This window comes from Comamonas sp. E6 (assembly GCF_001010305.1).
Lineage (GTDB): Bacteria > Pseudomonadota > Gammaproteobacteria > Burkholderiales > Burkholderiaceae_C > Comamonas > Comamonas thiooxydans.
Window position 1 is genome coordinate 1 of sequence record NZ_BBXH01000026.1, and the last position, 55646, is coordinate 55646.

Sequence of the window (55646 nt, forward strand, 5' to 3'; positions counted from 1 at the left end):
TCGAATCTCGTTGCTTGCTGCGATCAGCGAAGCCTTGCAGTGTATCACAACTTCCGAGGCGCTGCACAAGAACTTTTGAAGTTTTGCGAGGCAGTCGTTTGCTGCGATGGATCGAACTATAGCATAGGTGAAACCCTAGCCAGGCCGCTTCTGACACAAAAGATTCATCTGTCAGCGTGGTCTTTGCATGGGCTGTGTCCATAGACAGAGATAGAGACAGCGGCCTTACGGCCGCTGTCTCTATGGAGGCCAACGATAATGCTGGCACGATGGCACTGATTACTTTGTTAGACGCTCAATTGGCGTTTGGGCACGTGGCCCTGCTGGACCACGCAAATTTTTCCCTGGAGACCGGCGAGCGCGTCGGCCTGATCGGCCGCAACGGCGCCGGCAAGTCTTCACTGCTCAAGATTCTGGGCGGCCTGGCAAAGGCCGATGACGGCCAGCTCCAGGTGCAGAACGGGGTCCGCATTACCTATGTGGCGCAGGAGCCCGACCTAAACCCTGCGCACACCATCTTCGAGTCGGCATCTGACGGCATTGCCGCCGTGATTGCGATTCGTGAGCGCTACCTGGCTGGCGGCGAGGGCGAGGATCTGGACGAGTTGCAGACACAGATCGAGGCTTATGACGCCTGGAACTGGGAGCAGCGCGTAGAGGAAACATTGCAGCGCCTGCATCTGGACCCGAACGCTGTGGTGGGCAGCCTGTCCGGCGGCACCCGCAAGCGCGTGGCGCTGGCCCAGGCTCTGGTGGCCCGCCCCGATGTCCTGTTGCTCGACGAGCCGACCAACCACCTGGACCTGGACTCCATCGAGTGGCTGGAAGAGCTGCTGATTGCCTTCAAGGGCAGCGTGATCACGATCACCCATGACCGCAGCTTTCTGGACCGCATCGCCACCCGCATCGTGGAGCTGGATCGGGGCGTTCTGCGCACCTACCCCGGCAACTTCTCCCAGTATGTGTTGCAAAAGGAAGAGCAGCTCAGCCAGGAAGCCGTCATCAACGCCAAGGCGGACAAGCTGCTGGCCCAGGAAGAGGTCTGGATCCGCAAGGGCGTGGAAGCCCGCCGCACCCGCAGCCAGAGCCGTATCAGCCGTCTGCAGGAATTGCGTGCCAGCCGTGCCCAGCGCCGTGATGTGCTGGGCAGCGTGAACATGGATATCGCATCCGGCAAGGGCGACGGCTATCAGGGCAAGATCGTGGCCGAGCTGACCGATGTCAGCAAGTCCTTTGGCGAAAAGAAGATCGTTGAAAGGTTCAGCGGCACCATTTTGCGTGGCGACAAGGTCGGCTTGCTGGGCCCCAACGGCGCAGGCAAGACAACGCTGCTGAAGATGATTCTGGGCGAGCTGGCTCCGGACAGCGGCCAGGTGCGCCTGGGCGGCAATCTGCAAGTGGCCTACTTTGACCAGATGCGTCATCAGGTGAATCTGGATGCCACGCTGGAGGACTTCATCAGCCCCGGCAGCGAATGGATCGAGATTGGCAACCAGAAGAAGCACGTCAAGAGCTATCTGGCGGACTTTCTGTTCTCTCCGGCGCGTGCGCATTCCCCGGTCCGATCGCTGTCAGGCGGCGAGCGCAACCGCTTGCTGCTGGCCCGTTTGTTTGCGCGGCCGGCCAATGTCCTGGTGCTGGACGAGCCGACCAACGACCTGGACATCGAGACGCTGGACATGCTGGAAGACCTGCTGCAAAGCTATGACGGCACGGTCTTTCTGGTCAGCCACGACCGCACTTTCCTCGACAACGTGGTCACCAGCACGATTGCCTGGGAAGGCCCCGGCCACTGGCGTGAATACGAAGGTGGCGTGACGGACTGGATGGAGCAATCGCGCCGCAGCAAGGCCATGGCCGAAGCCGCACAGGCCAAGTCTGCCCCCAAGGAGGAGCCCAAGCCCGTCGCAAGCCGCACCGACGCTGCGGCCAGCCCCAAGAAGAAGCTCAGCTACAAGGATCAGCGCGAGCTGGAAGCCCTGCCGGCCACGATTGCCGCACTGGAGACCGAGCAAAAGCAGATTCAGCAAGCGCTGGCCGACGGCAGCCTGTTTGCCAGCGACAACGCCAAGGCCGTCGCCATGCACCAGCGCGACGCGGAGATCGATGAAGCACTGATGGAGGCGCTGGAGCGCTGGACCTTGCTGTCTGAATAATCAGGCCGTCAAATAAGAGAGCACCTTGCGACTGTCAGGTCTTGATTTCAAAGCTATAGAAGCCTGAAATCATTATCTGACAAGCGCAAGACGCTCTCTTTTTATGCAACCTTATATGCGGTGATGTACCTGGTCCGAGCCGCCGCGCAACTTGGTCAGCAGGGCATGGGCGATCTGCGGCAGAGGCAGCACCTCGTCGGCCGCACCATGGGCAATGGCTTCGCGGGGCATGCCGAAGACGATGCAGGTGCTCTCGTCCTGCACCAGGTTGTAGCTGCCGGCATCGCGCATCTCGCGCATGGCGGTGGCGCCATCGGCCCCCATGCCGGTGAGCATGATGCCGTAGGCATTGCGCCCGGCGCTGGCGGCAACCGACTTGAACAGCACTTCCACCGAGGGCTTGTGACGGTTGACGGGCGGCGCATCATCGACCACGGCCACATAGTTGGCACCGCTGCGCGTGATGGAGAAATGCTTGCCGCCGGGAGCGATATAGGCATGGCCGGGCAGCAAACGCTCGCCGTGCGTGGCTTCCTTGACCGTCATCTGGCACAGGCTGTTGAGCCGAGCCGCAAAACTGGTGGTGAAGCCCGGCGGCATGTGCTGGGTGATGACGATGGCCGGGCAGTCGGCCGGCAGATGCGTGAGCACCTCACGGATCGCCTCCGTGCCACCGGTGGAAGCGCCGATGGCGATGATCTTTTCGGTCGAGATGCGCCCCAGCAGGCTGGGTGCCGCCGGCGCACGGGGCGCTGCGGGCTTGGCACCCGTACTCGCTGCCGCTGCCACGCCGTGCGGCACCACCGGCAGGCGATGCACCTGGGCCACGGCAGCCACGCGGATCTTGTCCACGATCTGGCTGGCCAGCTCCTGCAGGCCGTTGGCCACGCCGACGCGGGGCTTGGCCACAAAATCGATGGCACCCAGCTCCAGGGCGCGCATGGTGACTTCGGCACCGCGCTCGGTCAGCGTGGAGATCATCACCACCGGCATGGGACGCAGGCGCATGAGCCGCCCGAGGAAATCAATGCCGTCCATGCGGGGCATTTCCACATCCAGCGTGATGACGTCGGGGTTCAGATCGCGGATCATTTCGCGTGCGATCAACGGGTCATTGGCCGAGCCGATGCACTCCATGTCATGCTGGCGATTGATGATCTCGGCCAGAAGACTGCGCACCAACGCAGAGTCGTCCACCACGATCACCCGGATTTTTGGCTTTAACAACGCTCAACCTTCCTCAAAACAGATCCACCGAGCCGCCCGCCGTATTGCGTGCCACCGCAGCCGCGCTGCCGCGACTGATTTCCTGCTGCACCAATGCCTCGGGATGGGCGTGTGCCAGGCGCTTGACCATGGCCTTGCCCGTGGATGGAAAAAACACCACCTTGCGCGGATAAATGTCCAGCACGTCCTCGGAGACGATGGGAATGCGCTCGGTTTGCAGATACTCTGTCACAAAACTGGTGTTGCGCTCGCCCACATTCATGGTCGTGAAATTGGCCATGACCTGGGCGCCACCAAAAATCTTGGCCTGCATGGATTCGCGCCGTGCGCCCAGCTTGAGCATCTCGTTGATCAGCAGCTCCATGGCGTACGAACCATAGCGCCCCGAGACATCGCTGCTGTCGCCATCGGGCAGCATGAAGTGGTTCATGCCGCCGATACGCATGAAGCGATCCCAGAGACATGCCGCGATGCAGGAACCCAGCACGGTGACGATGGCCATCTCGTCGCGCGAGACAAAGTACTCGCCCGGCAACACCTTGGCCGAATTGAGCTGGAAGTGCGGGTCGTAGTAGAAGAACGAGGCCTCGCCCGGCTGGCGCGGCTGGCGCTTGAGCTGCTCCAGCGATGAGACCGGCGCCGGCATGGCCGGATCAGGATAGCCCTGGGGCACGAAGCTGTTGCCGCGCAGGGGTCTGGCTGGCAGATCCAGCGGAGAGCTCAGATTCCTCATGACTTGCAGCCCTGCCCTTCAGCTTCATTGGCGCTCATAGACGGTCTTGCCCTTGAGCGCGAACAGATCGCGCGAATCGCTGAAGTTCTCGGCATGACCGACAAACAGCAGCCCGCCCGGACGCATCACCTGATGAATGCGCTCCAGCACGCGACGCTGAGTCGGTGCGTCGAAATAAATCATCACGTTGCGGCAGAAGACGATGTCGAAGCTCTCCCGGAACGGCCAATCTCCGGCGATCAGGTTGACGTTGAGAAAGTCCACCATGCGGCGCAGTTCCGGCTTGACCCGCACCATACCCGAGTTGGCCGAGCGCCCGCGCAGGAAAAAGCGGTGCAGCCGCTCGGTGCTCACGCCCTTGAGATTCTCTGCCCGGTACACGCCGCGCGAGGCGGTATCCAGCACGCGCGAGTCGATATCGCTGGCCATGAGCTGAAAGCTGGCCGAGGCACCGAGACTCTCCACGGCCGTCATCAGGATGGAATAAGGCTCCTCCCCCGTGGAGGCCGCGCTGCACCATACCTTCCAGCCATTGCCGCCGGGTTTGTGGCTGCGTAGATGCTGGGCCAGGATGTCGAAGTGATGCTGCTCGCGGAAGAACGAGGTCAGATTCGTGGTGAGAGCATTGACGAACTCCTGCCATTCGGGCCCGTCATTGATGCTCTCCAGCCAGTCCAGATAGCTGACAAAGCTCTCATGCCCGGTCTCGCGCAGGCGGCGCGACAAACGGCTGTAGACCATGGCATGCTTGCCGTCATGCAGGCTGATGCCGGCACGCTTGTAGATCAGGGCCTGGACGCGGGCAAAGTCGCGGTTGGACCAGACGAACTCGCGCCCCTGCGCCAGCGGGCCGGACATGCCGCCCGGCAGCGCCTCATCGTCCTGCTCAAGCCTGGCAGGAGAGGCTGCGAATGAAGCGCTACGTCCCAGGTTCAGCACACGGACCTCTGGCGCGCTCAGGCTTCGGAGGCCACCAGGCCCATGTCGACATTGCCCATGAGCTTCTCGATGTCCAGCAGGATCAGCATGCGCTCGCCCACAGAACCCAGACCCAGAATGCAGCCGCTGTCGATGGCGCTTTCGATATCGGGTGCGGGACGCACGGCATCGGCGGGCAGCTCCATCACATCGCTGACCGAGTCCACCACAATGCCGACCACGCGATTGCGCAGGTTCAGGATGATGACCACGGTAAAGGCGTTGTACTCCACCTCGGAGCAGTTGAAGCGCAGGCGCATGTCCACGATGGGCACAATGGTGCCGCGCAGATTGACCACCCCCTTGATGAACTCGGGCGCATTGGCAATACGCGTGGGCTGCTCGTAGCCACGGATTTCCTGCACCTTGAGGATATCGATGCCGTATTCCTCCTCGCCCAGGCGGAAGGTCAGATATTCGCGGGCACCGGTGGCCACGCCTTCGGCAGTCTTGTTGATGATGTTCATGTCAGCTCTCTCTGCGTTGTTCGGCTCGGCGACGGCTCAGGCCAGCGGCCTCAATGGCGGGTACGGCGCACCAGAGCGCCCGTATCCAGAATCAGCGCAACGGATCCGTCGCCCAGAATGGTGGCGCCCGAGACATTGGGCACCTTGCGGTAATTGCTTTCCAGGTTCTTCACCACCACCTGGTGCTGGCCCAGCAGCTCGTCCACCAGCAGCGCCACGCGGCTGCCTTCGGCCTCGACCACCACCATGATGTTGCTGGTCTGGCTTTCGTCGGCGCGCGGCACCTGGAAGGTTCGCTCCAGCGCGATCACCGGCATGTATTCGTCGCGCACCTTGACCAGCTGCGTGCCATTGGCCACGGTGTTGACATCGTCGGCCTTGACCTGGAAGGACTCGACCACCGAGGACAGCGGCAGGATATAGACCTCTTCGCCCACCCCGACGGACATGCCGTCCATGATGGCCAGCGTCAGCGGCAGGCGCACGGCCACCTTCATGCCCACGCCGGCAACGGACTCGATCTCCACCGTGCCGCCCAGCGAGGTGATGTTTCGCTTGACCACATCCATGCCCACGCCGCGGCCCGAGACATCGGTAACCACATCGGCCGTGGAGAAGCCGGGCGCAAAGATCAGCTGCCAGACATCGCTGTCGGGCATGCTGTCGGAGACATCCATGCCGCGCTCGCGGGCCTTGTTCAGAATCCTCTCGCGATTCATGCCCTTGCCGTCGTCGCGCACCTCGATGACGATGGAGCCGCCCTGATGGGATGCCGCCAGCGTCAGCGTGCCATGCTCGGACTTGCCCGCAGCGATGCGGTCCTCGGGCATCTCGATGCCGTGGTCCACGCTGTTGCGCACCAGATGGGTCAGCGGATCGGTAATCTTCTCGACCAGGCCCTTGTCCAGCTCGGTGGCTTCGCCCAGCGTGACCAGATCGATCTTCTTGCCAAGCTTGCCCGCCAGGTCGCGCAGCATGCGCGGGAAGCGGCTGAAAACCGTGGACATGGGAATCATGCGGATCGACATCACGGACTCTTGCAGGTCGCGTGTGTTGCGATCCAGATCGGCCAGACCGGCCAGCAGCTGCTGATAGGTCGTCGGGTCCAGCCCCTGGCTGTTCTGCGCCAGCATGGCCTGGGTGATGACCAGCTCGCCTACCAGATTGATGAGTTGGTCCACCTTCTTCACATCCACGCGGATGCTGGTGGACTCCATATGCGCAGCGACAGCCTTGGGTGTGGCCTTCTGCACCGTGCTTCCAGCGCCGCCAATCACGGCATGCTCCTGATTTTGCTGAGCCTCGGGGCTGCCTGGAGCACCCGCAAAGAAACCGTAGGCTTCTTCGGCCGGCAGATTGTGGGGCGGCATGGCGGCTTCTTCATCCACCACGGCTTCCAGCTGCTCGACCACGGGCTCGGTTGCGTTCTGCGGTTGGGCGGCATCGCTGATCTGCACCTGCTCCTTGGAGACATGGAAGACAAACAGATCGCGCAGCTCGTCATCGGTGGACACCGTTCTGACCTTGAACAGGCGGTGATCGGCCTTGGTGCCGACCTGATCCTGAATCGTGCCCAGACCCGGAATGTCGCGGAACAGCTCCTTGATGGCATCGCCCAGCTCCAGCCTGGACAGCGGGCCGATCTCGATCATCAGCTCGCGCGCACCCTCGGAAGGCTCGGTACCGATCACAGGGCCTGGCTCTGCCACCTGGGCTGCCGCAGAGGCCGGAGCTTGAGCGGGCGTATCCGCCACCACCGCGGCAACAACGGCAGCTGACTGCACAGGCTCGGCAGCCGCGGCACTGCGGTTGACCTGGGGAATCTCGGTCAAGCCCTGAGCCAGAGCCTCGATGCGCACCACCAGTTCCGCCGTGGAAACCGGTTCGCCCTCATCACCGGACTGGTGACGTGCCAGCAGGCTGCGGCTGGCGTCCGCCGACTCCAGCAGCACATCGACCATTTCGGGGATGGGCGTGATTTCATGGCGACGCAGGCGGTCCAGCAGGGATTCCATGCGGTGCGTGAGCTCGGTCACATCCGAGAAGCCGAAGGTCGCCGCACCGCCCTTGATGGAGTGAGCGCAGCGGAAAATACCGTTGAGCTCTTCATCGTTGGCGGCCGAAAGGTCCAGGCTGAGCAGCATCTGCTCCATCTGGTCGAGGTTCTCGCTGGCTTCCTCGAAAAAGATTTGATAGAACTGGCTAAGGTCGAAGTCTGCGCCCGAACCTGCGCCATCCTGGTGTGTATCCGCCATGGTGTTTCCTGCTGTGATTCGTTGTTATCGGCTTAACGCAGCACTTTTTGAATAACTTCGATCAATCGATTGGGATCGAAGGGCTTGACCAGCCAGCCCGTGGCACCTGCGGCCCGGCCCGCCTGCTTCATCAGATCGCTGGATTCCGTGGTCAGTATGAGGATGGGCGTGCCCTTGAACTTCGGGTTTTCACGGAGCTTGCGCGTGAGACCGATGCCGTCCAGGCGCGGCATGTTCTGGTCGGCCAGCACCAGATCGATGTTTTGCGCCTGTGCTTTTTCCAGCGCATCCACACCGTCGACGGCTTCCACCACCTTAAAACCAGCACTGCTCAACGTGAAAGACACCATCTTTCGCATCGAGGGGGAATCATCAACAGCCAGAATCGATCGCATGTACAGCTCCAACAGACGGGCAACGGAAAACAGGGTAGAAGTTCAAAACAGCTCCACAGAGCCTGCATCCATCTCGCTTTGCGTGACGGGATTGGGCTTTTCGGGCAGGTTTGGCAGACTGATGGCGGACTCCGCCTCATCCTCATCCCTGCCCATGGCGGCAGCCCCGAGCCTGAAAGCGCAGGCTTGCAAGGTATGTGCCATATGGGCAATCAGCTGAGACGACATATCGTGAAACTGGAGCTCGGTCACGGCCAGCCGCAACGACTCACGTGCTGTAGCCAGCGCAGCCGAATCGGGCAAAGCCGGCTGCGACAATTGCCCGTTGACTTGCTCGAAGCGCTCCAGCAGATTGTGCGTGGCATGGTCCAGCAGCCCCTCAAGACGCTGCAGATCACGCAGTGTGACCAGCAAGGCATCCTGCAGCTCCGCAGCCACCATCACCGGCACGGCAACTGCAGGCACACCCGAAGGGTTTTGCATCGTCTGCATTGTTACTCCAACTGCGTAAAACCATCATGACAGCCACGCCGCCATGCTCCACGAAATGAACCGCCCGGCAGCCTGCCCCGTGACCACATGGCCACACTTGACGACTACCCTCGATGTTCCAAAATGTATCCAATGATAGCGTCCTTGGCGATATGCAATTCCGGAATCAGACCTTGAAAATCCTTCATATTGAAGACTCTGTCGCAGATCAGGCTCTGGCACGCCTGAGCCTCAAGCGCGGGCAGTTGCCCTGCACGCTCACGACCGTGGACAGTCTGCAGGAGGTACGCGACGCCCTTGAGGCACAGGATTTCGACCTGATTCTGGCGGACTATCATCTGCCCGGCTTCACGGCTCTCGACGTCTGGGATCTGGTGTGCGACCGTGCCGATGCCCCCCCTTTTGTGCTGCTGTCGGGCGCCATCGGCGAATCCGCCGCCGTGGACATCATGCGGCTGGGCATCAGCGACTATCTTCTCAAGGACCAGATCAACGGCCTGCCCCATGTCATCAAGCGCGCCGTGGAGGTCCATGAGGCGAGGCAAGCCCGCCGCCGCGCCGCACTGCAGCTGGCCGAGTCTGAAAAGCGCCTGGCCGAGCTGACCGAACATCTGCATACCAGCATCGAGCAGGAGCGCGCCAATATCTCGCGCGAGATACACGACGACATAGGCGGCTCGCTCACTGCCGTCAAGTTTGATCTGGCCTGGCTGATCCGCAACAGCCCCGAGGGCAAGCAGCGCGAGCATGCCAGATCGGCACTGGAGATGCTGGAACACGCCCTGGGCGCCAGCCAGCGCATCATGCAGAACCTGCGCCCGCCCGTGCTGGATCAGGGACTGGTGGCCGCCGTGCAATGGCTGGCCCAGGACTTCGAGCGCCGCACAGGCATACCCGCCCGGTTGCACACCAGCCGTGAGCATATGGAAATAGCACCCGCGCAGCAGGTGGTGGTCTACCGTACGGCACAGGAATCCTTGACCAATATCAGCAAATACGCACAGGCCAGCCAGGTGACGCTGGATTTGTCCGACCACGAGGGTTTTTTGACACTGGAAGTAACAGATAACGGGGTAGGTCTGAGCCAGGATGATCGCAAAAAGCCTCAGTCTTTCGGACTTAGAGGGCTAAGTGAGCGCGCGCGAACAATTCAAGGTTGGCTGGATGTGAGCAGCCACCCCGGCCGAGGAACCTCTATCATTCTCACCATTCCTCTGGCAGAGACCCAGGCATGAGCCATCCAACCACGCGCTTGTCCGGTCTGCCATCTGACTTCCTGGGAGAGCGACCTTGATTCACGTGGTGCTGTGCGACGACCATGCCATTTTGCGCCGGGGCATACGCGACACCCTGGCGGAGGCCACGGACATCAGCGTCACCGCAGAAGCCGGCAGCTATGCCGAACTGCGTGAGCAACTGCGCGACGCAGCTTGCGATGTGCTGCTGCTGGACATCAATATGCCGGGCCGCAGCGGCCTGGAAGTGCTCGCCAGCGTGCGCGAAACGCATCCGCAGATCCGCGTCATCATGGTCTCCATGTACCCCGAAGACCAGTACGCCTTGCGCAGCATCAAGGCTGGCGCGGCCGGCTATGCCAACAAGGCGGGGGATCCGGTGCTGCTGATCGACGCCGTGCGCACCGTCCACAGCGGACGCAAATACCTGACTGCCGAAGTGGCCCAGATGCTTGCCGACAGTCTGGCCCAGCCAGCCGCCCCCGTGCCGCATGAAACCCTGTCCGAGCGCGAGATGCAAACGCTGCTGAAGATTGCCAGCGGTCAGCGCCAGACCGAGATTGCGCAGGAGCTGATGCTCAGCCCCAAGACGGTGAGCGTGTACCGGGCACGGGTGCTGGAGAAGCTGGGCATGGGCAGCAATGCGGAACTGACCGCCTATGCCATCAAGAATGGGCTGATCGATACGCCCTGAGCTGCTAGCCGGAAGCCAGATCTGGCTTTAGCGCTTGCCCACAAAGCGTATCGAGCTATAAAAAGAATAGTCGTTCGCCCTAGACCCCGAAGACTGCCATCCCCTTTTGGAGCAAGGCCACCAGAGGCTGCTCCAGCAAAGGCAGAGTCGCCGTCAGGCCCAGCAGCCCCACAGTCAAGGTGACAGGAAAGCCCACGGCATAGATATTCATCTGCGGCGCGACACGGGAGATGATGCCCAGCACCAGGTTGACGAACAGCAGCATGGCAATCATGGGCAGGGCAATCCAGAAAGCGCTGGCAAAGACGGCACTGCCCATCTCGTGGATCCGCATCTGGGAGATGGCCTGCAGAAAGTTGCCATCGACGGGGAAGGCCTCAAAGCTCTTGAGAACCGCCATCAGCACCAGCAGATGACCGTTGATGACGATGAACAGCAAGGTGGCGATCTGCACCATGAAGCGCGCCACGGCACTGAGCTGGGCATTGCTGGTCGGATCGAAGAAAGACGCGAAGTTCAGGCCCATCTGCAGGCCTATCACTTCACCTGCGACCTCGATGGCCGCCATCACCAGACGCACGGCAAAGCCAACGGACAGACCGATCACCACCTGCTGCACCAGAGTGCCCAGTGCCTGGGCCGAGGCAATGCTGACCACCGTCTGCTCGCCCAGCACCGGCTGCGCGCAAAGCGCAACCAGAAAAGCCAGCCCCACCTTGAGCCGCATGGGAATGGCTTTCTGAGAAAACACAGGCGCCGTGGTGAACAGCGCCAGCACGCGCACAAACGGCCAGATCAGTGGCGAGAGCCAGGCGGCAATCTGCGCTTCGCTAAAGGAAATCATCCCACCGAACCTGGAATGCTCTCTATGGTGCGACGAATGAAATCCACCAGCGTGGACAGCATCCACGGCCCGGCCACGGCAAACACCAGCACGGCGGCGATGAGCTTGGGCACAAAAGCCAGCGTGGCCTCATGCACCTGGGTCACGGCCTGAAAGACGCTCACCAGCAGACCCACGCCCATGACCACGCCCAGCACAGGCATGGAAATCATGAGCAGCAGGGTCAACGCCTCGCGGCCAAAAGTCAGAACAAATTGAGAAGTCATTGTTTTTCTCCCCACATTAGCGACAGGATTAAACGCACTTGAAACTAGCGCAGCCTAAGTGAGAGGCATCAAGCAAGAGCCGCCTCGCAGCAAGGATGCCGTCCCCCTTGGGGGAAGGCGCGGGCCGCCCAGGCAAGCGCCTCAGGGGGCTCTCATGTCGCAAAGCTCGCCGCCAGAGAGCCGATGATCAGGTTCCAGCCATCAGCCAGCACAAACAGCATGAGCTTGAAAGGCAGGGCCACCAGCACGGGCGAAAGCATCATCATGCCCAGCGACATGAGGATGGAAGACACCACCATGTCGATGACCAGAAACGGAATGAAGATCATGAAGCCGATCTGAAAAGCCGTTTTCAGCTCGCTGGTCACAAAGGCCGGCACCAGCACACGCAGAGGTGCTGTTTCTGCCGTGACATTCGCATCCAGCTTGGCCAGGCGCTTGAACAGCGCAAAGTCCGACTGGCGCGTCTGCTTGAGCATGAAGCCGCGCATGGGGGCTTCAGCCTTTTCCATGGCTTGCTCGAAGCTGATGCTGTTTTGCGTATAGGGCAGATAGGCGTCCTGATAGACCTTGTCCAGCGTCGGCCCCATCACAAACATGGTCAGAAACAGCGACAGACCGATCACCACCTGATTGGGCGGCGCGGACTGCGTGCCCAGCGCCTGGCGCAGCAGGCTCAGCACAATGACGATGCGGGTAAAGCCCGTCATCAACAGCAAGATGGCGGGCAGGAACGACAGCGCCGTGAAAAACAGCAGTGTCTGGATGGGCACCGAATAACTGGTGCCGCCCGCGCCCTGGCCTACCAGCAGCGGCAGACTGGCGGGTGCGCCCTGGGCTGCGGCCATCAGGGGCATGGCCAGCAGGACAGCGGCAGCAGCACGAGAGACGAATTTAGACATTTCCAGAATTCCGTGCCGCTTCGTCGGCCTGCGCGCGCATCAGCGAGTCGGTGAACGATGAGACGGCAGGTGAATGGGCTGCACGGGCGGATTGCAAAGATGCGGACGGGTCTTGCAGCACATGCAAACATTGGATCTGCTGCGCCGTCACACCAAGCACCAAGCGCACGGCCTGCTCCCCTTCACCCAGTTGCACGGTCACCACCCGCTGCTGCGGGCCAATGGCCAGCGTGCCCAGCACCTGCGCCGGAACTGAGGCGACACCACGGGCCATCCCCATGCCACGGGGCAGGAGGTTTTTTTGCTGCAGACGACGCACCAGCCAGGGCAACGCTGCCATGACCGCCACAAACAGGACGACCAGCAGCAGCGTGGGCCACATGGAAGGGGCCGCTGCCGCAGAGTTTGCCGCGTTATCAACCACGGCTGACCCGGCGCAGACGCTCGGACGGTGTCACCACGTCCGTCAGGCGGATACCGAACTTGTCGTTGACCACCACCACCTCGCCCTGGGCGATCAGGTAACCGTTGACCAGCACGTCCATGGGTTCGCCGGCCAGAGCATCGAGCTCCACCACCGAGCCCTGGGCCAGTTGCAGAATGTATTTGATGGGCACTTTGGTGCGGCCCAGCTCCACGGACAGCTGAACCGGAATGTCCAGCACCATGTTGATATCGTGCACCGGCACATCGCCATAGCTGCGTGCGGTGTCGCCCGCCAGCGGCCCGCCCTGGTCGGACAGATCGGGGCCTTCGACGGCCTGGTCATGCTGACGCTGCTCTTCCAGCGCCTCGGCCCAGCCGGAGAACGGATCGTCACCCGCGGGCTTGTTGTTGTCGTCAATTGCCATGCTTCTCTCCCATCCAGCTGGTCTCGCCGCCGCGCAGGCTGCGTTCCACGCGGATTGCATATTTGTCGTTGTGCGTGCCGTACTGGCACTCGAAAACCGGCACCCCACCGATGGAGGCGCGAATCAGCGGCTCGCGGTCGAGCTCGATAAAGTCACCCGGGCGCATGGCCAGCAGCTGCTCCACCGTGGCATCGGCGCGGGCCAGCTCGGCCACCAGCGTGACCTCGGCGGCCTGAATCTCCCGCGTCAGCACCTTGACCCAGCGGCGATCCACCTCGATGGCATCGCCCTGAGTCGACGAATACAGCACATCGCGAATCGGCTCCAACGTCGCATAAGGCATGCAGATGTGGATGGAGCCCGAGATATCGCCGATCTCCAGCTGAAAAGCCGTGGAGACCACGATTTCGCTGGGCGTGGCGATGTTGGCGAACTGCGGCTGCATTTCCGAGCGCTGATAGGCCAGCTCCAGCGGATAGATGCCGTGCCAGGCTTTTTTGTATTCCTCGCAGATCACATTGACCATGCGGTTGATCACGCGCTGCTCGGTGGTCGAGAAGTCGCGCCCCTCGATGCGGGTCTGCAGGCGACCCGTGCCGCCGTACAGCGTGTCGATCACGCCGAACACCAGCGAGGGATCGCAGACGATCAGACCATTGCCGCGCAGCGGGCGAATGGCCATGATGTTGAAATTGGTGGGCACGGCCAGCTCGCGCAGGAAGGCGCTGTAGCGCTGCACCGTCACCGTGCCGACGGAAACCTCGGGGCTGCGGCGGATGAAGTTGAACAGGCCGATGCGGAAGTTGCGGGCAAAGCGCTCGTTGACGATTTCCATGGTGGGCATGCGCCCACGCACGATGCGTTCCTGGCTGGAGATGTCGTAGCTGCGGACCTGGCCGAGATCGACCTCCACCACCTCGGAGCGCTGGCTTTCGCCGGTAACGCCTTCAAGAAGAGCATCAACCTCTTCCTGGGAGAGAAAAGAATCGCTCATGCACTCCCTCCCTGCTTACTGAATGATGAAGCTGGAGAACAGCACGCGACGCACAGGCCCCTTGCGATTGGCACGCGGGCTGTCTTCGTCGGCGTCCTCATCGTCGCGCGAGCGCTTCTTGGCGCCCGGGCCGAAGCCCAGCGGTGCCGAGACCTCGGTGAGAATGTCGGCGGCCAGCTTTTCCTTGCCCTCGCGCGCCAGCAGCTCGTCGGCCGTGCGCTGGGACACCAGCATCAGAATGCCGTTGCGGATGCTGGGCAGGTACTGCTTGACAGTGGAAGCCGTCTTCTCATCGGCCAGCTCCAGCGTGATGCCCAGTTGCACAAAACGATCGCCGCCGGGGTCGGCCAGATTGGCCACCATATTGTCCAGTGGCAAGAAAGTGGGCACTGTGGCTTTGGCGCTGACTTCTTCTTCGCCATCGGCGCTGCTGTGCTGGCGCTGCATCATCAGCACATAGGCTGCGGCAGCCACGATGGCCAGCACGGCAACGATGGCCACGATGACGATCAGCTTCTTGCTTTTGGCAGGAGCAGGTGCAACAGGGGCGGCATTGGGATTGGCTGACACGGCGGGTATTCCTCAAGAGTGGGGGACTGCATCCACCCCGCAGCCATTGCCGCGACACGGAAGATCCACGCCTGAATTATTCGCCGCCCGCCCTTCTTACCATTGCCCGAATAAAAGCGCGAAACCCGGCTTCATTCCGGGTTTCGCGCCATGTCCGGCTCACCGTTTCCGTAAGCCGGCTCTGATCATTTACACGAAAAGGTCCACACCGGACTGCACCGGCCGCGCGCCATTGCCTGCGCTGGCCGCACTCATGGGCAGCTCGGCAGCATTGACCGAGACCCGGGCCACCCTGGCCTGGCCGCGCTGGGCATCCTCGCCCTGGCTGTCCCCCCCGGACCGGGCGCCGGCACTGCCCGCATCCACGCTGACGCCGCTCAGATTCAGCCCCTGGGCCTGCAAAAGCTCGCGCAGCTGAGCCTGACCGTCGGCCAGCAGCTGACGTGCCTGCTCATCGCCTGCGGCAAAGCGCACATGAGCCTCCTGGCCGTTCAGCTGCACCTGGACCTGGATAGCCTTGCCCTCATGCTGGATCGACAGCGCGGCATTCTGCGTTTTCTGATGCACCCAGAAGGCCACCTGCTCGGACACTTCCTGCTCACGCTCTGTAGGTGCGGCATCCTGCCCCGCCAGGCTCTGGCCGAAGTCGGAGCTGTTCTGACCGCCGCCCTGCATGCCTGCGCTCGCTGCTCCCATGGCTGCCCCGACAGCAGCCGCTATGGCCTGCAGGTCGGCCCCGCCCTGCACTGCCGCCGTCTTGCCCTGTGGCGCAGCTTCATCCTGCTGGGGTGAGCGGGCCGCACGCAGCAAATCCTTGAGACCTTCCAGGGCCTGCGGCTGCACAGCCGTCATGCCCTGCAGGCTGATGCCCTGCTGCTGCAATGCCTGCGCCTTGTGCACAGCAGGCTCGACGCGCGCAGCAGGAGCCTCTTCCACCGCCGAAGCCAGCGCGCTGTGTCCGCTGTCTTGCCCCTGCGCGGCTGCGTCCTGCTGCGGCTGCAAGACAGTCGCATCAGAATTAATAGCTGCTTGCGCTTGTGTCGTATACGTTTGAGCCTGATTTGATTGAAAATCCTTGCCCATGAATGCGGCATGCGCCTGCTCGGACCCGGGCTGCAAAGCCTGGCGATGGGCCAGTTGCGCGGCATGGCCTCTGCCTGAAAGAAAGTCGGTGGCCACGCCCTGGCGCAGATCGGCGTCGCCCTGCCCGTCCAGCTGCGCGGTCTGTCCGACCAGGCTCATCCACGGCGCATGGCCTTGAGCGATCAGCAGCGCATCGTGCTCGCCTGGTGCCAGCTTCGCGTCTGATGTCTCGGCAGGCTGCAGCGTCGTCTGCGGCAGGCCTGCAGACACGAATCCGTCCAGCGATGCCAGCAGCGATGAAAAGCCCTGGCCGGGCTCGCCTGCCGTAGCCGTAGCGCTTTTGGCCGAGCTCATGGACTGCGCCATGGCCTTGCCGGTGCGAGCTTCGCCGCCGCGCGGGCCATCAATTCTGGTTTCCGCCATGCTCAGGCCTCCTGAAGTTGCAGGCCGAAGCTGCGTCGAAAAAATGCCATGGTGGCGCGCTCGTCGGTATCTTTTTGCTCGCGCCGCATTTGAGCCAGAGCCACATCACGGCGGCGGGCCTGCACCACTTTCTGCAGGCTGGTCACGCGCAGCTCGGCCGCCAGCAGGGCCTGACGAGCGGTCTCCAGCCGAATGTCCTGATCGGCCACGACCCGGGTCTGCAAGCCGATGGCGTGCTGCAGGCGCTCCATGAACTGATACTGGTGATGCATGACCTCGGGCTGCACGGCCAGCCCTTCCTGGGCCCCCCAGCGCGCCTGCATCTCCAGGACATAGCCCTGCAGCTGATCCATCTGGGCCTGCGCCGCCTGCTGGGCACGCTGACGCTCCTGCATGGCGGTGCGGGCCGCGTCACGCTTGCGTTCTGCGGCTTCAATGGCGACGTTCAAGGCATTCAAGGACGACATCTGCGACTCTCCCTCTGGCTAACCCGTTTAGTCTCAGCCCCGCTGCATGGCTTGCGCCATGCCGGCCAGGCTTTGCTCCATGCTGGAGCTTTCAAACATGCTTTGCTGCAGAAACCCGGTCATGGCGGGCTGCAGCGCAATCGCCTCGTCCAGCTGCGGATCGGAGCCTGGGACATAGGCGCCGACCTGCACCAGATCGCGCCCCTTCTGATAGCGCGAATAGACGGCGCGAAAGCGACGCGCCAGCTCGAAATGCTCGCGCGAGACCACGTTGTGCATGACACGCGAAGCCGACTGTTCGATGTCGATGGCCGGGTAATGTCCGGTCTCGGCCAGAGCCCGCGAGAGCACGACGTGGCCGTCGAGAATGGCGCGGGCCGCATCGGCAATCGGATCCTGCTGATCGTCACCTTCGGACAGCACGGTGTAGAAGGCCGTGATCGAGCCCACGCCGTGCAGGCCGTTGCCGCTGCGCTCCACCAGCGCAGGCAGCTTGGCAAAGCAGGACGGCGGATAGCCCTTGGTCGCAGGCGGCTCGCCGATGGCCAGGGCGATTTCACGCTGGGCCATGGCATAGCGGGTCAAGGAATCCATGAGCAGCAGCACATGCTTGCCCTTGTCGCGGAAATGCTCGGCGATTGCCGTGGCGTAGCTGGCGCCCTGCATGCGCAGCAGCGGCGGCGCATCGGCGGGAGCGGCCACGACCACGGCACGGCTGCGGTCCTGGGCGCCCAAAATGTCCTCGACGAACTCCTTGACCTCGCGGCCACGCTCGCCGATCAGCCCCACCACGATCACATCGGCCTGGGTGTAGCGCGCCATCATGCCCAGCAGCACGGACTTGCCCACACCCGAGCCGGCAAACAGGCCCAGACGCTGGCCGCGACCCACGGTCAGCAGCGCGTTCAGCGCCTTGACACCGGTATCCAGCGACTCGCGCACGGGGTCCCGGTCCATGGCATTGATGGGGTTGCGATCCAGCACCTCGGGCACCACGCTGCCCAGCTCGCCCGCATGATCCAGCGGAATGCCTTGCGAATCCACCACCCGCCCCAGCAAGCCGTCGCCCATGGGCAGGCGCAGCACGCCCACGGTCTGGCTGACTTTCTCGGTCTCCATCACGCCCAGCTGGGGCACGGGAACAAAGGGGGCTGCCGGCGTCACTATGGCGCCGCTGGACAAACCCTGAATATCGCCCGCAGGCATCAGAAAGGCGCGCTCGCCGGCAAAGCCGACCACCTCGGCCAGCACAGGCTCCTGGCCATGCTGATGAATATGGCATTGCGCCCCCACGGGCACGCGCAGCCCCGAAGCCTCCAGCACCATGCCGGTCAACCGGGTCAGACGGCCCTGGCATTCCAGCGGCACTGGCTCGGCATAGCGTGCGTGCGCCTGGCTCATGAACTGCTGCCAGGGGTTCATGCCTTGTCTCCGTCATACCAGGTGGAGACCAGGCCCAGAGCAGCCACGGCACGACGCCAGCGCTTGTCCAGGCCACCGTCGATCTCGGCACCACCCGACTCCACCTTGACATCGCCTGGGGCAATCGAGGCATCGCCCAGCCACTGAATACGGCTGTGCGCGCCATGCTCGGTACGCAGAGCCTCGTCGAGCAGTTCAAAGTCAGCGGGGTTCAGACGAACGGTCACCGGGCGGCTCTCGTCGACCAGCATGTCCAGCGCCTCGCGAATCACAGGCAGCAAGGCCTGGGGCTGGCTGCGCAGCTCCTGGCGCACCACCTGGCGTGCGATGTCACAAGCCAGGTTCAGCAGCTCATGGGCCATGCCCGACTGCAGCTGCTTGAAGTTGTCTTCCAGGCCCTGCAACACGCCATCGACACGCTGCACGCTCTCGCGGCCCGCGCCGTTGATATGGTCGTCCAGGTGCTGCTGCCATTGCTGCTGCGTCTGGGTGCGGCCTTCGGCCATGCCCTGTGCATGGCCCTCGGCTCGTGCCTGCTCCAGCATCTGCTGCAGCTGCTCCTCGTCGAAAGCCGGGGCGGCTGGCTCCACGGGCTCCACAGCCTGCACCTCTGGCTGCGCCTGCGGTTGATGGGCAATCGAGGGGGAAAAACCGTTGAAATGCTCTACCCCAGCCGGTATGAAGGCAGCTTGCTGTGCTGGCGCGAAGACGCCGCGATCCTGTGCATCCACCGCGCCGAAGCGCCATTGCACCACGGTGCTGTCGTCGATCTCTTCCTGCGGGATAAAGCGCGAGTGCGAGCGCGGAGGCTGGCCCTTAGACATAGCTGTCCTCCGGACCGCTGCCGATGGTTACCTGGCCTTCCTCGACCAGACGACGCACGACCTTGAGGATTTCCTTCTGCTGGGCTTCCACTTCGGACAGACGCATGGGGCCACGGCCTTCCAGGTCCTCGCGCAGGGACTCGGCCGCACGCATGGACATATTGGCCAGGATCTTGTCGCGCACTTCCATGGAGCCGCCCTTGAGCGCCACGATCAGCGTCTCGGACACCACCTCGCGCAGCACCAGCTGCACCGAGCGGTCGTCGAGCTTGACCAGGTCGTCGAAGACAAACATCTTGTCCATGATCTTCTGCGCCAGCTCGGGGTCGTAGTTGCGGATGGTGTCGAGCACCGCCACATCGGCATTGCCGCCCATCTGGTTGAGCATTTCGGCCGCTGTCTTGACGCCGCCCAGCGAGGTCTTGCGCACCTTGTCGCCGCCCGCCAGCACCTTGAACAGCACCTCGTTCAAGTCCTTGAGCGCCGTGGGCTGAATGCCTTCCAGCGTGGCCACGCGCAGCATGACCTCGCTGCGAGCCCGGTCGGGGAACTGCATCAGCACGGCCGCAGCCTGCTCATACTCCAGGTGCACCAGAATCGCCGCCACGATCTGCGGATGCTCGCCGCGCAGCAGCTCGGCCACAGACAGCGGATCCATCCACTTCAGGCTTTCAATGCCCGAGATATCGCCGCCCTGCATGATGCGGTCGATCAGCAGCGCCGCCTTGTCATCGCCCAGGGCACGCTTGAGCACCGAGCGCACATAGTCGCTGGCATCGTCCACCAGCAGACTCTGCGACGCGGCATCGCTGGTGAAGCGGTCGATCACGAAATCCACCTTTTCACGCGTCACGCCACGCATGCGGGCAATCGTCTCGCCCAGCTTCTGCACTTCCTTGGGCGTGAGGTGCTTGAACACCTCGGCCGCCTCTTCCTCACCAAGGGAGACCAGCAAGATGGCAGCGTCGTTCAGACCTCTATCGTCCATATTCAAAACTCTCTACTAGTTATTCAACCGTCCCATGCCGGGGATGCCGAGCAAGGGCCTAGGTGGCCCCGCCGCCCCGCAGCGAGGGCATCGTCCCCCTCCCAAAGAGAGAGGGGAAGGCGCAACGCGCCTCAGGGGGTGACTTCGTCACCCCTCGCCGTTAATCCATGTCTTCACGATGTTCGCCACCGCGATCGGGTTCTGCTTGGCCAGATGACGGGCCTGATCCAGTCGTTCCTGCTCCTTGGTCGGAGACAGCTCCTTCGCAGGGGCCGGCAGAGCGGGGCGATCCAGCGCCTCGGCTTCAATGGCATTGAGCTGGCCGCCGGGGCCGGTATGGCGTCCCTTGAGCAAGGGGCGCACCAGGCCCAGCAGCACCAGGGCTCCAAACAGCGCCAGCGCAATCGGCACGCCCAGGCTCTTGGCCATGGCCTGAATCTCGGGGTCCTTCCACATCGGCAACTCGGCCGGAGCGGCACCGCTGTCCATGAAGGGAGCGCTGACCAGGTTCACCGAGTCGCCTCGGTCGGCGCTATAGCCCACGGTTTCGCGCACCAGCGTGAGCAGTTGCTCCTGCTGCTGGGCTGTCAGTGGGCGCAGGCCGGAGCTGACTGCGGCTGCCGTTGCCGCAGTCGCGGCATCGGTGCCGGCCGCAGCAGCCAACGGTGCATTGACCACCACCGCAGCCGTCAGGCGCTTGACGGTGCCGGTGCTGCCACGTGTGACCCTGACGGTCTTGTCCACTTCGTAATTGGTGATGGACTCGCGCTTGTTGCCCTGGCCATTGCCCTGGCCTGCACCAGCAGCCTGCGGCGCAGGATTGGCACCGTTGATGGGCGCGGTGGAGTTCTGAGGTGGCTGATTGCTGGTCGCGCCAGGCACGCCGGTAGGTGGAGTGGCCGTCTTCTCGCCATTGGTCTCCATCACCTGCTGGCTGCGCACGGCCCCGCCGTCTGCAGACTGGTTGGGACGATGCTGCTCGGAAGTCGATTCGGTCTGGCTGAAGTCCAGCTCGGCCGAAACCTGGGCCTTCACATTGTTCTTGCCGACCACAGGCTCCAGAATGTCCAGAATGCGGCGCACATATTGCTGCTCCACCTGCTGGGTGTAGAGGAACTGCTGCATGTCCACGCCGCTGGCATTGCCGTCAGGCGACTGCGACAGCAGCTTGCCGGTGTCGTCCACCACGCTCACGGCCGAAGGCTCCATCTCGGGCACGCTGGATGCGACCAGATGCACGATGCCCGCGATCTGCGCACGGTCCAGCATGCGGCCCGGATGCAGGCTCAGCAGCACGGAAGCCGAAGGCTTCTGCTGCTCGCGAAAGAATCCGTTCTGATTGGGCAGGGCCAGGTGCACGCGGGCACTTTGCACGGCATTGAGCGCCAGGATGGAGCGCGTCAGCTCGCCTTCCAGGCCGCGCTGGAAGTTGAGGCGTTCCTGAAACTGGGTGATGCCGAACTTGCTGTTCTCCATCAGCTCGAAGCCTGTCACCGAACCCTTGGGCAGGCCTTGCGTGGCCAGCTTCAGGCGCACATCGTGCACACGGTCTGCGGGGATGAGAATGGCGCCGCCGCCCTCGCTGTACTTGTAGGGCACGTTCATCTGCGTCAGCTGCGCCACGATGGCACCGCCATCCTTGTCGCTGACGTTGGAGAACAGCAGCTTGTAGTCAGGCTGGCGATAGAACACCGCAGCCGCCACCAAGCCTACAGCGACCAAGGCCGCCAGCGCGCCCCAGCGAAGACGTTGGCCACGGTCGAGCGCATTCCAGCGCTGCGCGAGCGCAGGGCGGGGCGCATACGTGGCACCGGGCACGGCATTGGGGACAGGTACTTCAGCTACAGCAGACATCTTGATTCCATGGTGTCAGACCCCACACGAGGTCTAGCGTCCAGTGGATTATTCGGACTCGGGCCGGCGGCGTTCCCCCGATAAGCGAGCCGATTCACCCACTTATTGCCCGTCTGCGATCAAGCGAAAAACCTACGATCACCTCCAACTCACCAAGCCAGTTGGATAAAGATATGGACCTGAAGATCCCTGCAATCAACCCCGCCCAACTGGGCAACCAGCTCACCAAGGTCGGCAGCGCCGGCACCGCGCCCGTGGCCGGCGGCTTTGGCCAGGCTTTGCAAAATGCACTGCAATCGGTGAGCGCCGCTCAAAACCATTCCGGCCAGCTGCAACGCGAAGTGCAGCTGGAAAACCCCGCCGTCAGCCTGGAACAGACCATGGTGGCCATGCAAAAATCGCAGATCGGCTTTCAGGCCACGCTGCATGTGCGCAACCGCCTGGTGCAGGCCTACTCCGATGTGATGAATATGCAGGTGTGATCGGCGCAACGCCGCACATCGCTCAAAAGGCAGATTGCCCTCCAAGGCTTGCCCGCATGTTGTGATGACATGCGGGCTTTTTGCGCCCTGCCCGCCCAGCAGCGCCCAATAAAAAAAGCCCGATCCTTTCAAAAGATCAGGCTTTTCGGGCTCAAACGCTTATCTACAAAGCGCAAGCAGCTATTGCTTTTAAAAACCAAGACTGGCCAGCAGATCATCCACCTGGGACTGCGAGGTCACCACGTCTGTCGTGTTTTCTGGATCCACCACCGGGCCGGCCAGCTTGGGCTGCGCGGCCTCCACAGGCGCCAGGGCCGGTGCCTGCGCAGCATCCGGCGAAGTCTGGATCAGCAGCTCCAGCAGCTGCGACTCCAGATCGGCCGCCAGCGCCACCACGCGCGCAATCACCTGACCGGTGAGGTCGTGGAAGTCCTGAGCCATCATGATCTCGGTCAGATGGCTATTGGTCTGCTCCGTAGCCTCTTCCACCTCCTGCAGATAATTCATCACGCGACCCTTGGCCACTGCGGCCACAGGATCCTTGATGAGTTCTGCACGCATGGCGCGAGTGCGCTCGGCCAGCGCATCCTGGCGATTCTGCGTCACTTCGACCTGGCCCAGCACCTTGTTGGCCGCTTCCCCCGTCAGACGGGCGATATAGGACAGACGGCTTTGCGCATCGGGAAGCTCCCCCGCACTGCCGCGCAAACGATCCGCATAACCCAGCTCATTGAGCGAGTTATGCAACTGGCGCGTGAGCACGCCAATCTTGTAGTGGACGTTGGCGGAAGCCTGGTCGCTGCTCATGGCTCAGAGATCGAGTTTCTTGATGATGAGATTGACCTTCTCTTCCAGCGTGGCCTTGGTGAAGGGCTTGACGATATAGCCGGCCGCTCCGCCCTGGGCGGCAGCCACGATATCTTCCTTGCGGGCTTCGGCGGTCACCATCAGCACCGGCAGATGCTTGAGCTTTTCATCCTGCTTGATTTCGCTCAGCAGCTGAAAGCCGTTCATGTTCGGCATATTGATGTCGGTCACCACAAAGTCGAACTTGCTAGCACGCAGCTTGGTGATGGCAACCACACCATCTTCGGCTTCATCGGCATCGGCAAAGCCACTCTCCTTGAGCAGATTGCGCACGATGCGGCGCATGGTGGAGAAGTCGTCAACAATCAAAAATCGCAGGGCATTAGCCACGAGAGGCCCTTTCGGTCGGAATAGGTGCGTGGGAACAAGTTTTCAGCCGTGATGGTAACAATTTGTCAACCTCCCGGCATTGGACGTGCATTGTCAGGCTTTTCGACAGTCTCCGTGGCAACTTCAGGGTTTGTTACAACAAACTCTTCCTTGGCATCCAGAGACTGCTTGTCGGCAGCGCTGGGTACTGCGCGCCGGGCCTTGGGTTGGTTGATCGTACTGGCAGCTTCCTCGGCACTGGTCACCTGCTCCGTGCTGCGCTCCTTGTCGTTGCCCAGCACACGGCGCTCGGCCTCCTTGGTCAGCACGGTAATTGTGATGCGGCGGTTCTGCGCGGCACGCGGTTCCTCGGGCAGCAGCAGGTCGCTGCTGGACATGCCCACCACGCGCGCCAGCTTGTCCAGCGGCATGCCGGCGGCCACCAGCTCGCGGCGCGAGGCGTTGGCGCGGTCGGCCGACAGCTCCCAGTTGCTGTAGCCGCGGTCGGCATTGCCGTAGGGCGCAGCATCGGTGTGGCCCGAGAGACTGATGCGATTTTCCGCATTGCCCATGGCCGCACCGATCTCGCGCAGGATGTCGCGCATATAGGGCTTGACCACGGCACTGCCGCTATCGAACATGGGGCGGTTCTGGTCATCGACGATCTGAATCATCAGGCCGTCATGCGTGATCTCCGTGCGAATCTGCGAGCGGAACTCGTTCAGGCGCGCATTGTTGGCAATCATGCTGTCCACCTTGGCCTTGAGCGCATGCAGACGCTGAGCGTCGCGTGCGGACTCATCGGACCGGCCCATGGCCTGGCTGGAGCGGCGGTTGGCATTGTCTTCGGACTCGGAGCGGCGCACCTGGCCGTGCACCTTGGAGAGGTCGTTGCCGCCGCCGGGCACGATGCTGGAGCTGTTACCCGCACCGCTGCCGCCCGACATGGCCACCTTCAGCGGCGAATTGAAATACGCGGCAATCCCCTGCAGCTCGCCCTGAGCGGTCGAGCCAAGCAGCCACATCAGCAGGAAGAAGGCCATCATCGCCGTCACAAAGTCGGCATAGGCAATCTTCCAGGCACCACCATGGTGGGCATGGGCGGTCTTCTTGACGCGCTTGATGATGATGGGCTGCAGCTTCTTGTCAGCCATGGAAGCGCTCCATCACTAGATTCCGGCGAGAGCGGGCACTCATCACTTCTTACCCTTGACGTGCGACTCCAGCTCCAGAAAGCCTGGGCGCTCGGTGGAGAACAGCACCTTGCGACCGAACTCGATGGCCGTGCCCGGGTTGTAGCCCTGCATGCTGGCCAGCAGCGTCGCCTTGATGCACTCGAACTCCTTGGCCGCATCCTGGGCACGCTGCTCGAGCAGCGCAGCCATGGGCTCCACCAGCGCATAGGCCAGCAAGATCCCGAGGAAGGTACCCACCAGGGCCGAGGCAATCATGCCGCCCAGCACCGCAGGGGGCTGCCCCACGAAAGCCATGGTGTTCACCACACCCAGCACGGCCGCAATAATGCCGAAGGCAGGCAAGGCGCCCGCCAGACGATTCAGTGCCATTACCGGCGCATGGGCCTCGGCATGATGGGCTTCGATTTCGCTATCCATCAGCGCCTCGATCTCGTGCGAGTTGAGATTGCCCGAGACCATCATGCGCAGATAGTCGGTCAGGAACTCGACGACATGGTGGTCGGCCATCAGCTGCGGATAGTTCTGAAACACCGTCGATGACTGCGGATCTTCCACATCGGACTCGATCGACATCAGGCCTTCCTTGCGCGCCTTCTGCAGCAGCTCGTACAGAAGCGCCATCACTTCCATATAGCGCGCCTTGTTATAGCGCGAGGGCTTGAGCGCCGATGGAATCGCCTTGGCCGTGGCCTTGAGCACCTTGGGCTGGTTGCTGACGATGAAAGCGCCCAGGGCGCCACCGCCAATGGTCACCATCTCGAACGGCAGCGCCTTGACAAGAACGCCCACGCTGCCGCCGTGCAGCACATACATGCCGAAGATGCAGCCGAAGGCGACGATATAACCGATGAGAACAAGCATGGTGCCGATTGTGAAGTTGCAGAAGCCCCGCCATAGGTGCAAAAAGCTGGGCGTTTGGAAGCTAGATCGGCAGCTAGCCGCCGTTATGTAGGGTAATTCCGAACCAAGCAGCGACTTGAAGACTCAACAGCCTGCAAGCAAGGCAAAGCCCCTGCATTTGTTACATCCCGAAAAATATTTGCAGAACTCTCTAAAGTTTTTGCGGGATGGCTCCGATAACAGCTTCAACAGGGAAACAAAGCCCTGTCACCAGCGAGCCACAGCAGCAAAACATAAGGAACTGCAGGCTGGGGTGCTGGATTGGGCTGCCGCCGCCGCCCACCCTGAATATTTCAGGTCACTGTGGCGGCGACGTTTTGATCGCATCAAGGAGTTCGCATCATGGCAATGACCATCAACACCAATATCCAGTCGCTCAACGCACAGCGCAACCTGGGTGCTTCGCAATCCTCGCTGTCCACTTCGATGCAGCGTCTGTCGTCCGGCATGCGCATCAATAGCGCCAAGGATGATGCTGCTGGTCTGGCCATCGCCGAGCGCATGAGCGCCCAGGTTCGCGGCCTGAACCAGGCACAGCGCAACGCCAATGACGGCGTCTCGCTGGCCCAGACGGCTGAAGGCGCGCTGAGCACCATCGGCGGCAATCTGCAGCGTATCCGTGAACTGGCCGTGCAATCGCGCAATGCCACCAACTCCACCGAAGACCGCGCAGCTCTGCAAAAGGAAGTGGACCAGCTCAAGAGCGAAATCGATCGCGTTGCCACCGACACCTCATTCAACGGCACCAAGCTGCTGGATGGCTCCTTCACATCCCAGGCTTTCCAGGTTGGCGCCAATCAAGGCCAGCGCATCAATATTGATAGCATCCAGAACTCCAAGATCGATCAACTGGGTACCTGGACAAGTGTTGACAAGCCGGCCTCTGTGTATAGCAGCGCGCTGGGAGGCACTGAAAACGCAGGTGCAGGTTCATTTACCGTTGCAGCACCTGCAGATGCCACTGCAGCTTCTGCAGCATTTGCAGATTTCAAAATTACCGTGGGCGGTACAGAGCTGAATGTTACTGGCCTCGGAGCATCCGCCCGCACCGTAGCTCAAGCACAAGATCAATTGACTGCGAACATCACGAAAGCGATCAACGATGCAGGCATCAAGGGCGTCACAGCCACTGCCGGCGCCACAGGAACTGGTACTGTTTCTATCAAAAACGAATCGCTGACCGCTCAACCCTTGGCAGTTGCTGGCGCCAGCTATGTGACAAAGACAGACGTCACTGCTGGATCAAATTACGCTGCAATTAATACTGGCACTCTGCAAATCAATGGCAAAGATATTGTGGTTGATGCCGCCTATTCGGATTCCGACCGTGTGGCGCAATTGACTACTGCTATCAATAGCCAATTCAAGGATGGATCTGTCGTTGCCTCCAGTGTTAATGGCACACTGGTCTTGAAGTCCGACAAGGATATTGCAGTCACCGGCACAACTACAGGCACAGGCTTGGCTGTAGCGACCACAAAGGTCGTTGCCGGTTCCGCCCAGACGGGCTTCAAGGATATCTCTGTGGCTACCGCCGAAGGTGCGGATGACACCATTCTGGCCATGGACGCAGCTCTCAAGGCCGTGAACTCCGCACGTGCCGACCTGGGTGCCATTCAGAACCGCTTTGAATCCGTGGTTTCCAACCTGAGCGTGAACAGCGAAAATCTGTCGGCCTCCAAGTCCCGCATCACCGATGCAGACTTCGCTGCAGAAACCGCCAATCTGAGCCGCTCGCAGATTCTGCAGCAAGCCGGTACCGCCATGGTGGCCCAGGCCAACCAGCTGCCCCAGGGCGTGCTGTCCCTGCTGCGTTAATTGCATCAAGCAGCTGCGCCAGCCAAACGCCGGGGCAGTCAACGCCTTGCCAGGCCTCCTTCGGGAGGCCTTTTTGCTGCCCAACTGCACCCTATATGTAACCGTCAATTGCAAAAATGGCGGGACTTTAGGCCTCTTATCGGTCTTATGTCCTGCATGGCTTGCTCCAACAATCCTCGTACCCGGAATACCAGACTTCGTCCACGTTTCCGGTCACGTGGGCCAGCGCCGTCGCTGGTCGTGAAAACGGCTAGTACGTCGCCGGTTTACTGGCTTGAAACAGGAGCACACGCCATGGCAGCCATCATCAATACCAATATCCAGTCGCTCAATGCGCAACGCAATCTGAGCTCGTCCCAAAGCCAGCTGGCTACATCCATGCAGCGCCTGTCCTCGGGCTTGCGCATCAATAGCGCCAAGGATGATGCAGCCGGTCTGGCCATTTCCGAGCGCATGACCACCCAGGTGCGCGGCCTCACGGTTGCCATGCGCAACGCCAATGACGGTATTTCCCTGGCGCAGACCGCCGAAGGTGCCTTGGGCTCCTTGGGCAGCAATCTGCAACGCATTCGCGAACTGGCTGTGCAGGCTCGCAATGCCACCAACTCGGCGGAAGACCGTGCTGCCCTGGACGTGGAAGTGCAGCAGCTCAAAGCCGAAGTAACCCGGGTCGCCCAGCAGACCAGCTTCAACGGCACCAATCTGCTCGATGGCTCGTTTACCAATATGGCCTTTCAGGTCGGCGCCAATCAAGGTCAGACCATCGATATTTCCTCGATTGTGAATGCCAATGTGGATGCGCTGGGCACTTGGGACAGCGTGGCCGTTCCCTCGAAACTGACCGGAACAAGCATCTCCGGCAGCAACACGCCCGTGACGGTCCCCGCAAAAACCAGCTGGAACCTGAACGAACCCGACCCTGACGGCTCCTACGACACCTTCACGCTCACCATCAATGGCGGCACCGCTGTCAACGTGCCGGCCGTTGGCGCCGTCGGGTCGCCTCCAGCATCAGCAGCTGAAATAGCTACAGCCAAAAATACTTTGGCGACCAGCATTCAGACGGCACTGAACACAGCCGCTCCCAATGGTCTGGGCGCCAACGCGGTATCCGTGAGTGTGGTCAACGGCAAGATCGAAATCGTCAACAACACGACCGCCAGCGCCGTGGTCGCGCCATCTGCCGGCGCAGCCCTTGGCAACGCAACATTGAGCGTCAATGCCGCGAAGAATGTGACTTCCGGCGGCATGCCTGCCGCAAGCGTACAGATCAATGGCGTGACATTGAGCCTTCCCGCACAGGAAAGCGCAAGCAACCGCATCAACGACCTCGTGAGCCAGATCAATTCCGCCAGCACCACCCCCAAGGTGCAGGCATCGATCGTGAATGGCGCGCTGTCGCTGACTTCCTCCTCTGGTGATGTGGTGATTGGTCTTCCCAATCCTCAAACCACTCCTGCCACGGCTCCCGCCGATATCGCAGCGGCAACCGGCCTGTCGGTTGGCACCACCAACGAGTCCAGTCCTCAGCATATTGGCGGGACACGCGGATTCACTGGCGCAGAGTCGGGAAAGAATGGCTTTTCCGACCTCAATGTGCTGGATGCGGAATACGCAGATAACGCCATCCTGGCGATGGACGCGGCCTTGAAGGCGGTCAATGGCGCACGAGCCACGCTGGGCGCAGTGCAAAGCCGTTTTGAAACCACAGTGGAAAATCTAAGCGTCAACTCGGAAAATCTCTCTGCCTCTCGCAGCCGCATCATGGATGCCGACTTCGCAACCGAAACCGCCAACCTGAGCCGGACACAGATTCTGCAGCAGGCCGGCACGGCCATGGTCGCACAGGCCAACCAGCTGCCACAGCAAGTGCTCAAGCTGCTGCAAGGCTGATAACGGCATCTGGCATTTCGTACTCAAGTTCTGTTTCGGGTTGCCGAAACACAATGCGTAGTACTGTCCATAAAGACGGCGCAAAGGCGCCGTTTGTTCAATGACGCAGACCAGGCGTACCACATACCTGCTGTTCTGCGCAGAGGGAGTTTTGTATGGCAATCAGCTCAATCGGTATTGGCAGCGGCCTGGAAGTCGAAACCATTGTTTCGCAACTGGTGGCTCTGGAGTCAAAGCCCATCGCCGCGCTGCAGACCAAGGCCACCGGCATCAATACCCAGATCTCGGCCTTTAGCCAGCTCAAGTCACAAATCTCCAATCTGCAGGACCAGATCGACAAGCTGACCAAGCCTGCGACCTGGCTGGGCAATACGCTGACCTCTTCCAACTCTACTCAAGTGACAGGTACGGCAACATCCAGCGCCGTGCAAGCCACTTATGACGTGGAAGTTTCGCAGATGGCGGCAGGTCAAACCATTGGCTCCGGCCTGGTGGCCAGCGGCACCACTCTCGGACCAGGCAAACTGACCATTTCCATGGGAACCTATGGTACCAATGGACTGACACCCAATACCAAGGATGGCAAGAATGTGAGCTTCAGCGTGGAAATCGCTGCAGAAGATGACTCTCTGGCCAAGATTGCTGCCAAGATCAATGCCGCCAAGGGCGATGTCAGCGCCACCGTGCTCAAGGACCACACGGGCGAGCGCCTGGTGCTGCAATCCAAGACCACAGGCGTGAACTCGGCCTTCTCGGTGGAGGCCGAAGGCGCTGGGCTGCAGCAATTTGCTTACAACGGCACCGACGGGACCATGAAGCGTTCCGTTGAGGCGCAGGACACTCTGGCCAAGATCAACGGCATCGACATGGCCTCGCACACCAATGTGTTTGAAGAGGTGGCGGCGGGTGTGACGCTGACGGTAGCGCAAAAGTCTGCGAAAGATGCTGCTCCGGTGCGCATCACCATTGCCAATGACACGGCGACGGCCAAGACAGCGCTGAAAAATCTGGTGGAGTCCTATAACGCACTCAGCAGCGCCCTGAAGACCATGACCGCCTATGACAAGGACAGCAAGACGGCTGGTACCTTGCAAGGCGATTCAACCGCCATCAATCTGCAGTCTGCGCTGCGTCGCTTGCTCTCCGGTCCAGGGGGAGAAGGTGGTGAGTTCAACAGCCTGTCTCAGATGGGCATCGCCTTTCAGGCAGACGGTACGCTCAAGATTGACGACACCAAGCTGGACAAGGCCCTCAAGGACCCGGAGAGCATGTCCAAGTTCTTCACCGCAGACGTTGCCGATGCCAACCAGGACGGCCTGGCAGTGCGCATGAAGGATTTCACAAGCGGTCTGCTTGCCACTGGCGGCACCTTCTCGACCAAGGACGAGACGCTCAAGAATGCGCTCAAGCGCAATACGGCCGATCAGGAACGCCAGACCGCACGTGTGACAGCCTACGAAGCGCGCGTGCGTGCCCAGTATTCGCGTCTGGATACGCAGATGGCCAGCCTGAAAGCCCTGGATACCTATGTCGCCCAGCAAGTAGCCGCATGGAACAAGTCCAGCAGCTAAGCTATTGAAGCCTGCAGAAAGGGCTTAATTGCCCCCTGAGTCGGCCGATAAGCAAAACAGTAATTTGAGAAACTGCAACAAAGGAGTTTTGTGATGTTTTCCCCAGCCAATGCGCGCGCAATGTCGGCTTACCGTCAGGTGGGTGTGCAATCCATGGTGGACAGCGCATCGCCTCAGCAGTTGATCAAGATGCTGTTTGATGGCCTGCTTGCCTCCATCAATGCGGCACGCGGCGCGATCGAGCGCGGTGATATCAATGAAAAAGTGCGCCATATCGGCAAGGCGGTGCGCATTCTGCAGGAAGGTCTGCTGGGCGCGCTGGACCGCGAAAAAGGGGGCGAGCTGGCCGGCAACCTGGCCTCGCTCTATGAGTACTGCACCACCCGGTTGACCCTGGCCAATGCCCGCAACGATGCAAGCATGGTCGATGAAGTCGCAGGCCTTGTGAACACGGTGGCACAGGGCTGGAATGAAATAACCAATGCACCAGCACCCGCTGCTGCCTAAAAAATGGAGCACACATTGATCGACTTCTACCGCGCCATAGAGGAGAGCAGCGCCAAGATGCTGCAAGCCGCCCAGGCCAAGGACTGGGATGGTGTTGCGCGCTATGAGGGCACTTGTGCCGTGCTGATCGAGCAACTGCGCTTTCGCTCGCGTGACGAAAAGCTGGCGCCCGAACTGCGCAAGGAAAAGGCGCGCATCATGCAGCGCATCTTGCGCAACGATGCCCAGATTCGCGTGCTGGCCGAGCCCTGGCTGGCCAGCTTCGAGCATATGTTCGACGGTCAGCCGCATGTGATGCACTGATTGCAAAGCCACTCAGACCAAAAGCCCTGCTGCAGCGATGCGACAGGGCTTTTTGCTTGCAGCGACAACGGATGATCGATCAAAGCATCCGTGAACCCAATGTCGTAGAACGCCACAAGCTATCGATAGCGAAGCACCAGAACGCAGCCAGGCTGCGTCACAAAAGCAAAGCCGCCGCGTGGGCAGATGGAATCTGTCAGCGCGGCGGCTTCTGTTGTAGTGAACGGCCCGCGCCTGGCGAGCCGTTTAAGTGATCAATGCGAGCGCATCTTGGTGCGCAGGCGGGCGATGGCCTGGCTGTGCAGCTGGCAGACCCGCGATTCGGTCACGCCGAGCACGGCGGCGATTTCCTTGAGGTTCATATCGTGCTCGTAGTACATGCCCATCACATATTGCTCACGCTCCGGCAGGGCCTTGATGGCCTCTACCAGTGCCGAGCGCATGCGCTGGTCGCGCAGCAAGGCAAAGGGGTCTGCGCCCGAGTCAGCCACATGCCGCTCCAGATAGTCATCGCCATCGTCGCCGTCACCGCCGCCGATGTCCTCGAGATAGACCAGCTGCGTGCCGCGTACCTTGCCCAGCAGGGACTGATAGTCGTCCAGGGCCATGCCCAGTTCGGCCGCGATTTCCGACTCCAGCGGGGGCCGGCCCAGACGCTGCTCCAGGCGGTTGAGCGCCTGCTCTATTTCCTTCTGGCTTTTGCGCGAACTGCGGCTCATCCAGTCGCCTTCGCGCAGTTCGTCCAGCATGGCGCCACGGATGCGCTGGCTGGCGAAGGTGTCGAATTGCACGCCTTGCTCGCTCTCGAAGCGCGACAGCGCTTCGGCCAGACCGATCATGCCGACCTGGATCAAATCATCCAGCTCGACGTTCGGCGGCAGTTTGGCGATCATGTGCAAGGCAATCCGACGCACAAGCGGCACATGCTGACGAATCAGCGCGTCGCGGTCGAGTTGGCCTTTGGCGGTGTACATGGCAGTCAATGGCTCCAGACAAGAGATTCAGGTGCGGCAGCCGCCGTGGGCTGGGCATGCATGGGCAGGATGCAGGCCGTCTTGAGCATGTGCAGCGTGAGCTGATGCAGATCGCTGGCCTGGCGCCATCGCAGGCGCATGAGCACCGGGGCATCGCCCAGGTGGCGCTGCGAACACTGTAGCAGCGCATTCAGACGCTGCAAGCGTGTCTGAGCGTTTTGCTTGGCTGTCTGCGAGCTGCTCTGCTTGCGGCTCCAGTCGTATTTCTGTGGGCCGTCTGCTGTCAGCGGCGCTTCCAGCGCGGCAATCGTGCATTCCACGCCGGCAAACACGGCCAGATGCTTGAGCTGGCGGTAGCTTTCGAGCAGATGCTCGGAGTCGGGCGGCACGACCAGCAGCGGCTGCAGGCCCTGGCCTTGCAGCAGCGGCGTCAAGGTTTCGCTGCTCGCATAGATGATCACGGTGGTGTAGCCGCGCACATAGGCTTGCAGGGCCGTCAGCATGTCCAGCCCCATCTCGTCGGCCGAGGCCTTGAGCTGCTTGAGGCCCATCCGCGCCGGCAGGCTGGCCACCGATTGGGCGTCGCCGACGCTTGCGCGCAGTCCCGCCTGGGCCTGCCAGGCATGCTGCGCCAGCAGTTGGGCAAGACCTGGCGTGTGAAAGGATTCGGCCTGGCTGCCGTCGAGCACCAGCACCTTCTGGCCCAGGCGCTGCAGCTGGGCGCATAGCGGCCACAGCACGGCCTGCTCGGCAGCGGCACCTGACGCACTGTGCAGCACGGCCAGCACGCGCAAGCCGGCGGTGCTGGCATCGCTCATATGCAGAGCCATGCCCTGATGCAGAGGCGAGCGACGCTCAAGCATGGGCAGCCTCTGCGCCGCTGGCGGACGAAGGGGTAAAGAAGAAGTCCAGATCCAGCGACTGCGGATCAAATGCCGACTTGGCAGCCGAACGCATGGAGGCCGAGACCAGCAACTGCGCATTGGCGCGCTCGAAGTCTTCGGGCACGCGCTGACCATTGGTCACGCCACGCAGCTGGATCTGATGACGAATCAGCGTATCCACCGAGGGACCGACCTTCACGGCTTCATCGACCTTGGTGAGGATGGCATGCTGCGAACCGCGCGCCTTGAAGGCCTGCATGACATCGTCCTGCGCATCGCCCTGCGCAGCCGCATTGACGGCCAGCAACTGCTGCACGCCCTCAATGGCCAGCACATCCATGATCTCGTCCTTGCGCGGATCACGCGGGGCCACGCCGGTCGTGTCGATCAGCACCATCTTCTTGCTTTGCAGCAAGCCAAGCAGGTCCTGCAACGCTGCCTTGTCATGGGCCTGATGGGCCACCATGCCCAGCATCCGGGCATAGGTGCGCAGCTGGTCATGGCCACCGATGCGGTAGGTATCCAGCGTGATCAGGCCCACGGATGCGGGACCGTGCTTGGCCGCACACAGCGCCGCCAGCTTGGCCGTGGTCGTGGTCTTGCCCACACCGGTCGCGCCGACCAGGGCAAACACTCCGCCTTGCTCGTAGATGGCGGGCTGGGCGGCATCGGTGCGCAGATTGCGCTCCAGCACCTGCATCAGCCAGCGCACGGCGTCGCCAGCGGAGAGCGTCTCGGGCAGCTTCTCGATCAGCGCACGTGCAAGTGCGGGCGAGTATCCGGCACGGATGAGCTTGTGCATCAGACTGGACTGGATCGGGCTCTGACGCGTCTGGCCCAGCCAGGTCAGCGTGTTGAAGCGCTCCTCGATCAGATCCTTCATGGACTGCATCTCCTGCATGAAGTTCTGAGGCGCAGCGACGGCTGCGGGCCTGGCGCTTTCCTTGAACTGAATCTTCTCGGGACGCAGAGGATTGTGGCGAGACACCGCGGCGCTGGCCGCCTGAGACTTGGCTGTCATGGCGGGGCGCTCGTTATTGCGCTCCTGCACGCGCTGGGCAAAAGTAGGCAGAGCTTCGCTGCTGTCCAGCGAAGACTCATGGCGACGGCGCAGCATGCGTTCACGCACATAGTCCTGGAAGGTCAGCGTGCTCATGGACAGCTGTTCCACATCGTCCTGCACGGAATGCCGGGCCAGTTCATTGATGGCCTTGACGGGCTTGGCCTGAACCTGCATCTCGCGGGCCTGCTCTTCCTTGGCCGTCTGGCGTGCCTGCACATGCTCCAGCGTACTCATGGCTTCACCGCCCTGGCTGCGCCTGGCAGCAGCGGGGGCCAAAGGCGAATGCTCCTTGCGCAGGCTGCTCATGCCTTCGTCGCTGGCGCGGCGCTCCAGCGCCTTTTGCAAGGGGGAGCCGGTCTGCATGCCGGCATCCATGTCCTGCAGGGTCTCTTCGGCCGTGGCCATGACTTCCACTCCGTCCGGCGTCTGGCGGTTGGAGAGAATCAGGGTGCCGTCGCCAAAAACCATGCGCGCCTTGGCCAGGGCCTCGCGGGCGGTCGGGGCGTAAAAGCGTTTGATATTCATGCGGTTGCACCTTTAAGAATCGGGCCGATGCGGATGGTGTGCGTCTCGGGAATCTCGCTGTGCGCGAGCACCTGCAGACGCGGCGCCACACGGCGCAGCAGCTTGGCAAGAGAGTTGCGGATCGCGTCCGGCACCAGCAGGCAGGCGGGCAGGCCCAGCTCTTCCTGTTGGTTGGCCACATCGACCGCTTTTTGTGTGAGGATTTCAGCCACGCCGGGGTCCAGCGATGGCGCATTGGGGTTCGACAGTGCCTGCACCAGCAGACGCTCCAGGCCGGGCTCGATGGCAATCACATTGAGCTCGCGGGTCGGACCGTAGATCTGCTGCACGATGGCAGGCGACAGTGCAATGCGCACGCGACGCGCCAGCTCCACCGGGTCGGTCGTCTGCGTGGCGTTTTCGGCCAGCGTCTCGATGATGGTGCGGATATCACGAATGTGCACAGAGTCCTCCAGCAGCAGCTGGAGCACTTTCTGGAACGTTGTGATGGGCACCATTTTCGGGATGACTTCTTCGATGAGTTTGGGGGCCAGCTTGGCCACATGGTCAACGAGCTGCTGTGTCTCGGTACGAGACAACAGCTTGGCCGCGTGCACTTGCATCAAGTGTGACAAATGCGTCGCCATCACGGTTTCCGAATCAACGACGGTAAAACCGGCCATTTGTGCCGCTTCCTTTTGCCGCTCGTCGATCCAGTGCGCGGGCAGACCAAAGGCCGGATCGGTCGTGGCCGTGCCGATCAGCGGCGTGGTGATGCCGCCGGGGTTGATGGCCAGGAACATGCCGGGGAAGGCTTCGCCCTCGCCCACCATGACGCCGCGCAGCGTCATGCGATAGGCGCTGGGCTTGAGTTCCAGGTTGTCGCGCACATGCACGGCCGGCGGCAGAAAGCCGACCTCCTGCGCAAACTTGCGGCGCACGCCCTTGATACGCGTCAGCAGGTCGCCCTGGCGGCTCTTGTCCACCAGCGCAATCAGGCGGTAGCCCAGCTCCAGGCCCAGCAGGTCCACGGGCTGCAGATCGTCCCAGGTCGCTTCGCCATCATTTTGCGCAGCCTGCTGCTGGGGCGCCAGGGCACTGCTTTGGGCGGCCAGGCGGGCTTTTTCCCTCTTGTCCAGCACCCAGGCACCCCAGCCCAGCAAGGCCCCCATGCTGATGAACACCAGATGCGGCATGCCGGGAATCAGACCCAGCAAGATCATCACGCCGGCAGTGATGCCCAGCACCTTGGGCGACATGAACAGCTGCTGCACGATCTGGCGGCCCATGTCGGATTCCTTGCCCACGCGCGAGATCACCATGGCCGAGGCCACCGAGATCAGCAGGCCAGGAATCTGCGCCACCAGCGCGTCACCCACGGCCAGCAGGATGTAGCTGTCGGCCGCCTGACCTGCGGACAGGCCGTGCTGGGCCATGCCGATGATCAGGCCGCCGATGACGTTGATCACCAGGATCAAAATGCCGGCAATCGCGTCGCCACGCACAAACTTGCTGGCACCGTCCATGGAGCCGAAGAAATTGGCTTCCTCGCCCACTTCGGCACGGCGGCGCTTGGCCTCCTTCTCGTCGATCAGACCGGCATTCAGATCGGCGTCCACGGCCATCTGCTTGCCGGGCATTGCGTCCAGCGTGAAGCGGGCCGAGACTTCGGCAATGCGCTCGGCACCCTTGGTAATCACCACGAAGTTGATGACCACCAGAATGCTGAACACGATCAGACCTACGGCAAAGTTGCCGCCGATCAGGAAGTGGCCGAAGGCCTCGATCACCGCGCCCGCGGCGCCGGGGCCGGTGTGGCCCTCCATCAGCACCACGCGCGTCGATGCCACGTTGAGCGACAGACGCATCAATGTGGTCAGCAGCAACACCGAAGGGAAGGCCGCAAAGTCCAGCGGCTTGATCATGTAGGCCGCCACCATCATCACCATCAGAGCCACGGCAATGTTGAGGGTGAAGAAGGTGTCCAGCAGCCAGGGCGGCACGGGCAACACCATCAAACCCAGAATGGCCACCACCAGAATGGGAGCAGTCATCCCTTGCAGGGCACCGGCGTTGGAGCCAGACCACTTCTGGAACAGTTGCAGAGGATTCGACGACATCACAGATTACCTTCTTGCTGCGCAGCAGCATCGACCGCCGCAGGCTGGGTGCGGCCACGGTGCGGATCCAGCTCCACGGGCACGGGGGGCTCGCCCAGGGCATCGGGCATGGGACCCTGGCCGCTCAGTGCAGCCTTGAGACGATAGACATAGGCCAGCACCTGGGCCACGGCCGTGTAGAGCGCAGCAGGGATGGCCTGATCCAGATCGGCATGCGCATAGAGTGCACGCGCCAGCATGGGCGACTCCAGCACCGGTATCTGGTGCGCGCCCGCGATTTCACGAATCTTGAGCGCCACCAGATCCGTGCCCTTGGCAATCACCTGGGGAGCGGCCATGGAGGCGTCGTCATAGCGCAGCGCCACGGCATAGTGGGTGGGATTGGTGACCACAAAGTCGGCTTTCGGCACGGCCGAGACGCTGGCCCGGTCGGCAATCTCGCGCTGCTTCTGGCGGATCTTGCCCTTGAGCTGCGGATTGCCTTCGGACTCCTTGTGCTCCTGCTTGACCTCCTCATGACTCATCTTGAGGCGCGACTTGAAGAGAAAGTCCTGCAGCGGCACGTCGATCAGGGCCACCAGCAGCACCACGATCAGCAGCAAGGTGATGCCCGTGGTCAGCCAGGAGCCGACCATGGCAAGCGCCATGGGCGATGGCTGGGCCGAAACCGACGCAATCTCGGCAATATTGGCACTCATGTACTTCCAGGCCACAAAGCCCAGCACGATGGTCATGAACACCATCTTGACCACCGTGGTCAGTTGCTGCTTGGAAAACAGATTCTTGAGACCCGACAAGGGGTTGAGCTTGCCAAAGCGCGGTTGAATGGGCTTGAAGCTGAAGATCCAGCCGCCGGCAGCCACGCCGGACAGCACCGAGGCCGTGGTGGTCACCAAAGCAAAGATCACGGCAATGCCCAGACCCAGCACCAGCATGGACTGAAAGCGCTCCAGCATCAGCGCCGGAGTCTTGGCCGCCGCAGCGTTGAACACCAGTTGCCGGGCCATGGCCTCGCGCAGATGATTGATCATGGGCTGCGTGCCCATCAGCATCAGCAATGCGCCCGTACCCAGGATGGCTAGATGCGACAGATCGCGCGAGCGCGCACCCTGGCCGTCTTCACGCGTCTTCTGCAGCTTGCGTTCGGTGGCGGGCAGGTTTTTGTCTTGGGATTCGGACATGGCGCACGGACGGATTGGATATCCCAATTGTCCGAATCCGGCGCCCAGGCAATGCGCGGATAAGCGGCAGCCAAGCCCTGCTTATGCACGACTCTGCATCACAACGCATCCATCAATTTGATAGCTGCCTGTGCTTTCCTATCAGGAGATAGAGCCTGTTTTTAGCGAGTTTTCACCCAGACACTCAGGCCTGAGCTTGCGGCATGCCCAGCTTGAGTTCGCTGAGCATACGCAGCAGCATCCGGTTGAGGTCTTCGGCCTCCCACTCCTCCTGCTCGCGCAGTTGCCGGATGGGCGCCGGGTCACGACTCTCCAGAGCCTGGCTCATCTGCAGCACGGCCGCATAAGGACCGGAGCGCGTGACGATGGCATCGAAAATGCGCTCGTTCAGCGGCGTGCGTCGCAAGATGGTGGCCACCGGCTCATGCAGCAGCAAATCCAGCTGCGAGAACAGGCTGCACAGATACATCTCACGCTGCAGGTCCAGGCTCACCCCGGCCTCGATCAGCTGCTCGGCCAGCCTGGCGCGCAGCACGACCTGCGTGCGCAGAGGCACCAGGTCCTGTTCGGTACAGGCATGGGGCAGCTGGTCGGCCAGCCAGCGCTCCAGCGTGCCCAGCCCCAGCATCACCAGCCCGCGGCGCAGCGAGTCCACGCCGCGACGCAGGCCCAGTGCGGCCGAGTTGGTATAGAGCAAAAAGCGATAGGCCAGCACCGGGTCCGAACCCAGGATCTCCTCCATCACATCCAGGGACTGTTCCTTGTCGATGGCCTTCATGAGCCTGAAGAGCGCATCGCGCGAGGGCTGGGGCTGCTGCAGCCGAAAAGCCTGCATGGTGTCTGCCACGGGCCAACCGGCCACGGCGGCCGCTTCATGCTCGTCGAGGCAGGAGCGCGCCAGCTCCAGGCTCTGCAGGCTCTGGTACATCTGGCCGTCCAGCAGATTCAAGGGCTGAGTGGCAAAAAAGCCCGAGGCAGCCTCCTTGTCCGCATCCTTCGCCGGCTGGCTTGGGCGCACCACATTAGGCAGTCCCGCTGCTCCTTCTGGCGGCAGGCTCAGCAGGCTGCTGGCAAAGCAGCGCGCAGCATCGGCATCGGGCACATCGGCCAGCGATCCGCCCCAGACCAGCATCAGCCCGCGTGCCTTGGCCTTCTGCACCAGCTCGTAGATACCTTCATCCTGCTGCAGCCAGTCACCGCGCACCTCTATCCAGGGACTGCCCTGAGGTGCATGTTCAAGAAGATTGCACAGAACCTGGCGGGACTGCGGCGATATCAAGAGCGGCGGGGCCTGACGACTCCAGATCTCATCCACCGTGCGCAGGAAATGCGCCATGTCGGCAGAGGAGCCCGAGTCCTCGTGGACATAAAGCTGAATCCCTGCCAGGCGTCGCGTACGTCCCCAGAGCGGCCGATAACCAAGAGTCAAAGAGCTGAGGGCAGACTGGGTCATGGAGGATTTGGACAGGTAGACGACGAGACATCAAGACGGACAGAGCCCGCTGGAATCAGCCGATGTAGTTGAACAGCGAAAGCTTCTGCATCTGTGCATAGGACTGCAGGGCGGCCTGCAAGCCCACCTTCTGCGTATCCACTTGCGACAGCGCCGTGATCATATCGATATCTTCGGCACGTGAACGGGCTCCTTCCTGCGTCAATGCCTGATCCTTCATGTCGGACTCCAGGCCGTCTGCACGTTTGAGCTGGTCGCCGGCATAGCTGCGCATGGCCTGCACCCTGTTCATGCCCGAATCCAGTTCGCTCAAGGCGCGCCCCAGACCCTGCTGCAATGCGGTCGATCCCCCCGTGCCGCCCTTGACCGTGGCAATGGCCTGATCCAGCACGCTGAAAATATCGGTACGTGTGCTTGGAGACATGGTGAAGCTGTCGCCGTCGGCCGGAGTACCCTTGATGCTGATCTGCTGACCACCAACGGTAATCGCCTGCCCTTCCTTGTAGGGCGTGGGCGGAACCACGGGGTTGGTCACCGTGGCCGAGCTGGAGTTGATCTCGTAGCTGACCTCGCCGGTAGTCGGGTCCTTGGTGAATACCAGGGTGTAGCTATCGCCCGTGACCTTGCTCGGGTCGGTGACCGACCCCACATCCGCCCAGGCCTTGCCGGAATTGGAGGCAGCGCCATTCACCACAAACACCCCGTTGCCGGTGGGCACGTTCAACCAGGCCGCATGGCCATCCAGCGAGATGGGCAGGCCGTTGTCGCTGCCAGTGCTCTGGCCGGGGTTGAGCTGGCTGCTCGAGCCCGGAGGCGTGCTTTGCAGCGGCGTATCGGGACTGCCCAGCCCGCGGAAAATCGGCAAGCCGTTGGAGTCCTTGGCATTGGCATAGCCGAGAATCTGATCGCGCAGGCTTTGCATCTGCTGGACCAGCGCATCGCGTGCCACCTGGTCATACGAACCGTTGCCGGCCTGCACCACCAGATCACGAAAATCCTGCAAAGCACCATGAGCCTTGCCCAGCTCGGACTCGCCCTGGGCAATCACATCGCGCTGGGCACCGAGCACACGCTGGTCATTTTCAGAGCGGGTGATGCGGGTGCGTGCGCGCTCGGCCTGGGCCGCCGCCACGGGATCGTCGCTGGCGCGCAGCACGCGCTTGCCCGCCGTGGTCTTCTCCATCAGGTCCACCAGGCTGCTCTGACGCGAGCCCAGGTTGTTGATGGTGCTGTCATACATATTGGCCGTGCCAATGCGGTTGATGCTCATGCCTGTTCTCCGGCTGTAGGGGGTTAACGGCCAACGGCCTGGATCACGCTGTCAAAAATGCCCTGAGCCACCTGCAGCATCTTGGCCGAGGCCTGGTAGGACTGCTGGTACTGCAGCAGCTTGGCGGCTTCTTCGTCCAGATTGACGCCGGACACTGCGGTGCGATCGCCCTCCAGATTCTTGGCAATCGAGTCGGACAACTTGGCTGCGTAGGCCGCGCTTTGCGTGCGCGTGCCGATCTGCGCCATGGCGGTGGAAAAACCGTCGCTGAGCGTGGTCGCGCCATCGAAGATCACGGCGTCGCGAAGCGACAGGAAGGAGCTGGCATTGCCCGTATCCGAGCTGTAGAAGCTGTTGGGGCCGAAGCTCACGGTATCGCTGGTGGCACCATCCACCGCAGGCGTGCCGGTGAGCGTCACCTTGAGCCCCGGAGCCAGCTCGATGGCCTGCCCGGAGATATAGGCGCCTGTCGCAGCCACGCCGCTGGGGGCAGGCGTGATGGTATAGGTCATGCCGCCCGCCCCGTCAGGCGCGAAAGACAGGGTGGTGCCCGCAGGAAAGGTAGAGGCATCGAAGCCTTTTTCCACCTTCAGGCTGGACATGCGGACGGCCGCATCGCCCAGCGAGTTGATCTTGGCCGACACCGGATTGGCCACCGCCAGATCGTTGCCGGAATGCACCATGGTCTGAATATCGTGCGCCGCCGATGCCACAGGACTGAACAGCACGGACTGACCGGCCTGGCCATCGTTCTTGAGATCGAACTGCAGACCGTCGATCGTCATGCCGCGCAGGTCCGTCAGATCGTTGAAGGCCGTGGTCTGGCCATCCGACAGGCGCACCACCTTGCCCTTGGGCGCATCGTTGCCGAAAACGATCTTGTAATCCGAAGCCTTGAGCGCGCTCGAGTCCTTGACCGTGACCGTGGGCGTATCGGGCTGTACCCATTGAGCACCCGTGGTGGAGCCCGTGGTCGTCATCGGAATATTGAACAGCGCCCCGCCTTTCTGACCCGACCAGGTCAGGCCCAGCTGGTTCTGTGTATTGAGCGTATCGCCGATCGAGATCACCATGCGCCCCAGCAGGTTGCGCCCCTCGCTCAGGTCGTTGTTCTGGAACTGCAGCAGACCGGCAATCTCGCCGCCACCGGCCATGGCCGGAGTCAGCTCCACGGGCTGCCCACCCTGCTGCTGGAAATACAGGCTCATCTTGCCGCTGCCGGGGTACTGCGTGGACTCCTGCAGGCTGAGCTTGGCCGCGCTCTGCCCCAGCACCAGCGGCTGGCTGCCGCCCACGAACAGGCTGATGGAGCCATCGCCGGCGTCGACCTGCGAGGTCTGCACGTATTTGTTGATGTCACGCACCAGTTGGTCGCGCTGATCGAGCAGGTCATTGGGCGTGTGGCCCGTGGCAATGGCGCTGCTGATCTGGCCGTTGAGCGCCGCCACCTGTTGGGACAGACTGTTGACCACATTCACGTCATTGCTCATCTGCTGGCGCGTGCTGTAGTCCATCTCGTCGAGCTGGGCCGAAGCCGAGCGAAAGCGCGCAGCCAGTTCGCTCATGCGCGTCAGCACCACCTGGCGTGCCGAAGAGTCGGTAGGTGCGCTGCTCACATCGGCAAACGCATTCATCATGTCGTTGATGGCCGCGCCCAGGCCGTTGGTTCCGCCGGAGAACACTTCCTGCAACTGGTTGAGCGAGTTCGAGCGCGCGGAGTCTGCGGCACTGGCGGCGGTGGCCGCCGTGGCCTGACGGTTGAGCAGCTCGCTGAAGTTGCGCAAGATGGTCGCCACATCGGCGCCATTGCCGATATAGCCATTGCCGATGTTCTGGCCCGCCGAGGTCTGGAAGGCCACGCTCTGGCGCGAATAGCCGGCGGTGTTGACGTTGGCGATGTTGTGCCCCGTGGTTTGCAGGGCGATCTGGTTGGCCATCAGGGCGCGCGCGCCCACGTTCAGAAGACTCATGACTGGTTCTCGGTGATCTTGTTGATCTGGGCGGCACGGGCGCTGACGCCCAGACGGCTTGCGACATTGGCGCTGTTGTTGCCGGCGTTGGCGACGCTGACCTGGGCCACGCTCTGGATGGCGCGGCTGAGCTTTTGCGCATAGGCCGGATCGGTGGCGTAGCCGGCCTTTTGCAGCTCGCTGGCATAGGCCTGGGCAGAGCCGGTCTGGGCCATGGCTTTTTCGTAGCGCGGATTGCTGCCGATCAGGCGTGCGTAGTCGCGGAAGGACTCCTCGTAGGAGTCATAGGCGCGGAACTTGGCCGTCACCTTCTTGGGCGCGCCATTGATGTATTCGGTGGTCGTGACTTCGGCGACCTTGCCCGTCCAGCTTCCACCGGCCTTGATGCCGAACAGGTTGAACGAGTTGCTGCCGTCCTTGTTGCGGATCTCGCTCCTGCCCCAGCCCGTCTCGTGTCCGGCCTGGCCGATCATGTAGTGGGCCGGGATGCCGCTCTCGCTGGCCACGCGCTGGGCTGCGCCGGTGTGCGCCGTCACGAAGTTGTCGCGCCCCTTGGGAGCCGGTGCATAGGCGTTGATCGATTGCGCAGCCTGGCTGCGGCTGCCGCTCCAGGCGCCGTTGCTGCCCACATTGCGCCAGGCGTTGCGGCTCAGGCTCAGTGTGGAAGGCACGGCAATTTCTGCGTCCTCGGCGGCGTCGACCCCCATGCTGCGCGCCAGCTGCTTGCTGATGGCATCGGTGAGACCGCCAGGCTGTCCCGCCATGGCCACCGAGAGCTGCTGATCCAGCAGATCGGTGCTGAGATTGCCCTGCGCGCTGTCGAGCAGGCCGGACTTCATGGTCGCCTCGCGCATGCTCTTGATCATCTCGCGCATGAACAGCGACTCGAGCTGCTTGGCCGTCTCGCGCGCGGCCTGAGGGCTGTTCTCGCCGGCTGCCGTCTTGAGCGCATTGAGCGAACGTGCATCGACAGCCAGAGCATTGCTGGCCGCCAGGGATGAAGAATGGGGCAATGACGTGCTCATATCACCTCCAGCTCGGCGTCCATGGCGCCAGCGGCCTTGATGGCCTGCAGGATGGCCAGCAGATCCTGGGGCGTGGCGCCCAGTGAATTCAGTGCCCGCACCACATCGGTGAGCTGGGGCGAATTGGGCATGTTGATGACCTTGCCGGGCTCCTGCTTGACCTGGATATCGGACTTCTGCGCCACCACGGTCTGCCCTTGCGAGAACGGTGCAGGCTGGCTGATGACCGGCGTGGTGCTGATGGTGATGGACAGATTGCCGTGCGCAATCGCGCAGGGGCCCAGGGTCACCGCCTGATTGAGCACGATGGAGCCGGTGCGGGCATTGATGACCACCTTGGCCGCCGGCTTGGAGGTCTCGATGGGCATCTCCTGAATCTCGGCGATCATGCGCACGCGCGAGCCCGGATCGATGGGTGCATTGACCTGCACCGTGCGGCCGTCCAATGCCATGGCCGTACCCGCTCCCATGCGCTGGTTGATGGCGCGAACCATCTTGTCGGCTGTCTGGAAGTCGGTCTGATTCAGGCCCAGCGTGATCGTGTTGCCCTGGTTGACGGGAGTGGGCACTGCACGCTCAACCTGCGCGCCCTGCGGCACGCGGCCCGCGTTCAGGTGATTGACCTGCACCTTGGAGCCGCCGGCTGCAGCCCCGGCACCGCCGACCACCACATTGCCCTGGGCCAGGGCATAGATCTCTCCGTCCGCGCCGCGCAGCGGTGTCGCCACCAGCGTGCCGCCCTTGAGCGACTTGGCATTGCCCATGGAGGAGACATTGATGTCGATGGCCTGACCGGGCTGTGCAAAGGCCGGAAGCTCGGCCGTGATGATCACCGCCGCCACATTCTTGAGCTGCAGCTGGGCCGCATTGCCCGTGGCCGGCAGGGCGATGCCCATCTGCTCCAGGTAATTGGCCAGCGCCTGCTTGGTGTAGGGCATCTGCGTGGTCTGGTCGCCCGTTCCGTCGAGGCCGACCACCAGACCATAGCCTGTCAACTGGTTGCTGCGCACGCCCTGGATGGCGGCAACCTCCTTGATGCGTGTGGCATGCGCAGGCAGGGTGAGCCCGCTGGCGCCAAGGGCTGCGACCACCAGCAAGGCGGTGTGCGCAGGGCGCAGTGACAGGAGCGTGGACAGTACTTTCATACTGCCCATTCTCGGAAGAATCAGAACGGCATAACGTTCAAAAAGAACCGGGACAACCAGCCAATTGACTGGGCTTCACCGGCCTGGCCACGGCTGCGCGACTCGACACGCAGATTGGCCACCTGAGTCGATGCCACGGTGCTGCCCGGACGCAGCGAGCGCGGGTCCACCGTGCCCGTGAAACGCAGCACATCGACGTTATGGTTCACGCCGATCTGCTTCTCGCCGGCAATCACCAGATGACCGTTGGGCAGCACATCGACCACGGTGGTGGCAATCGAGCCCGTGAAGGTGTTGTTGCTGCTGGTGGCCCCAGAGCCCTTGAAGTCGTTCTTGCTCTCGGCCCCCAGGGTGAGCGCATCGGCAACCGTCTTCTCGGCGCCGCCCCTGAGCAGCGGCAGCGAGGTGATGCCCGTGCTCAGCTCGTTGGCTCGCCCGACCTTGGAGTCCGTGCTCTGGCTGGCCGAAACGCGCTCGACAATCTGCACCGTCACCGAATCACCCACCATGCGGGCGCGCTGATCCTCGAACATGGGACGGTAGCGGCTGGCATTGAACAGGCTGCCTGTGGGCGCCTGGGCCGTCTGCTCGCGCGGCTGCAGCACGGGAGGTGCGGTGGATGGCATGTCCACGGGCGGCGGCGGATTGAGCGTGACGCAGCCCGACACCAGCAGGGCCCCGGCGAGGGCGCAGAGCGGCGGGCAATGGGAAACAATGGCTTTGAACATGGCGGCAAGTCCTTGGCAGTCAGGCGCTTCGCCCCTTGTGCCCTTGCGTGCGCGAGGCACGCTATTGAAATCAGAGCTTATAGCGCTTGTCTCAAATGGAAATCAGCAATGAATTGATCTGAAAACCATACACATCAAGCGCAAGCTGCTCCTCAATACATTGTGATCAATCAGAGCTGTGCCAGCTTGGCCAGCATCTGGTCGGAAGTCTGGATCGCCTTGGAATTCATTTCGTAGGCGCGCTGCGTCTGAATCATGGTCACCAGCTCCTGGACCACGTTCACGTTCGAGGCTTCCAGATAGCCCTGCTGAATCGTGCCCAGACCGTTGGTGCCTGGCGTGCCCTGCTGGGGCTGGCCCGAGGAAGCGGTCTCGACGTAGAGGTTCTGGCCACGGGGTTCCAGGCCGGCTGCATTGATGAACTGGCTCATCGCGATATTGCCCACCTGCTGCGGCGCAGCCTGGCCGGGCATGGTGACGCTGACCACGCCGTCATGGCTGATCGACACCTTGGTAGCACCCTGCGGGATGGTGATGCCGTTGGCCACGGGCAGGCCGCTGGAGGTCACCAGCTGGCCCTGGGCATCGACCTCGAACGAACCGTCGCGGGTATAGGCAATCGTGCCGTCGGGCATATTGACTTCGAAGAAGCCGTTGCCGTTGATGGCCACATCCAGCGCATTGCTCGATTGCTGCAGGCTGCCCTGCAGAAAGTTGCGGCTGGTGGCCACGGTGCGCACGCCCAGGCCCAGGTGCAGGCCAGTCGGCAGCTGATTCTGCTCGGTGGTCTGCGAACCCGACTGGCGCAGATTCTGATAGATCAGATCCTCGAAGACCGCATTCGCGCGCTTGTAGCCGGTGGTGGAGACGTTGGCCAGATTGTGCGAAATCACGTCCAGCTGCGTCTGCTGGGCTTCCATGCCGGTCTTGGCAATGAACAGCGAATTGATCATGACGTATTCCTTTGGCTATCAGCCGTTCAAGCTCAGCAGCTGGCTGGCGGATTTATCGTTGGTTTCAGCGGTCTGCAGCAGCTTCATCTGCTGCTCGAACTGGCGCGAGGCCGCGATCATGCCGACCATGGTTTCGACGGAGTTCACATTCGATCCCTCGATCGAGCCCGACAACAGGCGCGCCGCTTCATCGTTGGGCAGCGCATCGCCCTGCGCCGCGCGGAAAAAGCCGTCATCGCCGCGCACCAGCGGCTCATCGACGGGCGGCGTGACCAGCTTGACGCGCCCCACGGCCACGGGCAGCTGGTTGCCCATCTTGGCAGTCAGCGTGCCGTCCGAACCCAGGGAGATCGTGGACTCTGGCGGGATATCGATGGGCGCGCCGCCGTCGGAGAGCACGGCCTGGCCGTTGCTGTTGACCAGTTGCCCTTCGGGCGATATCTCGAACACGCCGTTGCGCGTATAGGCTTCTTGGCCGTCAAGTCCCTGCACGGCAAACCAGGCGCGGCCCATGGCCATGGCGTCCAGCGCACGGCCGGTGCGCTGGGCCGGGCCGGGAGTGTCTTGATAGCCGGAGGTGGCCTCCAGCGCAAACACGCGGGTGCCGGCCCCCGAACCCTGCAGCGGTACCGAACGGAAGGTGGACATCTCGGCCCTGAAGCCGTTGGTGCCCGCATTGGCCAGGTTGTGAGCCAGCACGGCCTGACGCTGGGCTGCCGCATTGGCCCCAGTCATCGACGTATAAATAATTTTGTCCATGCTGACCTTCCTTCCGTCAAATCAATCGCCTTTGCAGCCCCGGCGCAAAGCGCCTCAAGGGCCTATCGGTTATCGCAGGTTCACGAGTGTGGAGAACACCTGGTCCTGCGTCTTGATGGTCTGGGCGTTGGCCTGATAGGAGCGCTGCGCCGTCATCATGTTGACCAGCTCGGCCGTCAGGTCCACGTTAGACTCTTCCAGCGCGCCCGACTGCAGCGAGCCGAAGGTGCCGGTCTGGGCCGAACCATTGAGCGCAGGGCCGGAGTCGGAGGTGGCAACCCATTTGTTGTTGCCGATGGAGCCCAGACCCTGGGTATTGGTGAATGCCGCCAGAGCGATCTGGCCTTCGGTGCGCGTGACACCGTTGGAGTAGGAAGCCACGATGGAGCCGTCGCGGCCCACATTGATGCCCGTCAGTGCGCCCGAGGTATAGCCGTCCTGCTTGAGGCTGCTGACGGCAAACTTGGTGCCGAACTGGGTCAGACCGCCGAAATCGAACGCGACGTTGAAGGGCTGCAGGCCGTTGGGATTGGCCGTGCCGCCGCTGACGCTCAGATTCAGCGTGGTACCCGAACCTGTGGTCGGTGCATTGGGGGTGACGCTGGTGAGCTTGCCGCTCGCGTCGAACACTGCCGTACCAATGGGCGTGGCCGTGGCATCGAGCGAGTTGAAGACATTCCAGGTGTTGCCTGTGGCGTCTTTCTCGAAATACAGATTGACCGGGATCGCCGTGCCCTGGGTGTCATACACATTCAGCGAGGTTCCATAGGTGGCACGAGGCGTGGCAGCGACAGGGGGCGTGGCTGTCGCGTCGCCGGCGGCCGCCGTGGCGCGTGCATCCAGATTCAGCTCCACATTCACCTTGGATGTCTGCTTGGCGGGAATCGGCTGCCCTGTGGGAAAGCTCATCGGCACAGGCGTGGCACCCGACTGGATCTTGCCGGTCGAAGGGTCCACCACATAGCCCATGACATTGTCGTTGTCCACGGTCTTGAGGTTGCCCTCCTTGTCCAGACCGAAGTTGCCGGCGCGCGTGTAGGCGATGCTGCCGTCGCTTTGCTTGACGACGAAAAAGCCGTTGCCGTTGATGGCGATGTCCAGGTTGTTGCCCGTCGAAGTGATGGAGCCCTGCCTGAACTGCTGGGACACGGAGGCCACGTTGACGCCGATGCCGCTGCTCTGGCCGCTGGCCGAGCCGATGGCGCTGGCGACCATCTCGGCAAAGTCAGCGCGCGAGGCCTTGAAGCCCGTGGTGTTGGAGTTGGCGATGTTGTGGCCGATGACGTCCAGATTCTTGCTGGCGGCGTTCAAGCCGGAGAGACCTTGTTGAAAACCCATGATGTGTTCCTCAATCAGTAAACGGCCTTGACGCCGGAATAAGCCACGCTGTCGCCGTTATCGAGCTCCAGCGACAAAGAGCCATTGGCCGAGCTGGTGGCAATCACGGCATGCGGCGCCAGCGGGGTGGATGCCACTGCGGTCGTGCCATTGGTGGCGACCACGCTGTAGCGCAGTTGCGAGGCATCGCCGCTGTATTTGTCCTTGCCATCCCAGGTGAAGTAGTTCCGCCCGGCAGCGCCGGCCCCCAGGTCGATGGTGTCCACCAGCTCGCCGCTGGCCGTGGTGATCTGGATCTTGACGCTGGCCGCCTGGTTTTCCAGGTCGAAGGCAGCGGTATGCGTGCCATCGGCCGCCACGCCCAGGGTGTTGCCCTCGGTCAGCACCGTACGACCGATCATGGAAGTGCCCTGCAGCACCTGCATGGCCGTGAACTGGCTGGACATGGAGGCCATGGTCTGGTTCAACTGCTGAATACCGGTCACGGTGTTGATCTGCGCCATCTGCGAGGTCATTTCCGCGTTGTCCATGGGATTCATGGGGTCCTGGTTGTTGAGCTGGGCCACCAGCAGCTTGAGGAAACGGTCCTGCGCCTCGTTGGGGTTGGTCACCGAGTTCTTGGTATTGCTGGTGGTGTTGGTCGTGGAGCCGTCCACGCTGCTTGCGCCGTAGATCATGTGTGTGTTCCCGGGCTTACTGGCCCATTTGCAGAGTCTTGAGCAGCAGCGTCTTGGCCGTGTTCATGACTTCCACGTTGTTCTGATAGGAGCGTGACGCCGAGATCATGTTGACCATCTCGTCCACGGCGCTCACGTTGGAGTGGGTGACATAGCCTTCGCCATCGGCCAGCGGATTGCTGGGGTCGTGGATGCGGCGGCCGGGCGTGTTGTCCTCGCTGATGGCATTGACCTTGACGCCCGCGCTGCCGTCGTTGCCCATGGGCACGGTCTGAAACACGACCTGGCGCGCCTTGTAGACGCTGCCATCGGGGCCGGCCACGGCATCGACGTTGGCCAGATTGGAGGCCACCACGTTCAGGCGCTGGGACTGGGCGCTGACCGCACTGCCCGAGATATTGAAGATGGAAAACATGGACATGGTTTAGCTCCTGGGCTTACTGGCCTTGAATGGCGCTGAGCATGGTCTTGGCCTGGCCGTTGATGAAGCGCAGCGTGGCTTCGTAGCGCACGGAGTTGTCGACGAAATTGGCGCGCTCGCGATCCAGATCCACGGTGTTGTTATCCAGGCTGGGCTGGGAATTGACCGAATAGCCGAGCTTGGCCTTGAGCGCCTCGTCTGACATCTGCGCCTGCAGCGGGATATGGCCTGCCGTCGTGACGCTGGCCTGGGTCAGGGGCTTGGGCCCGCTGGTCGCGGCCATCAAGGCTTCGCGGAAATTGAAGTCGCGCGCCACATAGCCAGGGGTGTCGGCATTGGCAATATTGCTGGCAATGGCGCGCTGGCGCTCGGCGCGCAGCAGCAGCGCCTCGCTTTGGAAGTCCAGTCGTTCGGTCATTTTGTTCAGCATTGCGGCCTCGCTTTCAGAATTCGGGGATGCCGGAGCCCACGGACTGCGGCATGCGAGGATTATGAAAATCGGCAGCGCAAACTAAAGCGCGAAGAAAGCGGTATTGCGCTGGCTCTTCAAGCCATTGCGCAAGCCATGTCACGCCTATATTTGCCAGCATCGTCTGCAGCCCTGTGACTGCGGATACTTCAAAGGATTGATGCATGTCTGGCCGCTTTTCCCTGTTTCTGCGCCTTCGCCCCTCTCAAGGCCTGGCTGCAGCATGGGGTCTCGCTGCGCTGCTGCTGACGGCTGGCGCACAGGCCCAGGACGGCGCGGCACAGCTCAGCCAGATCGGACAGCGCTTTGTCGATGCGGCTCTGCACCAGCCATCAACCGAGACTGCGCAAGCCGGCAATGGCATGGCTTTGCGCATGGAGGTTCAGATGGGCCAGCTGGACTCGCGCCTGCGCCTGGCAGCCTGCGCCAAGGTCGAGCCCTATCTGCCTGCGGGCAGTCGCCTCTGGGGTCGCACCCGGCTGGGCCTGCGCTGCGTGCAGGGCAGCGTGCCCTGGAACGTGTTCCTGCCCATCACCGTGCGGGCCTATGGCCCGGCCTGGGTGGCCCAGGGCAATATTCCGGCCGGCAAGACGCTGAGCGCCGAGGACGCAGCCCCCGCTGAAGTGGACTGGGCCGAGGACAGCGCCCCCGTCTTCGCCAATGCACAGGATTTCATCGGCATGGTCGCGGCGCGACCGCTGACGTCGGGGCAGGCTCTGCGCCAGAACATGGTACGTCCGCCTGCCTTGTTCACGGCGGGATCGCCCGTCCAGGTGATGGTCAACGGCGGCGGCTTCAGCGTTGCCGGCTCAGGCAAGGCAATGACTGCAGCCGGAGAAGGACAGCAGGTACGGGTTCGCATGGATAATGGCCGCCTTGTTACAGGAACGGTCAATGCCAGTGGCGTGGTTCTGGTTCAATGACGAGAGAGTGCACACCCACTTCATCAACCATGCCAAATATTCCTCAAGTTTTACGCGCCCTTGTCGAAAGCAAGGCTACAGCGCCCTACGCCGATACAGGGCGATTGGAGAACCAGCATGAAGATAGGCAATAAGCCGGACCTGCAGCAGACCGCTGCAGCCGCCAAGCAGGCCCCGAAATCCGCCACCACGGTTGCCACCGAAGAATCGACCAAAGGCTTGTCCGAGCGCGCCGCCGGCGTGCCCGTGTCCTTTTCGTCCTCGGCCCGCGCCCTGGACAGCCAAAACCGCACCAATACCGACTTTGATGCCGATCGCGTCAAGGCCATGCGCGAAGCCATTGCCAATGGCAGCTTCCGCGTCAACGCCGAGGCCGTGGCAGACAAGCTGCTGGCCAATACCGAAGAATTCCTGGTTCACGCTCGCGGCTGAAGCGCCCGTGCCTGAACTCCCGAACAAAGGCTGACCCGATGACCTTGCAGGAAATGCTCGATTCGCTGGATGCGGTGATTCAGACCGTTTCGGCATCGCTGCAGTCACCGGACGCATCCGCGCTGGAACAGTCCAGCACCCGCCTGCGTGACGCCATGGTGGCGTTCTCCCAGCTCGTCAAACGCTTCTCGGCAGACGACTGGACGCCTGCACTGCGCGAGCGCGCACAGAATCTGGACCGCGAAATTTCCCTGGTCCGTGACCAGTTGGCAAGGCTTTCCGTGCTCAACCAGCGCCGCACCAAGGCCCTGGTGCCTGCTGCCGAAGACAGCACCTATGAAAGCAGTCTGCGCGGCGCATCGCAGACCGGCCGCGCACGCATCTATCACGCAGCCAGCTAGGCTCGACGCGGAAACTCCAAGCAACACGGGCAACCCGGCACGAGATGCTCTGGGCGCGCTCAACCACGCCGGCCGCTAAGCGGTGGCCCGCCACCTGACCGCAGCGCCTGCCGACATCCCCATGAACCATGGCTTTGCCCGCGTCTATGGCTTTGATGCCCCAGCACAGCCAGCTATGACACACAGATGGTCAGCCGGTTGGTCCGCGGCGTGGTGCAGGGCGATGCCATAGGCAGGCAGCGGCCCGTGGAGTTCGACCATCCGATGTCCGACGCCTTTGGCGAGCTGCTGCAGCGCACAGGCTGCCATATCCATCAGGGTCCCGTCCAGCTGGGTTAAGAACGTGTTGACGATCTCTACGCAGTCGCGTTGGAGCGCAATCGGGATGAGTTCAAAGCGTTGGCTCGCCGCTTGCACCGGGGTGCAAGCAAGAGTCAGCGCGCAGAAATCGCCCGATTTCGCCCCAACCCTGCGGGACAGAGGGTTTGCGGGCGGTCTGCGGCGTTGCGAATCCTCGCAATAGCACGGCTATTGCTGCGGTATCGCGCCTTGCATCCCATCCCGCAAACCCTCTGTCGCGGCGCGAGGAGATCGTCAACACGTTCTACAACTTCTGTGCCTGGGCCCGCATGGGGGCCACGACGCGCTCGAAGACGCGCCAGAAGGCGGCGTCCTGTGTGGTCGCGAAGTTGATGCGCATGCAGGTGCTGGAGCCCCGGCTGGCATGGAACATGGCGCCAGGGGCAATCATGTAGCCCTGATCCAGCAGCAACTGGGTCAGCACCTCGGTATCCACGCCGGTATCCACCCAGCCGAACATGCCAGCAGGCTCGGCCACAAACCGACAGCCAGCCGCCTGGGCCAGAGCCACGCTGCGCGTGCGCGCCTGGGCCAGATGCTGGCGCAGCCGCTCGGCATGGCGGCGCAGCTGGCCTTGCTCCATGCACAGGGCCAGGGCCTGCTCCATGGGGGTCGGCGTGGACAGGGTGGACAGCAGCTTGGTGTCCAGCAGTCTCTCGACCAGATCGGGCGGCGCGGCCAGATAGCCCAGGCGCCAGTTGGGCACCAGCACCTTGGCAAAGCCGCTGATGTAGATGCTGCGCTGCAAGCGGTCCAGCACCGTCACGCGCGGTACGTGATCGGCAGCGATATGGCAGTAGCTATCGTCCTCCACCACATAGAAGCCGTATCGCTGCGCCATCTGCAGCACCTCATGGGCGCTGGCCGCGCTCAGGCTGTAGCCCGTGGGGTTGTGCAGCACGCTGACACTCACATAGAGCTTGGGGGCCATGGTCTCGCAATAGCGCTGCATCACCGCCATGTCCGGCCCCTCGGGCCCGCGCGGCACGGGCAGCACGCGCATGCCCATGGCGGCCAGGCGTGCATATTCCACGGCCCAGCCCGGCTCCTCCACCATCACCGGATCGCCGGGCTGCAGCAGGGCTCGGCTCACGATGTCCAGCGCCTGGGTCGCCCCCAGGGTAGTGATGATCTGGCCAGTCCCCGCCGCGATGCCTATGCGCTGCAGGCGCCGCGCCAGCGCTTCGCGCAGCCGGCTGTCACCCATGGGCTCGCCATAGCGCACCAGCGATTCGCGCAGCGCCTGCCCGCTGGTGACCTTGCGCATGGCCGCCACCAGAAAGCCGGCATCCAGCCATTCGGCAGGCAGCACACCGGCACCAGGCTGGGGCTTTCCGGCCACGCTCTCCACGAACATGCCGCGAATCAGCATGGTGGCGTTGATGCGCGTGCCTGGCGGGATGCCTACCGGGGTATTGACCGCTCCCTCATTGATAGCTATCTGCGCTTGACTTTCCTGCGTTTGAAGCGGATTTTGCACAATATCGCGTACAAAGAAGCCGCGTTGCGGCCTGGCCTCGACCAGCCCCTGGGCCTGCAGCAGGTCGTAGGCGGCCACCACCGTGTACGGACTCACGCCCTGCTGGCGCGCACATTCGCGCACCGAAGGCAGGCGCGCGCCTGCGGGCAGCAGCCTGGTGCGTATGCGTTCGGCCAGACGCTCGGCCAGTTGCTGGGTCAGGGTCAGGGCCGCCTGGCGGGACAGGGAGATGGACATGATGATGGACTGCGAACTGTATTGAAGCGGATACCGATACAGAAGCCATGATTGTGAGACTGTCTGTATAGGTACTGTAATGGTCTCACGCGTATATTGAGTCCATCAACCTCTCTTGGCCGCCCTCCACACAGGGCTATGGTCACGGCCTGCGGCCTCACCGGCTGCAGACCACACTGTCGCAATTGCCCGCCAGCCCACACAGGCAAACCGGTCGCGACACAATAAGCCCACCTGCTGGTGCATGGTTGCAGCGCCTTGTGCGCCGCAACGATTGCATCCCGAGCCCCAAGCTCGGGCCGGCACATGCCCGACAACGGCGTGAGAATGCACACCGGCCAGCCCTGCCCGGGCTGGAAACGTAGAGATCGAGTACTGTTTTATGACAACCTGGACGCTGGCAGAACGTGCTGCCAAGATGAATTCCTCCGCCATCCGCGAGATCCTTAAGCTGACCGACCGCCCCGGCATCATCAGCATGGCTGGCGGCCTGCCTTCCCCCAAGGCCTTCCCCCTGGACGCGTTCACCGAAGCCTGCCAGACCGTGATGCAGCGCGACGGCGCCGCGGCCCTGCAGTACTCGACCACCGAGGGCTTTGCCCCGCTGCGCCAGGCGATTGCCGACTTCCTGCCTTGGAGCGTCGATCCCGAGCAGATCCTGATCACCACCGGCAGCCAGCAGGCGCTGGACCTGATCGGCAAGGTGTTCCTGGACAAGGGCAGCCGTCTGCTGGTCGAAAAGCCCACCTACCTGGGCGCCCTGCAGGCCTTCACCCCCATGGAGCCCGTGGCCGTGGGCGTGGACAGTGATGACGAAGGCATGCTGATCGAGGACTTTGCCAAGCAGATCGGCAGCGGCGCCGACAAGGCCCGACTGGCCTATGTGCTGCCCAACTTCCAGAACCCCACGGGC

The 55646-nt window shown here is 62.5% G+C and carries 58 protein-coding genes (1 of these 58 running past the window's edge); 15 read left to right on the forward strand and 43 right to left on the reverse strand.

Features of this window, described 5'->3' with window-relative positions:
• The first annotated feature begins 269 nt into the window (after positions 1–269).
• On the forward strand, positions 270–2156 hold the full coding sequence (locus tag CSE6_RS21130) for an ATP-binding cassette domain-containing protein (protein WP_034378060.1): 1887 nt from the start codon (positions 270–272) through the stop codon (positions 2154–2156).
• 111 nt (positions 2157–2267) lie between these two features.
• Here CSE6_RS21130 and CSE6_RS21135 read toward each other — a convergent pair whose 3' ends face one another.
• Genes CSE6_RS21135 through CSE6_RS21165 form a run of 7 tightly spaced genes read right to left on the reverse strand, consistent with a single transcriptional unit; the run spans position 2268 to position 8703 of the window.
• Positions 2268–3383, reverse strand: coding sequence for a chemotaxis response regulator protein-glutamate methylesterase (locus CSE6_RS21135; RefSeq protein WP_202967609.1), 1116 nt, complete (start codon positions 3381–3383; stop codon positions 2268–2270).
• 13 nt (positions 3384–3396) lie between these two features.
• Positions 3397–4116, reverse strand: coding sequence for a chemoreceptor glutamine deamidase CheD (gene cheD, locus CSE6_RS21140; RefSeq protein WP_034353171.1), 720 nt, complete (start codon positions 4114–4116; stop codon positions 3397–3399).
• A gap of 24 nt (positions 4117–4140) precedes the next feature.
• On the reverse strand, positions 4141–5055 hold the full coding sequence (locus CSE6_RS21145; RefSeq protein WP_059441405.1) for a CheR family methyltransferase: 915 nt from the start codon (positions 5053–5055) through the stop codon (positions 4141–4143).
• Between the two features lie 17 nt (positions 5056–5072).
• Entirely contained in the window at positions 5073–5561 is a 489-nt protein-coding gene (locus tag CSE6_RS21150) for a chemotaxis protein CheW (protein ID WP_003077929.1), read from the reverse strand.
• 50 nt (positions 5562–5611) lie between these two features.
• Positions 5612–7816, reverse strand: coding sequence for a chemotaxis protein CheW (locus tag CSE6_RS21155; protein ID WP_059441406.1), 2205 nt, complete (start codon positions 7814–7816; stop codon positions 5612–5614).
• A gap of 32 nt (positions 7817–7848) precedes the next feature.
• On the reverse strand, positions 7849–8211 hold the full coding sequence (locus tag CSE6_RS21160; protein WP_003059121.1) for a response regulator: 363 nt from the start codon (positions 8209–8211) through the stop codon (positions 7849–7851).
• Between the two features lie 42 nt (positions 8212–8253).
• On the reverse strand, positions 8254–8703 hold the full coding sequence (locus tag CSE6_RS21165) for a hypothetical protein (RefSeq protein WP_003065446.1): 450 nt from the start codon (positions 8701–8703) through the stop codon (positions 8254–8256).
• Between the two features lie 113 nt (positions 8704–8816).
• Between CSE6_RS21165 and CSE6_RS21170 the strand changes: the two genes are divergently transcribed.
• Positions 8817–9938 (forward strand): ATP-binding protein, encoded by a 1122-nt coding sequence (locus CSE6_RS21170; protein ID WP_059441407.1) that lies wholly within the window; start codon positions 8817–8819, stop codon positions 9936–9938.
• A gap of 55 nt (positions 9939–9993) precedes the next feature.
• Positions 9994–10632 carry a response regulator transcription factor gene (locus CSE6_RS21175; protein WP_034353154.1) on the forward strand — a complete coding sequence of 213 codons (639 nt, stop codon included), beginning with the start codon at positions 9994–9996 and terminating at the stop codon, positions 10630–10632.
• Between the two features lie 79 nt (positions 10633–10711).
• Here the strand turns inward: CSE6_RS21175 and fliR are convergent, their stop codons facing one another.
• The 13 genes from fliR to fliF all read right to left on the reverse strand — a co-directional run bounded on the left by fliR (position 10712) and on the right by fliF (position 22120).
• Positions 10712–11476 (reverse strand): flagellar biosynthetic protein FliR, encoded by a 765-nt coding sequence (gene fliR, locus CSE6_RS21180; RefSeq protein WP_003065453.1) that lies wholly within the window; start codon positions 11474–11476, stop codon positions 10712–10714.
• Positions 11473–11742 carry a flagellar biosynthesis protein FliQ gene (gene fliQ, locus CSE6_RS21185; RefSeq protein WP_003059126.1) on the reverse strand — a complete coding sequence of 90 codons (270 nt, stop codon included), beginning with the start codon at positions 11740–11742 and terminating at the stop codon, positions 11473–11475. The genes fliR and fliQ overlap by 4 nt, the downstream gene beginning before the upstream one ends.
• Before the next feature lie 152 nt (positions 11743–11894).
• Complete coding sequence (fliP, locus tag CSE6_RS21190; protein WP_003065455.1) at positions 11895–12644, reverse strand: flagellar type III secretion system pore protein FliP; 750 nt, start codon at positions 12642–12644, stop codon at positions 11895–11897.
• Positions 12637–13026, reverse strand: a complete 390-nt coding sequence (locus tag CSE6_RS21195) for a flagellar biosynthetic protein FliO (RefSeq protein ID WP_012836872.1) — start codon at positions 13024–13026, stop codon at positions 12637–12639. Before CSE6_RS21195 ends, fliP begins: the two co-directional genes overlap by 8 nt.
• 34 nt (positions 13027–13060) lie before the next feature.
• The gene (gene fliN / locus CSE6_RS21200) at positions 13061–13495 is read right to left on the reverse strand and encodes a flagellar motor switch protein FliN (RefSeq protein ID WP_059441408.1); all 435 of its coding nucleotides are present in this window, start codon (positions 13493–13495) and stop codon (positions 13061–13063) included.
• Positions 13485–14489, reverse strand: a complete 1005-nt coding sequence (gene fliM, locus CSE6_RS21205) for a flagellar motor switch protein FliM (protein ID WP_003065459.1) — start codon at positions 14487–14489, stop codon at positions 13485–13487. The genes fliN and fliM overlap by 11 nt, the downstream gene beginning before the upstream one ends.
• Before the next feature lie 15 nt (positions 14490–14504).
• Positions 14505–15059 (reverse strand): flagellar basal body-associated protein FliL, encoded by a 555-nt coding sequence (gene fliL / locus CSE6_RS21210; protein WP_034353146.1) that lies wholly within the window; start codon positions 15057–15059, stop codon positions 14505–14507.
• A 189-nt stretch (positions 15060–15248) separates the two neighbouring features.
• A complete protein-coding gene (locus CSE6_RS21215; protein ID WP_059441409.1) occupies positions 15249–16565 on the reverse strand; it encodes a flagellar hook-length control protein FliK in 1317 nt (438 codons plus the stop codon).
• 2 nt (positions 16566–16567) lie between these two features.
• Positions 16568–17032 (reverse strand): flagellar export protein FliJ, encoded by a 465-nt coding sequence (gene fliJ / locus CSE6_RS21220; RefSeq protein ID WP_046461416.1) that lies wholly within the window; start codon positions 17030–17032, stop codon positions 16568–16570.
• A 33-nt stretch (positions 17033–17065) separates the two neighbouring features.
• Entirely contained in the window at positions 17066–18454 is a 1389-nt protein-coding gene (gene fliI / locus CSE6_RS21225) for a flagellar protein export ATPase FliI (RefSeq protein WP_059441410.1), read from the reverse strand.
• Entirely contained in the window at positions 18451–19278 is an 828-nt protein-coding gene (locus tag CSE6_RS21230; RefSeq protein WP_059441411.1) for a FliH/SctL family protein, read from the reverse strand. The genes fliI and CSE6_RS21230 overlap by 4 nt, the downstream gene beginning before the upstream one ends.
• The gene (gene fliG / locus CSE6_RS21235; protein ID WP_003059149.1) at positions 19271–20266 is read right to left on the reverse strand and encodes a flagellar motor switch protein FliG; all 996 of its coding nucleotides are present in this window, start codon (positions 20264–20266) and stop codon (positions 19271–19273) included. The genes CSE6_RS21230 and fliG overlap by 8 nt, the downstream gene beginning before the upstream one ends.
• 147 nt (positions 20267–20413) lie before the next feature.
• Complete coding sequence (gene fliF / locus CSE6_RS21240; protein WP_059441412.1) at positions 20414–22120, reverse strand: flagellar basal-body MS-ring/collar protein FliF; 1707 nt, start codon at positions 22118–22120, stop codon at positions 20414–20416.
• Between the two features lie 173 nt (positions 22121–22293).
• On the opposite strand from fliF, the gene fliE reads away from it, so the two are divergent.
• Positions 22294–22602 carry a flagellar hook-basal body complex protein FliE gene (gene fliE / locus CSE6_RS21245; protein ID WP_003065477.1) on the forward strand — a complete coding sequence of 103 codons (309 nt, stop codon included), beginning with the start codon at positions 22294–22296 and terminating at the stop codon, positions 22600–22602.
• Between the two features lie 189 nt (positions 22603–22791).
• Here fliE and CSE6_RS21250 read toward each other — a convergent pair whose 3' ends face one another.
• From CSE6_RS21250 to motA, 4 genes are all read right to left on the reverse strand, one after another.
• Positions 22792–23409, reverse strand: a complete 618-nt coding sequence (locus CSE6_RS21250) for a protein phosphatase CheZ (protein WP_059441413.1) — start codon at positions 23407–23409, stop codon at positions 22792–22794.
• Positions 23410–23412: 3 nt separating this feature from the next.
• Positions 23413–23799, reverse strand: coding sequence for a chemotaxis response regulator CheY (cheY, locus tag CSE6_RS21255; protein ID WP_003065483.1), 387 nt, complete (start codon positions 23797–23799; stop codon positions 23413–23415).
• Between the two features lie 65 nt (positions 23800–23864).
• The gene (gene motB / locus CSE6_RS21260) at positions 23865–24932 is read right to left on the reverse strand and encodes a flagellar motor protein MotB (RefSeq protein WP_059441414.1); all 1068 of its coding nucleotides are present in this window, start codon (positions 24930–24932) and stop codon (positions 23865–23867) included.
• A 42-nt stretch (positions 24933–24974) separates the two neighbouring features.
• Entirely contained in the window at positions 24975–25835 is an 861-nt protein-coding gene (motA, locus tag CSE6_RS21265; RefSeq protein ID WP_003059167.1) for a flagellar motor stator protein MotA, read from the reverse strand.
• Positions 25836–25950: 115 nt separating this feature from the next.
• Here motA and CSE6_RS21270 point away from each other — a divergent pair, with 115 nt between their 5' ends.
• The 6 genes from CSE6_RS21270 to CSE6_RS21295 all read left to right on the forward strand — a co-directional run bounded on the left by CSE6_RS21270 (position 25951) and on the right by CSE6_RS21295 (position 31966).
• Positions 25951–26226, forward strand: a complete 276-nt coding sequence (locus CSE6_RS21270; RefSeq protein WP_152668620.1) for a hypothetical protein — start codon at positions 25951–25953, stop codon at positions 26224–26226.
• Positions 26217–27692 (forward strand): flagellin, encoded by a 1476-nt coding sequence (locus CSE6_RS21275; RefSeq protein WP_059441415.1) that lies wholly within the window; start codon positions 26217–26219, stop codon positions 27690–27692. The genes CSE6_RS21270 and CSE6_RS21275 overlap by 10 nt, the downstream gene beginning before the upstream one ends.
• A gap of 294 nt (positions 27693–27986) precedes the next feature.
• Positions 27987–29585, forward strand: coding sequence for a flagellin (locus CSE6_RS21280; RefSeq protein ID WP_059441416.1), 1599 nt, complete (start codon positions 27987–27989; stop codon positions 29583–29585).
• A gap of 155 nt (positions 29586–29740) precedes the next feature.
• Positions 29741–31156: a flagellar filament capping protein FliD gene (fliD, locus tag CSE6_RS21285; protein WP_059441417.1), complete on the forward strand. Its 1416-nt coding sequence runs from the start codon at positions 29741–29743 to the stop codon at positions 31154–31156.
• A gap of 93 nt (positions 31157–31249) precedes the next feature.
• The gene (gene fliS / locus CSE6_RS21290; RefSeq protein ID WP_034370206.1) at positions 31250–31663 is read left to right on the forward strand and encodes a flagellar export chaperone FliS; all 414 of its coding nucleotides are present in this window, start codon (positions 31250–31252) and stop codon (positions 31661–31663) included.
• A gap of 3 nt (positions 31664–31666) precedes the next feature.
• A complete protein-coding gene (locus CSE6_RS21295) occupies positions 31667–31966 on the forward strand; it encodes a flagellar protein FliT (protein ID WP_003059178.1) in 300 nt (99 codons plus the stop codon).
• A gap of 254 nt (positions 31967–32220) precedes the next feature.
• Here CSE6_RS21295 and CSE6_RS21300 read toward each other — a convergent pair whose 3' ends face one another.
• The 18 genes from CSE6_RS21300 to CSE6_RS21385 all read right to left on the reverse strand — a co-directional run bounded on the left by CSE6_RS21300 (position 32221) and on the right by CSE6_RS21385 (position 51066).
• Positions 32221–32940, reverse strand: a complete 720-nt coding sequence (locus tag CSE6_RS21300) for an RNA polymerase sigma factor FliA (protein ID WP_003059180.1) — start codon at positions 32938–32940, stop codon at positions 32221–32223.
• 5 nt (positions 32941–32945) lie between these two features.
• Positions 32946–33803: a hypothetical protein gene (locus CSE6_RS21305; RefSeq protein ID WP_059441418.1), complete on the reverse strand. Its 858-nt coding sequence runs from the start codon at positions 33801–33803 to the stop codon at positions 32946–32948.
• A complete protein-coding gene (gene flhF, locus CSE6_RS21310; protein ID WP_059441419.1) occupies positions 33796–35412 on the reverse strand; it encodes a flagellar biosynthesis protein FlhF in 1617 nt (538 codons plus the stop codon). Before flhF ends, CSE6_RS21305 begins: the two co-directional genes overlap by 8 nt.
• A complete protein-coding gene (gene flhA / locus CSE6_RS21315) occupies positions 35409–37511 on the reverse strand; it encodes a flagellar biosynthesis protein FlhA (protein ID WP_059441420.1) in 2103 nt (700 codons plus the stop codon). The genes flhF and flhA overlap by 4 nt, the downstream gene beginning before the upstream one ends.
• Positions 37511–38692, reverse strand: coding sequence for a flagellar biosynthesis protein FlhB (gene flhB, locus CSE6_RS21320; protein ID WP_003065511.1), 1182 nt, complete (start codon positions 38690–38692; stop codon positions 37511–37513). The genes flhA and flhB overlap by 1 nt, the downstream gene beginning before the upstream one ends.
• 184 nt (positions 38693–38876) lie before the next feature.
• Positions 38877–40145 (reverse strand): HDOD domain-containing protein, encoded by a 1269-nt coding sequence (locus CSE6_RS21325; protein WP_059441421.1) that lies wholly within the window; start codon positions 40143–40145, stop codon positions 38877–38879.
• A gap of 55 nt (positions 40146–40200) precedes the next feature.
• Positions 40201–41415 (reverse strand): flagellar hook-associated protein FlgL, encoded by a 1215-nt coding sequence (gene flgL, locus CSE6_RS21330; protein ID WP_034378018.1) that lies wholly within the window; start codon positions 41413–41415, stop codon positions 40201–40203.
• Positions 41416–41438: 23 nt separating this feature from the next.
• On the reverse strand, positions 41439–43385 hold the full coding sequence (gene flgK / locus CSE6_RS21335) for a flagellar hook-associated protein FlgK (RefSeq protein WP_059441422.1): 1947 nt from the start codon (positions 43383–43385) through the stop codon (positions 41439–41441).
• Positions 43382–44410 carry a flagellar assembly peptidoglycan hydrolase FlgJ gene (gene flgJ, locus CSE6_RS21340; protein WP_012836851.1) on the reverse strand — a complete coding sequence of 343 codons (1029 nt, stop codon included), beginning with the start codon at positions 44408–44410 and terminating at the stop codon, positions 43382–43384. The genes flgK and flgJ overlap by 4 nt, the downstream gene beginning before the upstream one ends.
• Positions 44407–45555, reverse strand: a complete 1149-nt coding sequence (locus tag CSE6_RS21345; RefSeq protein ID WP_003065520.1) for a flagellar basal body P-ring protein FlgI — start codon at positions 45553–45555, stop codon at positions 44407–44409. The genes flgJ and CSE6_RS21345 overlap by 4 nt, the downstream gene beginning before the upstream one ends.
• Positions 45556–45575: 20 nt before the next feature.
• The gene (locus CSE6_RS21350) at positions 45576–46283 is read right to left on the reverse strand and encodes a flagellar basal body L-ring protein FlgH (RefSeq protein ID WP_003065522.1); all 708 of its coding nucleotides are present in this window, start codon (positions 46281–46283) and stop codon (positions 45576–45578) included.
• A gap of 170 nt (positions 46284–46453) precedes the next feature.
• The gene (flgG, locus tag CSE6_RS21355; protein ID WP_003065524.1) at positions 46454–47236 is read right to left on the reverse strand and encodes a flagellar basal-body rod protein FlgG; all 783 of its coding nucleotides are present in this window, start codon (positions 47234–47236) and stop codon (positions 46454–46456) included.
• A gap of 18 nt (positions 47237–47254) precedes the next feature.
• Positions 47255–47995 carry a flagellar basal body rod protein FlgF gene (locus CSE6_RS21360; RefSeq protein ID WP_059441423.1) on the reverse strand — a complete coding sequence of 247 codons (741 nt, stop codon included), beginning with the start codon at positions 47993–47995 and terminating at the stop codon, positions 47255–47257.
• 69 nt (positions 47996–48064) lie between these two features.
• Positions 48065–49333, reverse strand: a complete 1269-nt coding sequence (gene flgE, locus CSE6_RS21365; RefSeq protein ID WP_034353100.1) for a flagellar hook protein FlgE — start codon at positions 49331–49333, stop codon at positions 48065–48067.
• A gap of 14 nt (positions 49334–49347) precedes the next feature.
• Positions 49348–50010 (reverse strand): flagellar hook assembly protein FlgD, encoded by a 663-nt coding sequence (locus CSE6_RS21370; protein ID WP_059441424.1) that lies wholly within the window; start codon positions 50008–50010, stop codon positions 49348–49350.
• Positions 50011–50026: 16 nt separating this feature from the next.
• Complete coding sequence (gene flgC / locus CSE6_RS21375) at positions 50027–50431, reverse strand: flagellar basal body rod protein FlgC (RefSeq protein ID WP_003059205.1); 405 nt, start codon at positions 50429–50431, stop codon at positions 50027–50029.
• Positions 50432–50447: 16 nt separating this feature from the next.
• Entirely contained in the window at positions 50448–50861 is a 414-nt protein-coding gene (gene flgB / locus CSE6_RS21380; protein ID WP_003065531.1) for a flagellar basal body rod protein FlgB, read from the reverse strand.
• 13 nt (positions 50862–50874) lie between these two features.
• Positions 50875–51066, reverse strand: a complete 192-nt coding sequence (locus CSE6_RS21385) for a hypothetical protein (RefSeq protein ID WP_131324637.1) — start codon at positions 51064–51066, stop codon at positions 50875–50877.
• On the opposite strand from CSE6_RS21385, the gene flgA reads away from it, so the two are divergent.
• The 4 genes from flgA to CSE6_RS26220 all read left to right on the forward strand — a co-directional run bounded on the left by flgA (position 51065) and on the right by CSE6_RS26220 (position 52995).
• Positions 51065–51823 carry a flagellar basal body P-ring formation chaperone FlgA gene (gene flgA, locus CSE6_RS21390; RefSeq protein ID WP_034353095.1) on the forward strand — a complete coding sequence of 253 codons (759 nt, stop codon included), beginning with the start codon at positions 51065–51067 and terminating at the stop codon, positions 51821–51823. The genes CSE6_RS21385 and flgA overlap by 2 nt on opposite strands.
• 117 nt (positions 51824–51940) lie before the next feature.
• A complete protein-coding gene (gene flgM, locus CSE6_RS21395) occupies positions 51941–52255 on the forward strand; it encodes a flagellar biosynthesis anti-sigma factor FlgM (protein ID WP_034378013.1) in 315 nt (104 codons plus the stop codon).
• A gap of 38 nt (positions 52256–52293) precedes the next feature.
• A complete protein-coding gene (locus tag CSE6_RS21400; RefSeq protein ID WP_003065537.1) occupies positions 52294–52656 on the forward strand; it encodes a hypothetical protein in 363 nt (120 codons plus the stop codon).
• Positions 52657–52842: 186 nt separating this feature from the next.
• Positions 52843–52995 carry a hypothetical protein gene (locus CSE6_RS26220; RefSeq protein WP_165572360.1) on the forward strand — a complete coding sequence of 51 codons (153 nt, stop codon included), beginning with the start codon at positions 52843–52845 and terminating at the stop codon, positions 52993–52995.
• A gap of 265 nt (positions 52996–53260) precedes the next feature.
• Here the strand turns inward: CSE6_RS26220 and CSE6_RS21405 are convergent, their stop codons facing one another.
• Positions 53261–54733, reverse strand: a complete 1473-nt coding sequence (locus tag CSE6_RS21405; RefSeq protein ID WP_059441425.1) for a PLP-dependent aminotransferase family protein — start codon at positions 54731–54733, stop codon at positions 53261–53263.
• A 382-nt stretch (positions 54734–55115) separates the two neighbouring features.
• On the opposite strand from CSE6_RS21405, the gene CSE6_RS21410 reads away from it, so the two are divergent.
• Positions 55116–55646 carry the 5' portion of a PLP-dependent aminotransferase family protein gene (locus CSE6_RS21410; RefSeq protein ID WP_059441426.1) on the forward strand. 648 nt of this gene lie beyond the right edge of the window, so only the first 531 of its 1179 coding nucleotides appear in the window; the start codon lies at positions 55116–55118; its stop codon lies beyond the right edge, outside the window.

Excerpts from the sequence above, each read along its gene's own strand:
- CSE6_RS21130 (WP_034378060.1), top strand. The coding sequence starts at position 270 with ATGGCACTGATTACTTTGTTAGACGCTCAATTGGCGTTTGGGCACGTG.
- cheD (WP_034353171.1), bottom strand. The coding sequence starts at position 4,116 with ATGAGGAATCTGAGCTCTCCGCTGGATCTGCCAGCCAGACCCCTGCGC.
- CSE6_RS21150 (WP_003077929.1), bottom strand. The coding sequence starts at position 5,561 with ATGAACATCATCAACAAGACTGCCGAAGGCGTGGCCACCGGTGCCCGC.
- CSE6_RS21155 (WP_059441406.1), bottom strand. The coding sequence starts at position 7,816 with ATGGCGGATACACACCAGGATGGCGCAGGTTCGGGCGCAGACTTCGAC.
- CSE6_RS21160 (WP_003059121.1), bottom strand. The coding sequence starts at position 8,211 with ATGCGATCGATTCTGGCTGTTGATGATTCCCCCTCGATGCGAAAGATG.
- CSE6_RS21165 (WP_003065446.1), bottom strand. The coding sequence starts at position 8,703 with ATGCAGACGATGCAAAACCCTTCGGGTGTGCCTGCAGTTGCCGTGCCG.
- CSE6_RS21170 (WP_059441407.1), top strand. The coding sequence starts at position 8,817 with ATGTTCCAAAATGTATCCAATGATAGCGTCCTTGGCGATATGCAATTC.
- fliR (WP_003065453.1), bottom strand. The coding sequence starts at position 11,476 with ATGATTTCCTTTAGCGAAGCGCAGATTGCCGCCTGGCTCTCGCCACTG.
- fliQ (WP_003059126.1), bottom strand. The coding sequence starts at position 11,742 with ATGACTTCTCAATTTGTTCTGACTTTTGGCCGCGAGGCGTTGACCCTG.
- fliP (WP_003065455.1), bottom strand. The coding sequence starts at position 12,644 with ATGTCTAAATTCGTCTCTCGTGCTGCTGCCGCTGTCCTGCTGGCCATG.
- CSE6_RS21195 (WP_012836872.1), bottom strand. The coding sequence starts at position 13,026 with ATGTGGCCCACGCTGCTGCTGGTCGTCCTGTTTGTGGCGGTCATGGCA.
- fliN (WP_059441408.1), bottom strand. The coding sequence starts at position 13,495 with ATGGCAATTGACGACAACAACAAGCCCGCGGGTGACGATCCGTTCTCC.
- fliM (WP_003065459.1), bottom strand. The coding sequence starts at position 14,489 with ATGAGCGATTCTTTTCTCTCCCAGGAAGAGGTTGATGCTCTTCTTGAA.
- CSE6_RS21215 (WP_059441409.1), bottom strand. The coding sequence starts at position 16,565 with ATGGCGGAAACCAGAATTGATGGCCCGCGCGGCGGCGAAGCTCGCACC.
- fliJ (WP_046461416.1), bottom strand. The coding sequence starts at position 17,032 with ATGTCGTCCTTGAATGCCTTGAACGTCGCCATTGAAGCCGCAGAACGC.
- fliI (WP_059441410.1), bottom strand. The coding sequence starts at position 18,454 with ATGAACCCCTGGCAGCAGTTCATGAGCCAGGCGCACGCACGCTATGCC.
- CSE6_RS21230 (WP_059441411.1), bottom strand. The coding sequence starts at position 19,278 with ATGTCTAAGGGCCAGCCTCCGCGCTCGCACTCGCGCTTTATCCCGCAG.
- fliG (WP_003059149.1), bottom strand. The coding sequence starts at position 20,266 with ATGGACGATAGAGGTCTGAACGACGCTGCCATCTTGCTGGTCTCCCTT.
- fliF (WP_059441412.1), bottom strand. The coding sequence starts at position 22,120 with ATGTCTGCTGTAGCTGAAGTACCTGTCCCCAATGCCGTGCCCGGTGCC.
- fliE (WP_003065477.1), top strand. The coding sequence starts at position 22,294 with ATGGACCTGAAGATCCCTGCAATCAACCCCGCCCAACTGGGCAACCAG.
- CSE6_RS21250 (WP_059441413.1), bottom strand. The coding sequence starts at position 23,409 with ATGAGCAGCGACCAGGCTTCCGCCAACGTCCACTACAAGATTGGCGTG.
- motB (WP_059441414.1), bottom strand. The coding sequence starts at position 24,932 with ATGGCTGACAAGAAGCTGCAGCCCATCATCATCAAGCGCGTCAAGAAG.
- motA (WP_003059167.1), bottom strand. The coding sequence starts at position 25,835 with ATGCTTGTTCTCATCGGTTATATCGTCGCCTTCGGCTGCATCTTCGGC.
- CSE6_RS21275 (WP_059441415.1), top strand. The coding sequence starts at position 26,217 with ATGGCAATGACCATCAACACCAATATCCAGTCGCTCAACGCACAGCGC.
- CSE6_RS21280 (WP_059441416.1), top strand. The coding sequence starts at position 27,987 with ATGGCAGCCATCATCAATACCAATATCCAGTCGCTCAATGCGCAACGC.
- fliD (WP_059441417.1), top strand. The coding sequence starts at position 29,741 with ATGGCAATCAGCTCAATCGGTATTGGCAGCGGCCTGGAAGTCGAAACC.
- fliS (WP_034370206.1), top strand. The coding sequence starts at position 31,250 with ATGTTTTCCCCAGCCAATGCGCGCGCAATGTCGGCTTACCGTCAGGTG.
- CSE6_RS21295 (WP_003059178.1), top strand. The coding sequence starts at position 31,667 with ATGGAGCACACATTGATCGACTTCTACCGCGCCATAGAGGAGAGCAGC.
- CSE6_RS21300 (WP_003059180.1), bottom strand. The coding sequence starts at position 32,940 with ATGTACACCGCCAAAGGCCAACTCGACCGCGACGCGCTGATTCGTCAG.
- CSE6_RS21305 (WP_059441418.1), bottom strand. The coding sequence starts at position 33,803 with ATGCTTGAGCGTCGCTCGCCTCTGCATCAGGGCATGGCTCTGCATATG.
- flhF (WP_059441419.1), bottom strand. The coding sequence starts at position 35,412 with ATGAATATCAAACGCTTTTACGCCCCGACCGCCCGCGAGGCCCTGGCC.
- flhA (WP_059441420.1), bottom strand. The coding sequence starts at position 37,511 with ATGTCGTCGAATCCTCTGCAACTGTTCCAGAAGTGGTCTGGCTCCAAC.
- flhB (WP_003065511.1), bottom strand. The coding sequence starts at position 38,692 with ATGTCCGAATCCCAAGACAAAAACCTGCCCGCCACCGAACGCAAGCTG.
- CSE6_RS21325 (WP_059441421.1), bottom strand. The coding sequence starts at position 40,145 with ATGACCCAGTCTGCCCTCAGCTCTTTGACTCTTGGTTATCGGCCGCTC.
- flgL (WP_034378018.1), bottom strand. The coding sequence starts at position 41,415 with ATGAGCATCAACCGCATTGGCACGGCCAATATGTATGACAGCACCATC.
- flgK (WP_059441422.1), bottom strand. The coding sequence starts at position 43,385 with ATGAGTCTTCTGAACGTGGGCGCGCGCGCCCTGATGGCCAACCAGATC.
- flgJ (WP_012836851.1), bottom strand. The coding sequence starts at position 44,410 with ATGAGCACGTCATTGCCCCATTCTTCATCCCTGGCGGCCAGCAATGCT.
- CSE6_RS21345 (WP_003065520.1), bottom strand. The coding sequence starts at position 45,555 with ATGAAAGTACTGTCCACGCTCCTGTCACTGCGCCCTGCGCACACCGCC.
- CSE6_RS21350 (WP_003065522.1), bottom strand. The coding sequence starts at position 46,283 with ATGTTCAAAGCCATTGTTTCCCATTGCCCGCCGCTCTGCGCCCTCGCC.
- flgG (WP_003065524.1), bottom strand. The coding sequence starts at position 47,236 with ATGATCAATTCGCTGTTCATTGCCAAGACCGGCATGGAAGCCCAGCAG.
- CSE6_RS21360 (WP_059441423.1), bottom strand. The coding sequence starts at position 47,995 with ATGGACAAAATTATTTATACGTCGATGACTGGGGCCAATGCGGCAGCC.
- flgE (WP_034353100.1), bottom strand. The coding sequence starts at position 49,333 with ATGGGTTTTCAACAAGGTCTCTCCGGCTTGAACGCCGCCAGCAAGAAT.
- CSE6_RS21370 (WP_059441424.1), bottom strand. The coding sequence starts at position 50,010 with ATGATCTACGGCGCAAGCAGCGTGGACGGCTCCACGACCAACACCACC.
- flgC (WP_003059205.1), bottom strand. The coding sequence starts at position 50,431 with ATGTCCATGTTTTCCATCTTCAATATCTCGGGCAGTGCGGTCAGCGCC.
- flgB (WP_003065531.1), bottom strand. The coding sequence starts at position 50,861 with ATGCTGAACAAAATGACCGAACGACTGGACTTCCAAAGCGAGGCGCTG.
- flgA (WP_034353095.1), top strand. The coding sequence starts at position 51,065 with ATGTCTGGCCGCTTTTCCCTGTTTCTGCGCCTTCGCCCCTCTCAAGGC.
- CSE6_RS21385 (WP_131324637.1), bottom strand. The coding sequence starts at position 51,066 with ATGCATCAATCCTTTGAAGTATCCGCAGTCACAGGGCTGCAGACGATG.
- flgM (WP_034378013.1), top strand. The coding sequence starts at position 51,941 with ATGAAGATAGGCAATAAGCCGGACCTGCAGCAGACCGCTGCAGCCGCC.
- CSE6_RS21400 (WP_003065537.1), top strand. The coding sequence starts at position 52,294 with ATGACCTTGCAGGAAATGCTCGATTCGCTGGATGCGGTGATTCAGACC.
- CSE6_RS26220 (WP_165572360.1), top strand. The coding sequence starts at position 52,843 with ATGGTCAGCCGGTTGGTCCGCGGCGTGGTGCAGGGCGATGCCATAGGC.
- CSE6_RS21405 (WP_059441425.1), bottom strand. The coding sequence starts at position 54,733 with ATGTCCATCTCCCTGTCCCGCCAGGCGGCCCTGACCCTGACCCAGCAA.